The organism is Streptomyces sp. NPDC058576 (genome assembly GCF_042718715.1).
Classification (GTDB): domain Bacteria; phylum Actinomycetota; class Actinomycetes; order Streptomycetales; family Streptomycetaceae; genus Streptomyces.
The window spans coordinates 1-56,783 of record NZ_JBHXPF010000045.1 but is presented as its reverse complement, the minus strand read 5'-3'; the positions used below and the strand labels follow the sequence as shown (position 1 = coordinate 56,783).

The 56,783-nt window shown below is 71.6% G+C and carries 49 protein-coding genes and 1 tRNA gene (1 of these 50 running past the window's edge); 28 read left to right on the top strand and 22 right to left on the bottom strand.

What is annotated here, in order from left to right; all coding sequences use genetic code 11:
- The 4 genes from ACFWRV_RS26770 to ACFWRV_RS26755 form a co-directional block, all read left to right on the top strand.
- Positions 1-159: the 3' end of an SDR family oxidoreductase gene (locus ACFWRV_RS26770; RefSeq protein ID WP_384338286.1), read on the top strand. Its footprint begins 615 nt before the window's first position; only the last 159 of its 774 coding nucleotides appear in the window; the start codon falls outside the window, past its left edge; it ends in the stop codon at positions 157-159.
- Entirely contained in the window at positions 156-1,838 is a 1,683-nt protein-coding gene (locus ACFWRV_RS26765) for an AMP-binding protein (RefSeq protein ID WP_384338285.1), read from the top strand. The genes ACFWRV_RS26770 and ACFWRV_RS26765 overlap by 4 nt, the downstream gene beginning before the upstream one ends.
- 49 nt (positions 1,839-1,887) lie before the next feature.
- A complete protein-coding gene (locus tag ACFWRV_RS26760; RefSeq protein WP_205084723.1) occupies positions 1,888-2,481 on the top strand; it encodes a TetR/AcrR family transcriptional regulator in 594 nt (197 codons plus the stop codon).
- Between the two features lie 287 nt (positions 2,482-2,768).
- Positions 2,769-4,106 carry a M28 family metallopeptidase gene (locus ACFWRV_RS26755; RefSeq protein ID WP_384338284.1) on the top strand — a complete coding sequence of 446 codons (1,338 nt, stop codon included), beginning with the start codon at positions 2,769-2,771 and terminating at the stop codon, positions 4,104-4,106.
- A gap of 83 nt (positions 4,107-4,189) precedes the next feature.
- Here ACFWRV_RS26755 and ACFWRV_RS26750 read toward each other — a convergent pair whose 3' ends face one another.
- Positions 4,190-5,440 (bottom strand): acyl-CoA dehydrogenase family protein, encoded by a 1,251-nt coding sequence (locus ACFWRV_RS26750; protein ID WP_384338283.1) that lies wholly within the window; start codon positions 5,438-5,440, stop codon positions 4,190-4,192.
- A 6-nt stretch (positions 5,441-5,446) separates the two neighbouring features.
- A complete protein-coding gene (locus ACFWRV_RS26745) occupies positions 5,447-6,469 on the bottom strand; it encodes a phosphotransferase family protein (protein WP_384338282.1) in 1,023 nt (340 codons plus the stop codon).
- Between the two features lie 155 nt (positions 6,470-6,624).
- Between ACFWRV_RS26745 and ACFWRV_RS26740 the strand changes: the two genes are divergently transcribed.
- Positions 6,625-7,950, top strand: coding sequence for an enolase C-terminal domain-like protein (locus tag ACFWRV_RS26740; RefSeq protein WP_384338281.1), 1,326 nt, complete (start codon positions 6,625-6,627; stop codon positions 7,948-7,950).
- 64 nt (positions 7,951-8,014) lie between these two features.
- Positions 8,015-8,950: an NADP-dependent oxidoreductase gene (locus tag ACFWRV_RS26735; RefSeq protein ID WP_384338280.1), complete on the top strand. Its 936-nt coding sequence runs from the start codon at positions 8,015-8,017 to the stop codon at positions 8,948-8,950.
- 101 nt (positions 8,951-9,051) lie between these two features.
- On the opposite strand, the gene ACFWRV_RS26730 is transcribed toward ACFWRV_RS26735, so the two are convergent.
- Genes ACFWRV_RS26730 through ACFWRV_RS26720 form a run of 3 tightly spaced genes read right to left on the bottom strand, consistent with a single transcriptional unit; the run spans position 9,052 to position 10,306 of the window.
- Positions 9,052-9,366 carry a DUF202 domain-containing protein gene (locus ACFWRV_RS26730; RefSeq protein ID WP_384338279.1) on the bottom strand — a complete coding sequence of 105 codons (315 nt, stop codon included), beginning with the start codon at positions 9,364-9,366 and terminating at the stop codon, positions 9,052-9,054.
- Entirely contained in the window at positions 9,363-9,758 is a 396-nt protein-coding gene (locus ACFWRV_RS26725; protein ID WP_384338278.1) for a YidH family protein, read from the bottom strand. The genes ACFWRV_RS26730 and ACFWRV_RS26725 overlap by 4 nt, the downstream gene beginning before the upstream one ends.
- Positions 9,759-9,796: 38 nt before the next feature.
- A complete protein-coding gene (locus ACFWRV_RS26720) occupies positions 9,797-10,306 on the bottom strand; it encodes an NUDIX domain-containing protein (protein ID WP_384338277.1) in 510 nt (169 codons plus the stop codon).
- A gap of 110 nt (positions 10,307-10,416) precedes the next feature.
- Here ACFWRV_RS26720 and ACFWRV_RS26715 point away from each other — a divergent pair, with 110 nt between their 5' ends.
- The gene (locus ACFWRV_RS26715; protein ID WP_384338276.1) at positions 10,417-12,072 is read left to right on the top strand and encodes an FAD-binding dehydrogenase; all 1,656 of its coding nucleotides are present in this window, start codon (positions 10,417-10,419) and stop codon (positions 12,070-12,072) included.
- 228 nt (positions 12,073-12,300) lie between these two features.
- On the opposite strand, the gene ACFWRV_RS26710 is transcribed toward ACFWRV_RS26715, so the two are convergent.
- Positions 12,301-12,726 (bottom strand): ASCH domain-containing protein, encoded by a 426-nt coding sequence (locus ACFWRV_RS26710; protein WP_384338275.1) that lies wholly within the window; start codon positions 12,724-12,726, stop codon positions 12,301-12,303.
- 204 nt (positions 12,727-12,930) lie between these two features.
- On the opposite strand from ACFWRV_RS26710, the gene ACFWRV_RS26705 reads away from it, so the two are divergent.
- On the top strand, positions 12,931-13,902 hold the full coding sequence (locus tag ACFWRV_RS26705; RefSeq protein WP_384338274.1) for a hypothetical protein: 972 nt from the start codon (positions 12,931-12,933) through the stop codon (positions 13,900-13,902).
- Between the two features lie 73 nt (positions 13,903-13,975).
- Positions 13,976-15,547 carry an APC family permease gene (locus tag ACFWRV_RS26700; RefSeq protein WP_384338273.1) on the top strand — a complete coding sequence of 524 codons (1,572 nt, stop codon included), beginning with the start codon at positions 13,976-13,978 and terminating at the stop codon, positions 15,545-15,547.
- 77 nt (positions 15,548-15,624) lie between these two features.
- On the opposite strand, the gene ACFWRV_RS26695 is transcribed toward ACFWRV_RS26700, so the two are convergent.
- Both ACFWRV_RS26695 and ACFWRV_RS26690 read right to left on the bottom strand, forming a co-directional pair.
- Positions 15,625-17,022, bottom strand: a complete 1,398-nt coding sequence (locus ACFWRV_RS26695) for a GntP family permease (protein ID WP_384338272.1) — start codon at positions 17,020-17,022, stop codon at positions 15,625-15,627.
- Between the two features lie 11 nt (positions 17,023-17,033).
- Positions 17,034-17,543, bottom strand: coding sequence for a gluconokinase (locus ACFWRV_RS26690; RefSeq protein ID WP_384338271.1), 510 nt, complete (start codon positions 17,541-17,543; stop codon positions 17,034-17,036).
- A gap of 150 nt (positions 17,544-17,693) precedes the next feature.
- Here ACFWRV_RS26690 and ACFWRV_RS26685 point away from each other — a divergent pair, with 150 nt between their 5' ends.
- The 3 genes from ACFWRV_RS26685 to ACFWRV_RS26675 all read left to right on the top strand — a co-directional run bounded on the left by ACFWRV_RS26685 (position 17,694) and on the right by ACFWRV_RS26675 (position 20,180).
- The gene (locus tag ACFWRV_RS26685) at positions 17,694-18,395 is read left to right on the top strand and encodes a FadR/GntR family transcriptional regulator (protein ID WP_384338270.1); all 702 of its coding nucleotides are present in this window, start codon (positions 17,694-17,696) and stop codon (positions 18,393-18,395) included.
- A 70-nt stretch (positions 18,396-18,465) separates the two neighbouring features.
- Positions 18,466-19,551: an S-(hydroxymethyl)mycothiol dehydrogenase gene (locus ACFWRV_RS26680; RefSeq protein ID WP_384338269.1), complete on the top strand. Its 1,086-nt coding sequence runs from the start codon at positions 18,466-18,468 to the stop codon at positions 19,549-19,551.
- On the top strand, positions 19,551-20,180 hold the full coding sequence (locus ACFWRV_RS26675) for an MBL fold metallo-hydrolase (protein WP_384338268.1): 630 nt from the start codon (positions 19,551-19,553) through the stop codon (positions 20,178-20,180). The genes ACFWRV_RS26680 and ACFWRV_RS26675 overlap by 1 nt, the downstream gene beginning before the upstream one ends.
- A gap of 12 nt (positions 20,181-20,192) precedes the next feature.
- Here ACFWRV_RS26675 and ACFWRV_RS26670 read toward each other — a convergent pair whose 3' ends face one another.
- Positions 20,193-21,131 (bottom strand): RluA family pseudouridine synthase, encoded by a 939-nt coding sequence (locus ACFWRV_RS26670; RefSeq protein WP_384338267.1) that lies wholly within the window; start codon positions 21,129-21,131, stop codon positions 20,193-20,195.
- Positions 21,132-21,193: 62 nt separating this feature from the next.
- A tRNA-Leu gene (locus tag ACFWRV_RS26665) sits at positions 21,194-21,281 on the bottom strand.
- Between the two features lie 184 nt (positions 21,282-21,465).
- Between ACFWRV_RS26665 and ACFWRV_RS26660 the strand changes: the two genes are divergently transcribed.
- From ACFWRV_RS26660 to ACFWRV_RS26650, 3 genes are all read left to right on the top strand, one after another.
- Positions 21,466-22,800, top strand: coding sequence for a M20/M25/M40 family metallo-hydrolase (locus ACFWRV_RS26660; protein WP_384338266.1), 1,335 nt, complete (start codon positions 21,466-21,468; stop codon positions 22,798-22,800).
- Between the two features lie 164 nt (positions 22,801-22,964).
- On the top strand, positions 22,965-23,198 hold the full coding sequence (gene chpH, locus ACFWRV_RS26655) for a chaplin ChpH (protein WP_006123411.1): 234 nt from the start codon (positions 22,965-22,967) through the stop codon (positions 23,196-23,198).
- Positions 23,199-23,338: 140 nt separating this feature from the next.
- On the top strand, positions 23,339-24,175 hold the full coding sequence (locus ACFWRV_RS26650; RefSeq protein ID WP_384338265.1) for a chaplin: 837 nt from the start codon (positions 23,339-23,341) through the stop codon (positions 24,173-24,175).
- Positions 24,176-24,245: 70 nt separating this feature from the next.
- Here ACFWRV_RS26650 and ACFWRV_RS26645 read toward each other — a convergent pair whose 3' ends face one another.
- Positions 24,246-24,434, bottom strand: coding sequence for a DUF5703 family protein (locus tag ACFWRV_RS26645; RefSeq protein ID WP_003970138.1), 189 nt, complete (start codon positions 24,432-24,434; stop codon positions 24,246-24,248).
- Positions 24,435-24,481: 47 nt separating this feature from the next.
- Here ACFWRV_RS26645 and ACFWRV_RS26640 point away from each other — a divergent pair, with 47 nt between their 5' ends.
- On the top strand, positions 24,482-25,147 hold the full coding sequence (locus tag ACFWRV_RS26640) for a hypothetical protein (protein WP_384338264.1): 666 nt from the start codon (positions 24,482-24,484) through the stop codon (positions 25,145-25,147).
- A 113-nt stretch (positions 25,148-25,260) separates the two neighbouring features.
- Here ACFWRV_RS26640 and ACFWRV_RS26635 read toward each other — a convergent pair whose 3' ends face one another.
- Together ACFWRV_RS26635 and ACFWRV_RS26630 are read right to left on the bottom strand one after the other, a co-directional pair.
- Entirely contained in the window at positions 25,261-27,525 is a 2,265-nt protein-coding gene (locus tag ACFWRV_RS26635) for a helix-hairpin-helix domain-containing protein (protein ID WP_384338263.1), read from the bottom strand.
- Positions 27,522-28,505, bottom strand: coding sequence for an aldo/keto reductase (locus ACFWRV_RS26630; protein ID WP_384338262.1), 984 nt, complete (start codon positions 28,503-28,505; stop codon positions 27,522-27,524). Before ACFWRV_RS26630 ends, ACFWRV_RS26635 begins: the two co-directional genes overlap by 4 nt.
- Positions 28,506-28,643: 138 nt before the next feature.
- On the opposite strand from ACFWRV_RS26630, the gene ACFWRV_RS26625 reads away from it, so the two are divergent.
- Both ACFWRV_RS26625 and ACFWRV_RS26620 read left to right on the top strand, forming a co-directional pair.
- Entirely contained in the window at positions 28,644-29,693 is a 1,050-nt protein-coding gene (locus ACFWRV_RS26625; protein ID WP_384338261.1) for an LLM class F420-dependent oxidoreductase, read from the top strand.
- A 224-nt stretch (positions 29,694-29,917) separates the two neighbouring features.
- Positions 29,918-30,706, top strand: a complete 789-nt coding sequence (locus tag ACFWRV_RS26620) for a ferritin-like domain-containing protein (protein ID WP_384338260.1) — start codon at positions 29,918-29,920, stop codon at positions 30,704-30,706.
- Positions 30,707-30,755: 49 nt separating this feature from the next.
- Here the strand turns inward: ACFWRV_RS26620 and corA are convergent, their stop codons facing one another.
- Positions 30,756-31,751 (bottom strand): magnesium/cobalt transporter CorA, encoded by a 996-nt coding sequence (gene corA / locus ACFWRV_RS26615; protein ID WP_384338259.1) that lies wholly within the window; start codon positions 31,749-31,751, stop codon positions 30,756-30,758.
- Between the two features lie 133 nt (positions 31,752-31,884).
- Between corA and ACFWRV_RS26610 the strand changes: the two genes are divergently transcribed.
- The 5 genes from ACFWRV_RS26610 (at position 31,885) to ACFWRV_RS26590 (ending at position 38,613) form a co-directional block, all read left to right on the top strand.
- Entirely contained in the window at positions 31,885-32,607 is a 723-nt protein-coding gene (locus ACFWRV_RS26610) for a histidine phosphatase family protein (protein ID WP_384338258.1), read from the top strand.
- A gap of 70 nt (positions 32,608-32,677) precedes the next feature.
- Entirely contained in the window at positions 32,678-33,268 is a 591-nt protein-coding gene (locus tag ACFWRV_RS26605; protein ID WP_030085580.1) for a DUF3090 domain-containing protein, read from the top strand.
- Positions 33,232-34,071, top strand: coding sequence for an SCO1664 family protein (locus ACFWRV_RS26600; protein WP_384338257.1), 840 nt, complete (start codon positions 33,232-33,234; stop codon positions 34,069-34,071). The genes ACFWRV_RS26605 and ACFWRV_RS26600 overlap by 37 nt, the downstream gene beginning before the upstream one ends.
- A 132-nt stretch (positions 34,072-34,203) precedes the next feature.
- Complete coding sequence (gene mshC, locus ACFWRV_RS26595; RefSeq protein WP_384338256.1) at positions 34,204-35,433, top strand: cysteine--1-D-myo-inosityl 2-amino-2-deoxy-alpha-D-glucopyranoside ligase; 1,230 nt, start codon at positions 34,204-34,206, stop codon at positions 35,431-35,433.
- Between the two features lie 114 nt (positions 35,434-35,547).
- Positions 35,548-38,613, top strand: coding sequence for an NPCBM/NEW2 domain-containing protein (locus ACFWRV_RS26590; RefSeq protein ID WP_384338255.1), 3,066 nt, complete (start codon positions 35,548-35,550; stop codon positions 38,611-38,613).
- 97 nt (positions 38,614-38,710) lie between these two features.
- On the opposite strand, the gene ACFWRV_RS26585 is transcribed toward ACFWRV_RS26590, so the two are convergent.
- From ACFWRV_RS26585 to ACFWRV_RS26560, 6 genes are all read right to left on the bottom strand, one after another.
- On the bottom strand, positions 38,711-39,760 hold the full coding sequence (locus ACFWRV_RS26585) for a PAC2 family protein (RefSeq protein ID WP_384338254.1): 1,050 nt from the start codon (positions 39,758-39,760) through the stop codon (positions 38,711-38,713).
- Between the two features lie 100 nt (positions 39,761-39,860).
- Positions 39,861-40,919, bottom strand: a complete 1,059-nt coding sequence (locus ACFWRV_RS26580) for an LLM class flavin-dependent oxidoreductase (protein WP_384338253.1) — start codon at positions 40,917-40,919, stop codon at positions 39,861-39,863.
- 140 nt (positions 40,920-41,059) lie between these two features.
- Positions 41,060-42,670 (bottom strand): FAD-dependent oxidoreductase, encoded by a 1,611-nt coding sequence (locus ACFWRV_RS26575; protein ID WP_384338252.1) that lies wholly within the window; start codon positions 42,668-42,670, stop codon positions 41,060-41,062.
- Positions 42,671-42,684: 14 nt separating this feature from the next.
- Positions 42,685-44,229 carry a glycerol kinase GlpK gene (gene glpK, locus ACFWRV_RS26570; RefSeq protein ID WP_161267879.1) on the bottom strand — a complete coding sequence of 515 codons (1,545 nt, stop codon included), beginning with the start codon at positions 44,227-44,229 and terminating at the stop codon, positions 42,685-42,687.
- A 45-nt stretch (positions 44,230-44,274) separates the two neighbouring features.
- Positions 44,275-45,066, bottom strand: a complete 792-nt coding sequence (locus ACFWRV_RS26565) for an MIP/aquaporin family protein (protein WP_384338251.1) — start codon at positions 45,064-45,066, stop codon at positions 44,275-44,277.
- Between the two features lie 345 nt (positions 45,067-45,411).
- Positions 45,412-46,176: an IclR family transcriptional regulator gene (locus ACFWRV_RS26560; protein ID WP_384338250.1), complete on the bottom strand. Its 765-nt coding sequence runs from the start codon at positions 46,174-46,176 to the stop codon at positions 45,412-45,414.
- A 240-nt stretch (positions 46,177-46,416) separates the two neighbouring features.
- Between ACFWRV_RS26560 and metH the strand changes: the two genes are divergently transcribed.
- The 3 genes from metH to ACFWRV_RS26545 all read left to right on the top strand — a co-directional run bounded on the left by metH (position 46,417) and on the right by ACFWRV_RS26545 (position 52,710).
- Positions 46,417-49,935, top strand: a complete 3,519-nt coding sequence (gene metH, locus ACFWRV_RS26555; RefSeq protein WP_384338249.1) for a methionine synthase — start codon at positions 46,417-46,419, stop codon at positions 49,933-49,935.
- A 143-nt stretch (positions 49,936-50,078) separates the two neighbouring features.
- A complete protein-coding gene (locus ACFWRV_RS26550; RefSeq protein WP_384338248.1) occupies positions 50,079-50,789 on the top strand; it encodes an HAD family hydrolase in 711 nt (236 codons plus the stop codon).
- A gap of 322 nt (positions 50,790-51,111) precedes the next feature.
- Positions 51,112-52,710, top strand: a complete 1,599-nt coding sequence (locus ACFWRV_RS26545; protein ID WP_384338247.1) for an ABC transporter substrate-binding protein — start codon at positions 51,112-51,114, stop codon at positions 52,708-52,710.
- 84 nt (positions 52,711-52,794) lie between these two features.
- On the opposite strand, the gene ACFWRV_RS26540 is transcribed toward ACFWRV_RS26545, so the two are convergent.
- Complete coding sequence (locus tag ACFWRV_RS26540; protein ID WP_003970158.1) at positions 52,795-53,466, bottom strand: response regulator transcription factor; 672 nt, start codon at positions 53,464-53,466, stop codon at positions 52,795-52,797.
- 9 nt (positions 53,467-53,475) lie between these two features.
- A complete protein-coding gene (locus ACFWRV_RS26535; RefSeq protein ID WP_384338246.1) occupies positions 53,476-54,321 on the bottom strand; it encodes a RecB family exonuclease in 846 nt (281 codons plus the stop codon).
- Between the two features lie 177 nt (positions 54,322-54,498).
- Here ACFWRV_RS26535 and ACFWRV_RS26530 point away from each other — a divergent pair, with 177 nt between their 5' ends.
- Together ACFWRV_RS26530 and ACFWRV_RS26525 are read left to right on the top strand one after the other, a co-directional pair.
- Positions 54,499-55,749 carry a site-2 protease family protein gene (locus ACFWRV_RS26530; protein ID WP_384338245.1) on the top strand — a complete coding sequence of 417 codons (1,251 nt, stop codon included), beginning with the start codon at positions 54,499-54,501 and terminating at the stop codon, positions 55,747-55,749.
- A gap of 60 nt (positions 55,750-55,809) precedes the next feature.
- Positions 55,810-56,727: a tRNA (adenine-N1)-methyltransferase gene (locus ACFWRV_RS26525; protein ID WP_003970161.1), complete on the top strand. Its 918-nt coding sequence runs from the start codon at positions 55,810-55,812 to the stop codon at positions 56,725-56,727.
- The last annotated feature ends 56 nt before the right edge of the window (positions 56,728-56,783 follow it).

The window sequence follows — 56,783 nt, the reverse complement described above, 5'->3', positions numbered from 1 at the left end:
GCCGACGCCCTGTTCGAGGCGATGGAGGCCGACCGGTTCCTGGTCCTGCCGCACCCCGAGGTGGCGGGCTACTACCAGGCCCGCGCCGCCGATCCCGACCGGTGGATGCGCGGGATGAACCGGCTCCAGCGGCAGTGGGAGGAGGCGAGCGAAGCATGAGCGACACGACCGCCGCCGGCTCGATCTACGCCGCCCGGCCCTGGCTCGCCCTCCTCAGCGAGGCCCAGCGCGCCCCCGTCACCCCGGCCCCGACCGTGCCCCACGCCTGGCGGGCGGCCGTGGACCGGGCCCCGGACCGTACGGCCCTGGCCTACTTCGACGGGCGGCTGAGCTACCGCGAGACCGACGAGCTGTCCGACTCGGTGGCCGGGCACCTCGCCGCCCGGGGGCTGCGCCGCGGCGACCGGGTCGCGATCATGCTCCAGAACAGCCCGCACTTCGCCCTCGCGCTGCTCGGCGCGTGGAAGGCGGGCGCGACCGTCGTTCCGCTCAACCCGATGTACAAGTCCGGCGAGGTCGGCCACGTCCTCGCCGACGCCGGGGTCACCGCGCTGATCTGCTCGGACCGGGCGTGGGAGGCGTATCTGCGGGACACCGCGGCGGCCGCCCCGGACCTCCGTATCGCGCTCACCGCCTGCGAGCTGGACCTCCAGAGCGTGAACGACCCGCGCGTCCTCGGCTTCGAGCGGCTTCCCGCCCCCGGCCCCGACGACCTCGCGGACGACCTGCTGACGGCCGCCCGCGCCGGGAACCCGGCCCCGGCGGACCGGGAGCTGACCGCCGCCGACACCGCGCTGATCAGCTACACCTCCGGCACCAGCGGCACCCCCAAGGGCGCGATGAACGCCCACGGCAACATCATGGTCAACGCCGAACGCCAGCGCACCGGCCACCCGATCCCCGAGGGCTCCGCCTACTTCGCGCTCGCCCCGCTCTTCCACATCACCGGCATGGTCTGCCAGCTCTCCGCCTGCGTCGCCAACGCGGGCACCCTCGTCCTCGCCCACCGCTTCGAGGCGGGCGTCGTCCTGGAGGCCTTCGCCACCCACCGGCCCGCCTACACCGTCGGCCCGTCGACCGCCTTCATGGCCCTGGCCGCGCACCCGGACGTCACCCCGGACCACTTCGCCTCGTTCCGGGTGATCTCCTCCGGCGGCGCGCCCCTGCCGCCCGCGCTCGTGGAGAAGTTCCGCGCGGGCTTCGGCCCGTACATCCGCAACGGCTACGGGCTCACCGAGTGCACCGCCCCCTGCGCCTCCGTCCCGCCCGAGCGCGAGGCCCCCGTGGATCCGGTCTCGGGCACGCTCTCGGTCGGCGTCCCCGGGCCCGACACCGTCGTACGGATCCTCGACGAGGAGGGGCGGGAGGTGCCCTTCGGGGAGCAGGGCGAGATCGCGGTGCGCGGCCCCCAGGTCGTCTCCGGCTACTGGAACCTCCCCGAGGCCACCGCCGCCGCCTTCCCGGACGGCGAGCTGCGCACCGGTGACATCGGGTTCATGGACGCGGCGGGCTGGCTGTACGTCGTCGACCGCAAGAAGGACATGATCAACGCCTCCGGGTTCAAGGTGTGGCCCCGCGAGGTGGAGGATGTCCTCTACACCCACCCCGCGGTGCGCGAGGCGGCCGTCGTGGGCGTGCCCGACGCCTACCGGGGCGAGACGGTCCGGGCGTACGTGAGTCTGCGTCCGGGGGCCTCGGTGGAGCCCGGCGAGCTGGGCGCGTACTGCAAGGAACGGCTCGCCGCGTACAAGTATCCGCGCGAGGTGGAGATCCTGACCGAGCTGCCGAAGACGGCGAGTGGGAAGATCCTCAGGCGGGAACTGCGTTCACCCCGTTAGAACCGCGTCGACACAGCGTACGCACGGCACGAAAGGAAGGTGGCGGCTCATGGCCAAGGCGACGGACCAGAACGGCACTCCCGTCCCCCAACGGCTGCTGGCCGCCGCCACCCGGCTCTTCGCCGAGCGCGGGTACGACCGCACCTCGGTCCAGGAGATCGTCGAGGCGGCGGGCGTCACCAAGGGCGCGCTCTACCACTACTTCGGCTCCAAGGAGGACCTGCTCCAGGAGGTCTACGCCCGGGTGCTGCGGCTCCAGCAGGAGCGCCTGGACGCCTTCGCGGACGCCGAGGCCCCCATCGAGCAGCGGCTGCGCGACGCGGCGGCCGACGTGGTGGTCACGACCATCGACAACCTCGACGACGCGGCGATCTTCTTCCGCTCCATGCACCACCTGAGCCCCGAGAAGAACAAGCAGGTACGCGTCGAGCGCCGCCGCTACCACGAGCGCTTCCGGGCGCTGATCGAGGAGGGGCAGAACAGCGGCGTGTTCTCCTCGGCCACCCCCGCCGACCTGGTCGTCGACTACCACTTCGGCTCGGTCCACCACCTCTCCACCTGGTACCGCCCGGACGGTCCGCTCAGCCGCCAGGAGGTCGCCGACCACCTCGCGGACCTGCTGCTGCGGGCCCTGCGCCCGTAGGCGGGGTCTGCCCGGCGGAGCGATCAAGTGGCCCGCTCCGCACGACGGGGCGAGTCTGGATGTATGAGGTATGTCCGGCCTCCTCCGGAGGTTTCAGCGTTCACGGTCGAAAGTCCGTTCGTTAATAGAACGGACCTGTCCGGTTTCCGCTCTTGACGGAGCACTGTCATTTCCTTGAGCATCGGTCACGCATCGCGCACAGCCAGCTCCAGGACCCGGCCGGGCACCGCGCGGCCGGGTACCCCCCGCACGTTCCGTCAGTCCCCAACGGAATCCGGAGCCCGTGAATGAGACCGAACCGCTTCACCCTGCGCAGATCCCCGGCGGCCGTCGCCGCCGTCGCCCTCGCGGCCCTTCTCGCGACCGCCGCGCCCAGCGCGCAGGCCGCCGGAGCGCCGACGCCGGAGGCAGCCGCCGCAGCCGCCCCCGACATCCCCGTGGCCAACGTCAAGGCCCACCTCTCCCAGCTCTCGACGATCGCCGCCGGCAACGGCGGCAACCGCGCCCACGGCCGCCCCGGCTACAAGGCGTCCGTCGACTACGTGAAGGCCAAGCTCGACGCGGCCGGATACACCACCACGCTCCAGCAGTTCACCTCCAACGGAGCCACCGGCTACAACCTGATAGCCGACTGGCCCGGCGGCGACCCGAACAAGGTCCTGATGGCCGGGGCCCACCTCGACTCGGTCTCCTCCGGCGCCGGCATCAACGACAACGGCTCCGGCTCGGCCGCCGTGCTGGAGACCGCGCTCGCCGTCTCCCGCGCCGGGTACCAGCCCGACAAGCACCTGCGGTTCGCCTGGTGGGGCGCGGAGGAGCTGGGCCTGATCGGCTCGAAGTACTACGTCAACAACCTGCCGTCCGCCGAGCGCTCCAAGCTCTCCGGCTATCTCAACTTCGACATGATCGGCTCGCCCAACGCCGGCTACTTCGTCTACGACGACGACCCGGTCATCGAGAAGACCTTCAAGGACTACTTCGCGGGCCTGAACATCCCCACCGAGATCGAGACCGAGGGCGACGGCCGCTCCGACCACGCCCCGTTCAAGAACGTCGGCGTCCCCGTCGGCGGACTCTTCACCGGCGCGGGCTACACCAAGTCCGCCGCCCAGGCGCAGAAGTGGGGCGGCACCGCGGGCCAGGCCTTCGACCGCTGCTACCACTCGTCCTGCGACAACCTGAGCAACATCAACGACACCGCCCTGGACCGCAACAGCGACGCCGCCGCCCACGCCATCTGGACCCTGTCCTCCGGCACCGGCGAACCGCCCACCGGCGAGGGCGTGTTCAGTAACACCGCCGACGTGGCCATCCCGGACGCCGGAGCGGCGGTCACCTCGCCGATCGCGGTCACCGGACGAGCGGGCAACGCCCCGACCGCACTTCAGGTCGGCGTCGACATCAAGCACACCTACCGCGGCGACCTGGTCGTCGATCTGCTCGCACCGGACGGCAGCGCCTACCGGCTGAAGAACTCCAGCAGCGGCGACTCGGCCGACAACGTCATCACGACGTACACGGTCAACGCCTCCGGTGAGGTGGCCAACGGCTCCTGGAAGCTCCGCGTCCAGGACGTCGCCCGGCAGGACACCGGCTACATCGACAGCTGGAAGCTCACCTTCTGAGCCCTGTCGCACGAGTACGTGTACGTGTACGGCCGCGGCCCCCTCCCGAAGAGCACCTCGGGAGGGGGCCGCACCGCCGTCCGTCACACGTACCGCTTGATCTCCCGCCGGGCCAGCGACCGCTGGTGCACCTCGTCCGGACCGTCCGCCAGCCGCAGCGTCCGCGCCGAGGCCCACAGCTCCGCCAGCGGGAAGTCCTGGCTCACCCCGCCCGCGCCGTACAGCTGCACCGCGGAGTCCAGGATGTCCACCACCGCGCGCGGGGTGGCGATCTTGATGGCCTGGATCTCGGTGTGCGCGCCCTTGTTGCCCACGGTGTCCATCAGCCAGGCCGTCTTCAGCACCAGCAGCCGCAACTGCTCCACCGTGACCCGGGCGTCCGCGATCCAGTTCTGCACGACGCCCTGCGCGGCCAGCGGCTTGCCGAACGCCGTACGCGCCACCGCCCGCCGGCACATCAGCTCGATGGCCCGCTCCGCCATCCCGATCAGCCGCATGCAGTGGTGGATCCGGCCCGGCCCCAGCCGCGCCTGCGCGATGGCGAAACCGCCGCCCTCCTCGCCGATCAGGTTCGCCGCGGGCACCCGTACGTCATGGAAGACCACCTCGGCGTGGCCGCCGTGCGAGTGGTCCTCGTACCCGTACACCTGCATCGCGCGCCGCACCTCGACGCCCGGGGTGTCGCGGGGAACCAGGATCATCGACTGCTGGCGGCGGATGTCCTCGCCGTCCGGGTCGGTCTTGCCCATCACGATGAAGACCGCGCAGTCCGGGTTCATCGCCCCGGAGATGTACCACTTCCGCCCGTTGATGACGTAGTTTCCCCCACTCTCGGCTCCGCTCGAGCGGGAGGTGCCCCCTCCGTCCCGGATCATCCGCGTCTCGATGTTCGTCGCGTCCGAGGACGCCACGTCCGGCTCCGTCATCGCGAACGCGGAGCGGATCTCCCCGGCGAGCAGCGGCTCCAGCCACTGCTTCTTCTGCTCGTCGGTGGCGAACTGGAACAGCACCTCCATGTTCCCGGTGTCCGGGGCCGCGCAGTTCGTCGCGGTCGGCGCGAGGTGCGGGGAGCGGCCGGTGATCTCCGCGAGCGGGGCGTACTGGAGATTCGTCAGCCCGGCCCCGTACTCCGCGTCGGGCAGGAAGAGGTTCCACAGCCCCTGCCGCTTGGCCTCGGCCTTCAGCTCCCCGACCACCGCCGGGGTGTCCCACGGCGAGGCGAGCCGCGCCCGCTGCTCGTCGGCGACCTGCTCCGCCGGATACACGTGCTCGTCCATGAACGCGAGCAGCCTGCTCCGCAGCTCCTCGGTACGGGCGTCGAATGCGAAGTCCATGGGGGTTCAGCCTTCCTGGAGGGTGGTGAGGCCGTGCGCGATGAAGACGGGGACCAGATCGCCGATCCGGTCGAAACCCGCGCCGACGGTCTGGCCGAGGGTGTAGCGGTAGTGGATGCCCTCCAGGATCACGGCGAGCTTGAACCACGCGAACGCGGTGTACCAGGAGATGGCGGAGGTGTCCCGGCCCGAGCGGGCCGCGTAGCGCTCGATCAGCTCGGCGGGGGACGGGTGCCCGGGGGCCCCGCTGGTGGTGGAGACGGGCGACTTCGGCAGCCCGAGGTCGGAGCTGTACATCACGAGCAGCCCGAGGTCGGTCAGCGGATCGCCGAGCGTGGACATCTCCCAGTCCAGGACGGCCTTGATCCGGTCGTCGGAGCCCAGCAGCACGTTGTCCAGGCGGTAGTCGCCGTGGACGACGGTGGGCGCGGGGGAGGAGGGCAGCGCGCGGCCGAGGGCGGCGTGCAGCTCGTCGATGCCCGCCAGGTCACGGTTGCGGGAGGCGTCCAGCTGCTTGCCCCAGCGCCGCAACTGCCGGTCCAGGAAGCCGTCGGGGCGTCCGAAGTCCCCGAGCCCCACCGCCTCCGGGTCCACGGCGTGCAGGTCGACCAGGGTGTCGACGAGCCCGAGAACCGCCGCCCGGGTGCGCTCGGGGCCCAGCGGGGCAAGCTGCTCAGCGGTGCGGTACGGGGTGCCCTCGACGTACTCCATCACGTAGAACGGCGCGCCGATCACCGTGTCGTCCTCGCAGAGCAGCAGCGGCTCCGGCACCGGGACGGCGGTGGGATGCAGTCCGCTGATCACGCGGTGCTCGCGCGTCATGTCGTGCGCGGTGGCCAGCACATGGCCGAGCGGAGGTCTGCGCACCACCCACTGCCCGGTCCCGTCGCCGACGACGTACGTGAGGTTCGAGCGGCCGCCCTCGATGAGCCGCGCTTCGAGGGGTCCGCTCACCAGCCCCGGACGCTCGCGGTCGAGATGGCCACGCAGCGACTCCGGGTCGAGACCTGGTGGGGGGACTGGGCTCATGGTGCGTACCTCCGGGCGGCGGAACGAGGCGACGGGACGATCGGGAACCATGATGCCGACCAGTCGGTATGTCGTCCAGTGCCTCTCCGGAACCGGCGGGCGGGAAGCGGGTCCCGACCCTGGTGGGGAAACGCATCCCTGAATAGAGTTCATGTATGGATACAGCTCTGCTGATCGAAGACGTCCGGCTCACTCCGATCCTCGTGGCCGATCCGCCCCTGCTGAACACGCAGGGCGTCCACCAGCCGTACACCCCGCGCCTCATCGTGGAGGTCGTCACCCGCGGCGGAGCGACCGGCGTGGGAGAGACGTACGGCGACGGCGCCTACCTGGAGCCCGCGCGGTCCCTGGCCGAGGTGCTCCCCGGCCGGGCGGTCACCGATCTGAACGGGCTGTTCGCGTCGGCCGAAGAGGCGTGCGGCGCATCGCGCGCGGCCGACGACCGGGCCGACCGCCGGGTCGACGACCGGGTCGACGACCGGGTCGACGCCGGGGGGCTGCGAGGGGTCAGGAACGCCGAGAAGATCCGGCTCTCGGTCGCCTCCGCCTTCGAGGTGGCCTGCCTGGACGCCCTCGGCAGGACACTGGGCCTGCCGGTGCACGCGTTGCTGGGCGGCAAGGTCCGCGACGCCGTCGAGTACAGCGCGTACCTCTTCTACCGCTGGGCCGCCCACCCGGTTCCCGGCGAGCACGACGACTGGGGCGCGGCGCTCGACCCGGCCGGCGTCGTCGCCCAGGCGCGCCGCTTCGCCGGCGCCTACGGCTTCGGCTCCTTCAAGCTCAAGGGCGGCGTCTTCGAGCCCGACCGGGAGATCGCCGCGATCCGCGCCCTGGCCGAGGCCTTCCCGGGCCGCCCGCTGCGCCTGGACCCGAACGGCGCCTGGTCCGTCCCCACCTCGCTGTACGTCGCCGGCCGGCTGAAGGACGTCCTCGAATACCTGGAGGACCCCACCAGCGGCACCGAGGGCATGGCCGCCGTCTCGGCGGGCACGGACGTCCCGCTCGCCACCAACATGTGCGTCACCACCCTCGCCGAGGTCCCCGAGGCCTTCGCCCGCGACGCCGTCCAGATCGTCCTGAGCGACCACCACTACTGGGGCGGACTGCACCGGACCCGGGAACTGGCGGGCATCTGCCGTACGTTCGGCGTCGGACTCTCCATGCACTCCAACACCCACCTCGGCATCAGCCTCGCCGCGATGACCCAGGTCGCCGCCACCGTGCCGGATCTCGGTCACGCCTGCGACAGCCACTACCCCTGGCAGACCGAGGACGTCATCACCGAGCGCCACACCTTCACCGGTGGCCGGCTGACGGTGTCCGACGCTCCCGGCCTCGGCGTCGAGCTGGACCGCGACCGCCTCGCCGCCCTGCACCGGCGCTGGCTGGAGGACGACGGGACCTACCGCGAGCGCGACGACGCGGCGGCGATGCGCGCCGCCGACCCGGGCTGGACGACGCCGGCGGTCCCGCGCTGGTGAGGGGCGGCCCCACGGCCGTACCGCCTGAGTTGCGGCAACCCTGACCTGCACGGAAGGTCGAGGAATGAAGGCGATCAGCTACAGCGCGTACGGCTCCGCCGACGTCATGGAGTACGGCGAGCGGCCCGACCCCAGGGTCGGCCCCGACAGCGTCCTGGTGAAGGTACGGGCCGCCGCCGTCAACCCGGTCGACTGGAAGGCCCGTGAGGGCTACCTCCAAGGGGCCCTCGAAGCCGTCTTCCCGGTGATCCCCGGCTGGGACGTCTCCGGGGTCGTCGTGCAACCGGGCGTCGCCGTGGACGAGTTCGGAGTGGGCGACGAGGTCATCGGCTACGTACGCGAGGACTTCCTCTCCCGGGGCACGTTCGCCGAGTACGTCGCCGCCCCTGTGCGCACCCTCGCCCGCAAGCCCCTGAGCCTGAGCTTCGAGGAGGCGGCGGGCCTGCCGCTGGCCGGGCTGACCGCGTACCAGGTGCTGCACCGCACCCTGAAGATCCGCGAGGGCGACACCGTCCTGGTCCACGCGGCGGCCGGCGGCGTCGGGTCGCTCGCCGTCCAGATCGCCCGGCACACCGGCTGCCGGGTCGTCGGCACCGCGAGCCCCCGCAACCACGAGCACCTGCGCAGTCTGGGCGCGGAGCCGGTGGAGTACGGCGAGGGCCTCGTCGAACGGTTGCGGGAACTGGTCCCGGGCGGCTTCGACGCCTCCTTCGACACGGTGGGCGGCGACGCCCTGAGGGCCTCGGCCGACACCCTCGCCCCGGGCGGCCGGCTCGCCTCCATCGCGGACGACGAGGTCTTCTCCTACGGCGGCCGCTACGCCTTCGTGCGCCCCGACGCGGACGACCTGGCCCAGGTCGCCGAGCTGGCCGAGCGGGGCATCGTCACCGTCCACGTGGACCGGGTGTTCCCGCTGGAACAGGCCGCCGAGGCGTACCGGCTCAACCAGGAGGGGCGGACCCGCGGCAAGATCGTGGTGACGGTGGACTGGGACGGGTGAGGCGTCCGGGACGGTGAGGCGGCCGGGGCGGGCGAGGTGACCGGGCGGGGAGGCGGGGGAGGTGACCGGGGCGGGGAGGCGTCCGCCCCGGCCGCTCGGGCTCAGAACAGCATCGCCGCCGCGAACACCGCCAGCGCCACCGTGCACAGCGCCGCTGCCAGCGCCCCGCGCGGCGGGAGTGGCTCGGGCCGTGCCGCCTCCAGCCGCAGCATCCGGCGGTGGGCCACCAGCAGGAACCCCACCCAGGCCAGCGCGCTCAGCGCCACCGCGACCAGCCCGGCCGGCGTCACCCCGCCGTGCAGCGCCTGCCGCACCGCGAGCAGCGCGACGACCGTGGCGGACAGGGTCGTGCGCCGCCAGGCCAGCCGCGTCCGCTCCGGCTGCAGCCCGGGGTCCCGGTCCGTCGCCGCCGTCACACGCCCTCCCAGCCGAAGAGGACCACCACCACCATCGCCACGGCGACGACGGCGACCACCAGACTCAGCAGGGTCGGGAACCGGGACACCGGCAGGTCATCCCCCCGCCGCATCGCCCGCTCGCACCGCACCCAGTGGTTGACCGCCCGCAGCGCGCAGAGCACCCCGGCGGCCAGCAGCCCGAGGGCGAGCCCGGCCCGGACGCCCCACACCAGCTCCGGCAGGAACTGGTCGACGGCGAAACCCCCGCCGATCAGGGCCAGAGCCGTCCGGATCCAGGCGAGGAACGTCCGCTCGTTGGCCAGCGAGAACCGGTAGTCGGGGGTGTCCCCCTCCTCCCGGATCCGCTGCGGCGCGAACCACAGCCGTACGCTCTGCGCGATCTTGTTCACACGGGCACCCTAGGGGGTGTCCTGTCGCGGAGGCCGGATCACGCGGACCGGAACTCCCGCAGCCGCCGGTACCCCTCAAGCCCGTCGGGCACCCAGGGCCACTCACCGAGCCGCCGCTCCAGCTCCGCGTCGTCCAGGAACGTGTGCCAGGCGACCTCCTCCACCTGCGGGGAGACCGGCAGCTCGCACCGCACCTGATAGACGGCCGACCACCAGGTGTGCTTCCCGTCGGCGTAGAGGAACCGGAACAGCGGCTCGGGCCGCGGCAGCCCCGAGACCCCCAGCTCCTCCTCCGCCTCGCGCAGCGCCGCCTCGTCGTACGACTCGCCCGCCCCCACGACCCCGCCGACGAACATGTCGTAATGCGAGGGGAAGACCAGCTTCGTGGGCGTACGCCGGTGGACGAAGATCCTCCCCTCCGCGTCGCGCGCCTCGATGAACACGCAGCGGTGCCGCAGCCCGCGCGCGGTCGCCTCGCCGCGCGGGGCCTGCCCGATGACCTCGTAGTTCTCATCGACGATGTCCAGGATCTCGTCAGAGGGCGTCATGCGATTCATCCAACAGCACCCGGACGGTTGACGTGACAGCGGCGGGTACCCAAGATCTGACGCACGGGTAACTTGTCTCCCGGCTGCCCCTCCCCGACAGGATGGAACCCATGGCGTACGACGCTGATGTGATCGTGATCGGGGCAGGACTCGCGGGGCTCGTGGCCACCGCCGAACTGGTCGACGCCGGCCGTTCCGTGATCGTTCTCGACCAGGAGCCCGAGCAGTCCATCGGCGGCCAGGCGCACTGGTCCTTCGGCGGCCTCTTCTTCGTCGACTCGCCCGAACAGCGCCGGCTGCGGATCAAGGACAGCCGGGAACTGGCTCTCCAGGACTGGTTCGGTACGGCGGGCTTCGACCGCGAGGAGGAGGACCGCTGGCCGCGCAGGTGGGCCGAGGCGTACGTCGACTTCGCCGCCGGGGAGAAGCGGTCCTGGCTGCACCAGCAGGGGCTGCGGATCTTCCCCGTCGTCGGCTGGGCGGAACGCGGCGGATACGACGCGACCGGCCACGGCAACTCCGTGCCCCGCTTCCACATCACCTGGGGCACCGGCCCCGGCGTCGTCGCCCCCTTCGAGCGGCGGGTCCGCGAGGGCGTCGCCAAGGGGCTCGTCCAGCTGCGGTTCCGCCACCGGGTCACCGGCCTCGCCCGTACCGCAGGGGCGCTCGACACGGTCACCGGCGAGATCCTGGAGCCCAGCGCGGCCGAGCGCGGCACCGCGAGCAGCCGGGAGGCCACCGACACCTTCGAGCTGAAGGCCCAGGCGGTGATCGTCACCTCCGGGGGCATCGGCGGCAACCACGACCTGGTCCGCGCCCAGTGGCCCGAACGGCTCGGCACCCCGCCCGAGAGGATGCTCTCCGGCGTCCCCGCCCACGTCGACGGCCTGATGCTCGGCATCGCCGAGAAGGCGGGCGCGCACCACATCAACCGCGACCGGATGTGGCACTACACCGAGGGCATCGAGAACTGGAACCCGATCTGGTCCCAGCACGCCATCCGCATCCTGCCCGGCCCCTCGTCCCTCTGGCTGGACGCGCGCGGCAAGCGGCTGCCGGTCCCGCTCTTCCCCGGTTTCGACACGCTGGGCACCCTCGAACACATCATGGGCTCCGGCCACGGCTACACCTGGTTCGTGCTCAACCAGCGCATCATCGGCAAGGAGTTCGCGCTCTCCGGATCCGAGCAGAACCCGGACCTGACCGGCAAGTCCATCCGCGGCGTGATCGGCCGGGCCCGCGCGGACGTGCCCGCACCGGTGAAGGCGTTCATGGACCACGGCGCCGACTTCGTCGTGGAGAAGGATCTCGACGCACTCGTCCGGGGCATGAACGCGGTGACGGGCGACGGCCTGATCGACGCGGCCGAGCTGCGCCGCGAGATCACCGCCCGTGACCGCGAGATCGCCAACCCGTTCACCAAGGACCTCCAGGTCACCGCGATCCACGGGGCCCGCGCCTACCTCGGCGACCGCCTGATCCGCACCGCGAAGCCGCACCGCATCCTGGACCCGGCGGCGGGGCCGCTGATCGCCGTCCGCCTCAACATCCTCACCCGCAAGTCCCTGGGCGGCCTGGAGACGGACCTGTCCTCCCGCGTCCTGACCGCGGAGGGCACCCCGCTCCCGGGCCTGTACGCGGCGGGCGAGGCGGCGGGATTCGGCGGCGGCGGAGTCCACGGCTACCGCTCCCTGGAGGGCACGTTCCTGGGCGGCTGCATCTTCTCGGGCCGGGCGGCGGGCCGAGCGGCGGCACAGGCACTGTAGACGCCCCCGCACATCGGGCATTCCAAGCCCCTCCGGCGATCGAGGAGAGGGTTTCGGCGCGGAGCACCGGTGCATCAAGCCCTCCCCGATCACCGCGGACCGGGCCCGCGAATCAAGCCCCTCCGGCGATCGAGGAGCGGGGTCCGGGGCGGAGCCCCCGACGGTCACCCGGCCGAAGGCCCGCCCGCACCCCGCGGACGCCCGAGCCCGGGACGCCCCACCGCCCGGTCACCTCATGCGCTCGACCACCCGAAACCGCTCCGCCACAATCATCGTCCCGTCGTCCACCGTGAACGACGGATCCCCCAACGCCTCCCGCATCTCCTCGCTGTGCCAGAACCGTTCGTGCCCCGCCCGCCACTCGGCCACCGAGGTGTACCCCTCACCCTCGTCCAAGGCGTGCCGCAGATCGACAGCCCCCAGCGGCAGCACCCGTACGTCCGTCACCTCGACCACCGCGACCTCCCGGCCGTCCGAGTCGATCAGCGCGGAGCGTTCGCCCACCGGAGGCAACTCCTCCTGCTCCAGCTCGTACTCGCACAGCAGCCCGGTGGTGGACACCTTCTCGCCGGAGAGGACCGCCGCCACCAACCGGTCCCGCAGCGGCCCGGGAAAGGCGAGGAGGAAGGGGGCGAGGGGTTCACGAGGCTCCATACACGCAGTGTGTCAGGCGTCACCCCCGCCCCACCCACCCCACCCGCACGCTGCGCCGATACCTCCGACGGTTCGACCGGATCAAGCCAACTGGCCGGCACGTCGAAGTAGTTGGCGGGCAACGCCCCTTGACGTGGACCATGGCCTACCGCTTTGCTGTGCGCGATCATCTGCTCGCACACCGCATCGAAAGAAGCCCGCGGCATGCCCCCGCCTCCGCCGCCCCTGGGCCGCTCCCGTCGTCGGGGCAGCCGCTCGGACCACGTCTTCGACCCGGCCCTCGACGACGACGAACTCATCGCCGCACGCGGCCGGTTCACCCAGGGAAGATGGTCGGAGGCGCGCACCCTGCTGGTGGACACCGGACGGGACTGGGACCGCCGCGCCCATCGCCTGCTGGCCCTCGCCGAGACCTCGTCCGCCGTGGACTGGGCCGGTGACTGGCTGCTCGTCGAACCCGAGAGCGCCGACGCCGCCACCCTTCTCGCCTGCGCCCGGGTCTCCCGCGCGCTGCGGCCCAAGGCCAGGGCGAACGACGCCGCCCGCGCCCGGGAAGCCTGCCTGGCCGCCGCCCGCCTCACCCCCGACGACCCCACTCCCTGGCTCGCGCTGCTCCTCCTGGACCGGGGGCGCGACGACGGCACGGACGAGACCGGCAGGCTCTTCGAGGAGGTGCGCTCCCGCCACCCCGACCACCACCACGCCCACCACGTGATGACCGCGTTGCTGGCCGAGAGCAACCCCGAGAGCGGCCACGACCCGCTCCACGAGGTGTACGACTTCGCCGCCTGGGCCGCCGAACTGGCCCCCGCCGACTCCCCGCTGGCCGTGCTCCCGGTCATCGCCCACGCCGAGCGCTACCGCGTCCTGGCCGCCGCCGGCATCGAGCCCGACGACCCGGCGCTCTCCGAGCACTGGTCCGGACGCCGGGCGCGCCAGGTGATGAAGGCCGCCTTCGACTGGTGGCTGGAATGGGAGCGCGACGACCACCCGCGTCACCGCCTCGACCTGAACTTCCTGGCGCATGCCAAGGTCTGCGAGGGCCGGCCCGCCGAGGCCGCCGCGCTCTTCCACCGGATCGGCCCGTACGCCACCGCCGCGCCTTGGTCCTACTCCGGCCGGGAACCCCACGCCGCGTTCACCGCCGCGCGCACCTACGCGCTCGGCACCCCGTAAAGCACGAAGAGCAGCACGAAGGACACCACCCCACCCCGCTCACCACGCTCACCAAGAAGGGACCAACCCCGCCATGTCGACCGGCAGTTCATTTTCCAGTGAGACCGGCACCACGAGGGGAACGGCCGATACCGGCGGGATCAACACCTACAAGGGTGAGGAACGCGCCCTGCGCGCGAACCGGCTCGGCACCCCCGGCCTCCTGCTGTCGGTGGTCGCGGCCAGCGCCCCCCTGATGGTGGTCGCCGGCGTGATGCCCACGGTCTTCGGCGTGATGGGCATCGTCGGCCAGCCACTGCTCTACATCATCCTGGGCATCGTCCTGATGCTGTTCAGCGTCGGTTACGCGGAGATGAGCCGGCACGTCCACAACGCCGGGGCGTTCTACGCCTACATCGCCCGCGGGCTCGGCCCGACCGCCGGCGCCGGCGCCTCGCTCGTGGCGCTGGTGGCGTACAGCGCGATGCAGGTCGGCATCTACGGGATCCTCGGCTTCGAGGTCTCCGGCATCTTCGCCACCTACCTCGACATCGAGCTGGCCTGGTGGATACCGGCCCTGTTCGCGGCGGCCCTCGTCGGCGTCCTCGGCTGGCTGAAGATCGACCTCAACGCCAAGGTGCTCGGCGTCCTGCTGGTCATCGAGTGCGCCCTCGTCGTGATCTTCGACATCGCCGCCGTGAGCAAGCCCGGCCCCGAGGGCCTGTCGCTGCACGCCTTCAACCCCGAGACCCTCACCGGCGCCGGGCTCGGCACCGCGCTCTGCTTCTGCATCGCCGCGTTCGTCGGCTTCGAGCAGGCCCCGGTGTACGCGGAGGAGACCAGCCGCCCGCAGATCGTGGTGTCCCGGGTGATGTTCCTCGCGGTCGGCTACGCCGCGCTGTTCCTGGCCATCAGCTCCTGGGCCCTGACCGTCGCCGCCGGACCCGGTTCCATCGCCGACACCTCCCTCAAGGAGGGCCCCGGCATGCTGTTCGGCCTCACCGAGGAGCGGCTCGGCTCCACCTTCACCGACGTCCTGCACATCCTCTTCGTCACCGGGATGTTCGCGGCGCTCCTCAGCTTCCACAACGTGGTGGCCCGGTACGCGTTCGCCATGGGGCGGGAGGGCCTGCTGCCCGCCCGCTTCGGCCGCACCAACCGGGCGAGCGGCGCTCCCGGCACCGGCTCGCTGCTCCAGAGCGCCGTCTCCGTGGTGATCATCGCGGCGTTCGCGTTCACCGACGACAACCCCGTCGGCGACCCCACCGCCCCGGTCCTGCGGCTGTTCACCTGGATGGGCAACGTCGGCGCGCTCGGCGTCATCCTCCTGATGGCCGCCGCCTCCTTCGCCGTCATCGCCTTCTTCGTCAGGCGCGGCGCGGGCCGCGCGCAGGCCCCGCGTCTGGTCGCCTCGGCCCTCGCCGGACTCGCGCTCCTGGCGATCGCCGTCTTCACCGTCCGCGACTTCGACGTCCTCGTCGGCTCCGGTCCCGGCTCGGCCCTCAACTGGCTCCTGCCCGGCGTGATCATCCTCGCGCTCGCCGGCGGCCTGGTGTACGGGGCGGTGCTGCGCTCGGTCAAGCCCGAGGTGCACGCCCGGATCGGCCTCGGCAACGAGGCGTTCCAGCTGGAGAAGGCGGCCGAGAGCGAGTCGGCCCGCCGCTGACCCCGCGTACGTACGCGAAACGCCCGCCCCGGTGACGTACCGGGGCGGGCGCCTGTCATCGCCGTACGGGAGAGGGGCTACAGCAACAGCGACAGCAGCAGGATGAAGGCCATGGCCACCACGGAGATGATCGTCTCCATCACGGACCAGGTCTTCACCGTCTGGCCGACGTCCATGCCGAAGTACTCCTTCACCAGCCAGAACCCGGCGTCGTTCACATGGCTGAAGAAGAGCGAACCGGCGCCGACGGCCAGCACCAGCAGGGCCGCGTGCGAGGTCGACATGTCGGCGGCCAGCGGGGCCACCAGACCGGCGGCCGAGATGGTGGCGACGGTGGCCGAGCCGGTGGCGAGGCGGATCGCGACGGCGATCAGCCAGCCCAGCAGCAGGGCGGGGATCGACCAGTTCTCGGAGAACTCCAGGATCATCTGGCCCACCCCGGCGTCGATCAGCGTCTGCTTGAAGCCGCCGCCCGCGCCGACGATGAGCAGGATCCCGGCGATCGGGGCGAGGGACTTCTCCACGGTGCCGGCGAGCCGGTCCTTGGTGAACCCGGCGGCCCGGCCGAGCGTGAACATCCCGACCAGGACGGCCGCGAGCAGGGCTATCAGCGGCGAGCCGATGACCGCGGTGACCTTCTGGAGACCGTTCTCGGGGTTGTCGACCACGATCTCGACGAGCGCGTTCAGCAGCATCAGGACGACCGGCAGCAGGATGGTCGCCAGGGTCGCGCGGAAGCTCGGGCGACGGTCCAGATCCTCGGACGGGCGCTGCGGGATCATGTTCTCCGGCGGCTTGATGTCCACCCAGCGAGCGGCGTAGCGGGAGAACACCGGACCGGCGATGATCACCGTCGGGATGGCGACCAGCACGCCGAGCGCCAGCGTCACACCGAGGTTGGCGTCCAGGGCGTCGATCGCGACCAGCGGGCCGGGGTGCGGCGGGATCAGTCCGTGCATCACGGAGAGCCCGGCGAGCGCGGGGATGCCGATGCGCATCAGGGAGTAGTTGCCGCGCTTGGCGACGAGCAGCACGACCGGGATCATCAGCACGATCCCGACCTCGAAGAACAGCGGCAGCCCGATGATCGAGGCGATCAGGACCATCGCCCAGGGCATGGCCCGGCCGCTCGCCTTCGCCAGGATGGTGTCGACGACCTGGTCGGCCCCGCCGGAGTCGGCGAGCAGCTTGCCGAGGATCGCGCCGAGCGCGATCAGGACGCCCACGCCCGCCACGGTGGAGCCGAGGCCCGCGGTGAAGCTGAGAATCGTGTCGGCCGGAGCGGCCCCCGCGAAGGAGCCGAGCGCCAGCGAACCGATGGTCAGCGCCAGGAACGCGTGCATCTTGAGCTTGGTGATGAGGAGAACGATGACGGCGATGCCCGCCAGGACGGCGATGCCCAGCTGAGCGTTGCCTGCCGAGGTGATCGGTTCGGCGGCGTCCGCTGCCAGCATCTCGACGCTGAGACTGGTCACGGTGATGGTCCTTAGGTATCGAGCCGACGCAGCGCGGCGACGGCTCGCTGGGTGATTTCCTCAGGGGTGCCGGACACGTCGACGCTCACACCGGCCTCGTCGGCCTGGAGCGGCTGCAGCGTCGCGAACTGCGAGTCGAGCAGCGCGGTGGGCATGAAGTGGCCCTTGCGGTCCGCCATCCGCTCCTCGATCAGCGCCCGGTCACCGGTCAGATGCAGAAAGAGGGCGTTCGGCGCCCCGTCCCGCAGCCGGTCCCGGTAGGCCCGCTTGAGTGCGGAACTGGAGACGACCCCGCCGAGCCCCGCCCGCCCGTGGGCCCACTCACCGATGGCGTCCAGCCAGGGCCACCGGTCGTCGTCGTCCAGCGGGGTGCCGGCCGACATCTTGGCGATGTTCGCCGGGGGATGGAAGTCGTCGCCCTCGGCGTACGGAACGCCGAGGGCGGCGGCGAGCAGGGGACCGATCGTGGTCTTGCCGGTTCCTGCTACGCCCATCACCACGACGACGTGGGGGGTGCTCATGGGGGGTGCGGTGTTCATGGGGGTGTCTCGCTGTCTTCTTCGACATCGGTCCGTCGCGCTACTGAAACCTATTAGGTACGACGTATTCAAGAGTCTGTGACATAAACGTCGTACTTTTTGTTCCCGAGGGCCGCCCCGTAGGCTTGCCCCATGACCACACAGAGCCAGGGACTGCATACACATGTGCTGGACACCCTGGGTCTGGAGATCTCCTCCGGCCACTTCCCGCCCGGCAGCGTCCTGCGCACCGACGAGCTCGCCCAGCGCTTCGACGTCTCCCGCACGGTGATCCGCGAGGTGATCCGGGTCCTGGAGTCGATGCACCTGGTCGAGTCCCGCCGCCGCGTCGGCGTGACCGTCCGGCCCAACGAGACCTGGAACGTCTACGACCCCCAGGTCATCCGCTGGCGGCTGGCCGGCGCCGACCGCCCCCGCCAGCTGCGCTCCCTCACCGTGCTGCGCTCCGCGATCGAACCGGTCGCGGCCGGCCTCGCCGCCCGCCACGCCACCGCCGAGCAGTGCGCCGAGCTCACCGAGCGCGCCCTCGGCATGGTCGCCACCTCGCGCGGCCAGCAGCTGGAGGGCTACCTCGAACACGACATCGCCTTCCACCGCATCGTCCTCAACGCCTCCGGCAACGAGATGTTCGCCCGCCTCGGGGACGTCGTCGCCGAGGTGCTGGCGGGCCGGACCCACCACCAGGTGATGTTCGAGGACCCCGACCCGGCCGCCGTCACCCTCCACGTACGCCTCGCCGAAGCGGTCCGCGAGGGCGACCCCGAAGCGGCCGAGCGCATCACCAAGGAGATCGCGGTGGGCGCCCTGCACGAACTGGACGTGCTCGCTCCGTAGCGGGCCTCCCGAGGCGTACGGTAGTTCGCGATCGATCTTCGCGAAGCGCGGGAGCAGGGAGACCAGGGTTATGCCACAGCAGGTGCAAGGGGTCATCGCACCAGGGAAGAACGAGCCGGTGCGGGTCGAGACGATCGTGATCCCGGACCCCGGTCCCGGAGAGGCCGTCGTGAAGATCCAGGCGTGCGGCGTCTGCCACACCGACCTGCACTACAAGCAGGGCGGCATCAACGACGAGTTCCCCTTCCTCCTCGGCCACGAGGCCGCCGGTGTCGTGGAGTCGGTCGGCGAGGGCGTCACCGATGTGGCCCCCGGCGACTTCGTCATCCTCAACTGGCGTGCGGTGTGCGGCCAGTGTCGCGCCTGTCTGCGCGGCCGCCCCTGGTACTGCTTCGACACCCACAACGCGAAGCAGAAGATGACCCTGCTGGATGGCACCGAGCTGTCGCCCGCCCTCGGCATCGGCGCGTTCGCCGAGAAGACGCTGGTCGCCTCCGGCCAGTGCACCAAGGTCGACCCGGAGGTCGCCCCCGAGGTCGCAGGCCTCCTCGGCTGCGGCGTCATGGCGGGCATCGGCGCGGCCATCAACACCGGCCAGGTCGGCCGCGGCGACTCGGTCGCCGTCATCGGCTGCGGCGGCGTCGGCGACGCCGCCGTCGCGGGGGCCCGGCTGGCCGGAGCGGCGAAGATCATCGCGGTCGACATCGACGACCGCAAGCTGGAGACGGCGAAGAAGATGGGCGCCACCCACACCGTCAACTCCCGCTCCGCCGACCCGGTCGAGGCGATCCGCGCCCTCACCGACGGCAACGGGGCCGACGTCGTCATCGAGGCCGTCGGCCGCCCGGAGACGTACGAACAGGCCTTCTACGCCCGCGACCTCGCCGGAACCGTCGTCCTCGTCGGCGTCCCCACCCCGGACATGAAGCTCGAACTGCCGCTCCTGGACGTCTTCGGCCGCGGCGGCTCGCTCAAGTCCTCCTGGTACGGCGACTGCCTGCCCTCCCGCGACTTCCCGATGCTCGTCGACCTCCACCAGCAGGGCCGCCTCGACCTCGCCGCCTTCGTCACCGAGACGATCGGCCTGGGCGACATCGAGCAGGCCTTCGCCCGCATGCACGACGGCGACGTCCTCCGCTCGGTGGTGGTCTTCTGATGAGCGCCCGCATCGACCACCTGGTCACCTCCGGCACCTTCGCCCTCGACGGCGGCGAGTGGGACGTCGACAACAACGTCTGGATCGTCGGCGACGACACCGAGGCGATCGTCATCGACGCCGCCCACGACGCCGCCGCCATCGAGGCCGCCCTCGGCGGCCGTACGCTGCGCGCCATCGTCTGCACCCACGCGCACAACGACCACATCGACGCCGCCCCGGCCCTCGCGGAGGCCACCGGCGCCCCGATCCTGCTCCACCCGGACGACCTGCCGCTCTGGCTGAAGACCCACCCGGAGCACACCCCCGACGGCGCCCTCACCGACGGCCAGGAACTGACCGTCGCGGGCACCACGCTCACGGTCCTGCACACCCCCGGCCACGCCCCCGGCGCGGTCTGCCTGTACGCCCCCGAGCTGGGAGTCGTCTTCACCGGGGACACGCTCTTCCAGGGCGGCCCCGGCGCCACCGGCCGGTCCTTCTCGTCCTTCCCCACGATCATCGACTCGATCCGGGACCGGCTGCTCACCCTCCCCGGCGACACGGCCGTCCGCACCGGCCACGGCGACCCCACCACCATCGGCGCGGAGGCCCCGCAGCTCGACGAGTGGATCAAGCGCGGCCACTGAGCACCGCGTACGTCACCGGTCCGGCCAGGCGGAGAGCCGCAGCCCGCTCTCGAAGCGGCGCGGCTCCCCGCCGAGCGGATCGGTGAACTCCAGCACCCGGGCCAGCAACTGCAACGGCCGCGAGAAGTCGTCCGGATCGCCCTCCGCCTCCACCACCGGATACAGCGGATCGTGGACGATCGGCAGCCCCAGGGCGTTCATATGGACCCGCAGCTGATGCGTCCGCCCGGTCGCGGGCAGCAGCCGGTACCGCCCGACGCCGCCCCGGTGCCCCATGAGCTCCACCCGGCTCTCACTGTTCGCCTCGCCCGGCTCCTCCCGGGCGGCGAGCACCCCGCGCTCCTTCACGATCCGGCTGCGCACGGTCCGGGGGAGGGCCACCGAGGGGTCGTACGGGGCCAGCGCCTCGTACTCCTTGCTCACCCGCCGGTCCCGGAACAGCGTCTGGTAGGCGCCCCGGTCCTCCGGCCGCACCACGAACAGCACGAGCCCCGCCGTCAGCCGGTCCAGCCGGTGCGCGGGCTGCAGCTCGGGCAGCTCCAGCTCCCGCCGCAGCCGGGCCACCGCGGTCTCGGTGATGTGCCGCCCGCGGGGCACCGTCGCCAGGAAGTGCGGCTTGTCCGCGACCACCAGCCGCTCGTCCCGGTAGACCACCCCGACCGGGAAGGGCACCGGCTCCTCGGCCGCGAAGTCCCGGTGGAACCAGAGGTACCGCCCGGCGGCGTACGGCTCCGAGCCCCGCACGGCGACCCCGTCCGCCCCCACGAACCGCCCGTCGTCCAGCATCCCGGCCACCCGGTCCGCCCCGATCGCCCCACCGAACCGGTCGACCAGATGTTCCCCGACGGTGGCCCAGATCCGCCCCGCATCCTCGGGCAACCGCACCCGTACGGCATCGATCCCGTCCCGCTGGGGAAGCGGGGCGGCGGGCGGCTTCCTGCGACCCCGCATCATCGCCCCTCTCCGTAACCGTCCGACGACGCAAAAGAGCCCCACCGAAGTGGGGCTCCTGCTGGTGTCCGAGGGGGGACTTGAACCCCCACGCCCGATAAAGGGCACTAGCACCTCAAGCTAGCGCGTCTGCCATTCCGCCACCCGGACAAGGTGTCTGTCTCGCGGGCCCGTGCCCGTTCCGACGTGGAAAACCATAGCAAACATTCGAGGGTGCTCGATCACGCCCCGATGGCTGTGAACGGTGCGTGACGGGGGGTGCGCGGCCTTGGGCGTACGCCGTGGGCGCGGGAGGATGAGAAGGAGCAGCACAGCGACAGTGGAAGGAACCAGCGTGAGCGAGAGCAGCACGGGCCGGACCGTCACCGGTGGCAACGCCGAGCAGGAGGTCGTCGACCTCTGTCGTGACCTGATCCGGATCGACACCAGCAACTACGGCGACCACTCCGGCCCCGGTGAGCGGCTCGCGGCCGAGTACGTCGCGGAGAAGCTCGCGGAGGTCGGTCTGGAGCCGCAGATCTTCGAGTCGCACAAGGGGCGGGCCTCCACCGTGGCCCGGATCGAGGGCGAGGACCCCTCCCGCCCGGCCCTCCTCATCCACGGGCACACCGACGTCGTCCCGGCCAACGCGGCGGACTGGACGCACGACCCGTTCTCCGGGGAGATCGCGGACGGCTGCGTCTGGGGCCGCGGCGCGGTCGACATGAAGGACATGGACGCGATGACCCTCGCGGTCGTCCGCGAGCGCATGCGCACCGGCCGCAAGCCGCCGCGCGACATCGTGCTCGCCTTCCTCGCCGACGAGGAGGCCGGCGGTACGTACGGGGCGCGCTACCTCGTCGACAACCACCCCGGGCTCTTCGAGGGCGTCACCGAGGCGATCAGCGAGGTCGGCGGTTTCTCCTTCACCGTCAACGAGAACCTGCGGCTGTATCTGGTGGAGACGGCCCAGAAGGGCATGCACTGGATGAAGCTGACCGTGGACGGCACCGCCGGACACGGCTCGATGATCCACCGGGACAACGCCATCACCGAGCTGTCCGAGGCGGTGGGGCGGCTGGGCCGGCACAAGTTCCCGGTCCGGGTCACCAAGACGCTGCGGCACTTCCTGGACGAGCTCTCCGACGCGCTCGGCACTGAGCTGGACCCGGAGAACATGGACGAGACGCTCGCCAAGCTGGGCGGCATCGCCAAGCTGATCGGCGCCTCCCTCCAGAACACCGCCAACCCGACGCAGCTCGGCGCCGGCTACAAGGTCAACGTCATCCCGGGCCAGGCGACCGCCCACGTCGACGGCCGCTACCTGCCCGGGTACGAGGAGGAGTTCCTCGCCGACCTGGACCGGATCCTCGGGCCCAACGTCCGGCGTGAGGACGTGCACGCGGACAAGGCGCTGGAGACCACCTTCGACGGCGCGCTGGTCGACGCCATGCAGACCGCGCTGGTCGCCGAGGACCCGATCGCCCGGGCCGTGCCGTACATGCTCTCGGCCGGCACCGACGCCAAGTCCTTCGACGACCTGGGCATCCGGGGCTTCGGCTTCGCCCCGCTGAAGCTGCCGCCGGAGCTGGACTTCGCCGGGATGTTCCACGGCGTCGATGAGCGGGTGCCGGTCGACGGTCTGCAGTTCGGCGTGCGGGTGCTCGACCGGTTCATCGACCACTCCTGACCGCCGCACGACCGATTCGCCGTCGATTCGTCGTCGATTCGGCCACCTGTGCGGACATGTCCGAACGAGTGAAACGAGCCGTTCACACGTAGCCCCGCCAATTCCTCCTCGTTACAAGGTTTGCGGTCCGCGGCTGGGACCGCATTTTCCAACTAGGAGGAATCATGATCAAGAAGGTCGTCGCAGTTGCGGCTGCCACCGGTGGCCTCGTTCTCGCTGGTGCGGGCATGGCTTCCGCCGACGCGGGCGCCCAGGGTGCTGCCATCGGCAGCCCCGGCGTGCTCTCCGGCAACGTCGTCCAGGTTCCGGTCCACGTGCCGGTCAACGTGTGCGGCAACACGGTCTCCGTGATCGGTCTGCTGAACCCCGCCTTCGGCAACACCTGCGTCAACGCCTGATCGTTGAACGTCAACCCGTAAGGGTTTGAGCTCGACCGGTCCCGGAGTGCACTCCATGCACTCCGGGACCGTTCGGCATTCGGCTCCCGCACGGTCATGTCCGGGGGTTTTTCGGAAGCCAGAAGGCAGGAAACGAACCTATGCGACAGGTCACTCGTAAAGGCCTGATCACCATGGCGGCTGCGGGCGGAGTGCTCGCGCTGAGTGGAGGATACGCCCACGCGGACTCCGGAGCGGCGAGCACCGCCTCCGGCTCGCCGGGTGTGCTGTCCGGCAACTCGGTCCAGGTCCCGATCGACATCCCGGTCAACGTCTGCGGAAACTCCGTCAGCGTCGGCGGACTGCTCAACCCCGCCAGCGGAAACGACTGCGGAAACGGATCAGCAGAATCCGACCGATCCGCGCAGACCGACCGATCCGCGCAGTCCGACCGGTCCGACCGGTCCGCCGGTCCCCAGGACCGCTCGGTCCCCGGCGGTTCCGGGAACGGCGCCCAGGCCGGCGACACCACCGCCTCGGACCGGCACTCCGGGCCCGGCACCGGCCGTCACCGGGCCCCGGACGGCGGCGGCGCCACGGCCGAAGGCGTCGCCCAGGGCTCACCCGGCATCCTCTCCGGCAACGCGATCCAGGCGCCGATCGACATCCCCGTGAACCTCTGCGGGAACAGCGTCACCATCGGCGGACTGCTGAACCCCGTCTTCGGCAACGGCTGCTCCAACGAGGCCGAGGTTCCGCCCCCGCCGCCCGAGGAGCCGGAGAAGCCGGAGAAGCCCCCGGTCACGCCGGAGAAGCCGGTCGACCCGCCGGCCAACCAGCCGCCCGAGCCGAACGCCCCCGAGCCCCAGCACTTCCCCGAGGAGCAGCTCGCGCAGACCGGTGGGGGCGGGCTCGACCTGCTCATCCCGGCCAGTGCCGGACTGCTGCTCGCCGGTGCGGGATCGGTTCTCTACCGCCGCTCGCGCAGCGCCGCCTGATCCGGGCGCGCACCGCACGGCACAGCCCGGACAAGAGAGCGGGCCCCGCGACCGCGGGGCCCGCTCCCTGTCACCAGGTGGCCCGTAGCTGACGGATGATCCGTCTGCGCAGCCGCACCCTGCGGCTGCCGTCCCTGCGGAGCGTCAGGCGGTCCAGCTCCCAGTGTCCGTACTCGGCGTGGTCGGTCAGGAGTCGGGCCGCTTCCTTGCGGGAGACCCCGCGCGGCACGTACACGTCGACGAATTCGTATTCCGGCATCGCATCTATTGTGCGGGCAGAGCCCCGGTACGGATAGCGTCTGCACTATGTCTGATGCTGCGCAGCCCACCGCTGCCGAGGTACGTGCCGCCGCCGAAGCGGTCAAAGCCGCGATCGACCGTCACCTCGACGCGGTCGAACGCCGTACCGGGGACGACGACCCCGCCGTCTACGACGCGTTCAACGCCCTTGCCGCTGCCGCCGAGGTCTACGACGAACTCCTCTACGACCGCTACGACGAAGTCACCCCCTTCGAGATCCCCGGCGCGGACGACTCCCTGCCGCCCTACGCCGGTCCCGCGGAGCCCAGCGCGCTCAGTGTCCTGATCCGGCGCGACTACCTGGTCGCGGAGCCCCCGCGCCTTCTCGCCCAGGCTCAGCGCCTCGCCGACCTCGACGCGGGTCCGGACGACGGCAAGGACACGACCCCGGTGGTCGGCACCAGCGTCCACGCCGCGCTCGGCGTGCTCTTCGGCGAGTACGAACCGGACGAGATCGCCTCCCGGCACAAGGAGTTCGGCCTGGAGGAGGGCGACTCCACCCTCTGGGTCTCGGCCGGCGAGACGGCACCGGAGCCGGGGGAGTGGCTCGGCGCCCCGTTCGAGGACGCCGACCCCGAACTGGTGGTCTGCCGCTTCGACGTCAGCGCGGTCTTCGACGAGGAGGACGAGTCGGACGAGGACTTCGCCGGGCCTGCGGTGGGCGGCCTCTGACCCTCTCCCCTTTTTCCTGTTCTTCCTGTCTCCCGCACCGGACGTGACGGTGGGGCCCCGGCGCACGCACGACGCACCGGGGCCCCACCGCTGTCCGGATCCGGACCGTCCGCTCAGGAGGCCGCGTCGGGCGTCGGGAGCGCCTCCAGCAGCGGGCGCAGCCGGGTCGTCCGCTCCTGGGCCGGAACCTGCGCCACCGCGTGCGGGAGCGCCTGGTCCACCCCGTGCACCACGGACAGATGCCGCTCGCCCCGGCCGAACGCGGTGTACACCCACGGCCGGCTCAGCCCCTGCGCGGCGTCGCCCGGCAGCACGACGACCGCGGCGGGCCAGCGCATCCCGGCCGCCTGGTGGGCGCTGAGGGCCCAGCCGTGCCGTACCGACGACTCCACCCGCTCCTGCGGTACGACGACGGGGACGCCCCCGCAGTCCAGCCGCAGCCCCTCGGCGTCGGCCGAGCGGACCACCCCGGGCACCGCACGCCCGGGCGCGGGCACATGGACGACGCGGTCGCCCGGGTCGAAACCGCCGAACCGGCCGGGGCCCGGGTTGAGCCGCTGCTTCAGCGCCTCGTTCAGCGCCCTGGTCCCGGCGGCTCCGCCGTGGCCCACGGTGATCACCTGGGTCTCCTCGGCGGGGATGGAGAACGCCCGGGGCACCGAGTCGGCGACCAGCTGCACGGTGCGGTGGACGGCCTCGCCCGCGTCGCGGACCGGGACGATCACCACCTCCTTGCCGGGAGCGTCGACCTGGTTCAGCTCGCCGATGCCGATGCCGGAGACCAACTCGCCGATCGGCCCGGGGTCCGGGGTGCGGGAGACGACCTGCGGGCAGGCGCGGGCCGCCAGCACATCGGCGAACACCCGCCCGGCGCCCGCCGAGCCCAGCACGCCCGGGTCGCCGCTCAGCACCAGCCGGACGCCGTCGGCCAGCGCCTCGACCAGGATCGCCGCACTCTCCACGTCCAGCTGCGGGGCGTCCAGCACGACCAGCAGGTCCAGGGCGAGCGCCCCGTCCTCGTCCCGGCCGGGACCCTGCGCGCCGGACAGGAGGCCGGCCAGCGTGAGGGCCGCATCCGGATCGCCGACGGCCGCCGCGAGCCGCCGTCGGCCGTCCTCGCTGTGGGTGGCGCCGACGGCCCGCAGCCCCAGGCCCCGTGCCGCCGCGATCAGCGCGGCGGGCTCGGCCCGCGCCGCCTCGCCGCCGCTGTGCGCGACCAGCCCGGCGGCGGCCGCCGTACGGATCAGCTCGGCGGCCGACGGACTCGGGGCGGCGGCAGCGGCCTCCGCCCAGTCGGCGGCCTTCTCGCAGGTGTTGACCAGCCGGGCCAGGCCCTCGGCGAGGCTCTCCTCGGCCAGGGCGTAACGGTCCAGGCCCAGCAGCACCTGGACCGGCTCCCGCTCCGCTTCGGCGTCCTCCGGACCCGTCTCGTCCGCCTCGTCCGCTTCGCCGTCCTCGGCCCCGGTGTCGTCCGGCTCCAGCTCCCCGCCCTCCTGGAAGAGCAGGGCGACGCCTTCCTCGACGGCCTCGCGCACCGCCGCGTCCGGGTCGCTCACCGCACGCTCGGCGAGCGCCGCCCGTACGGCCCCGGCGTCCATCGCCGTGTGGCCCTGAAGAGCGGCGCGCTCCAGCAGCCAGCCGACCAGGGCCGCCGTCCGGCGGCCGTCGTCCGGGCCGCAGTCGGAGCCCAGCAGGGCCCGGGCGAAGCCGTCGGCCTGCTCCGGCCGCACCCCGGGGGCGGCCAGCAACTGCCAGGGGTCGGTGCGCAGCAACGCGGCCGCCTGCTCGCCCAGCGCGCCGACGACCGGGCGGGCCAGCGCCTCGGGGGCCCCGCCCTCCACGAGCACCGCGCGCACCGTGTCCAGGGCCTCCGGTGTGGCGGCCTGCGGTACGGGGGCGGCCTCGGGGGCGGGGGTCCGGGGCGGCTGTGCGGCGGCCGGGGCGGGACGCCGGGGGGCGGCGGCGGGCGATGCGAAGAACGCGGAGCCCGCCTTCTCACCGCTCTCCACCGCCCGGACGGCCGCGAGCAGATCGGCGGCCGTGCCGCTCAGACCCGCACCGGCGGCGACGGGCTCGGCCTTCTCGGCCTTGCGCTTCTCGATCCGCTCCCGCAGTTCGCGCTGGGCGGCCAGCTCGGCCTGCGCCTCCGAGAGCTCCGGGGCGGGTGAAGCGCCGGCGGCGCCGCCCGCAGCGCCGTCCGGGGGCGTGGCGTCGGCGGACGGGTCTTCGGCGGCTGCTCCGGTTTCCCCGGCCCGGGCCTCCCCGTCCTCGGCGGCTCCGGGCGCTTCGGCGGGCGCGGGGTCGGCGGCCGCCTCGGCCGTCACGTCCTCGGCCGCCACGTCGTCCGTGCCGGGGGTCTCCCCGGGAAGCGCAGTCACAGGGTGCTCCAGTCCTGGTCGGGATAGCGGTGCACGGGCGCCGACACATCGTCGAGCGCCTGGCAGATCTCGTAGGGAAGACTAAGCGCCTCCACCGACAAAGCCTCCGCGAGCTGCCCGGCGTTGCGCGCACCGACGATCGGCGCGGCCACCCCCGGCCGGTCCCGGACCCAGGCCAGCGCCACCTGGAGCGGGCTCGTCGCCAGGCCGTCCGCCGCCGTCGCCACCGCGTCGGTGATCCGGGCCGCCGCGTCGTCGAGATACGGCTCGACGAACGGGGCGAGCCGCTCGGACGCGCCCCGGGAGTCGGACGGGGTGCCGTGGCGGTACTTGCCGGTGAGCACGCCCCGGCCCAGCGGCGAGGACGGCAGCAGCCCGATCCCGAGGTCCAGCGCGGCGGGCAGCACCTCGCGCTCGATGCCCCGCTGGAGCAGCGAGTACTCCATCTGCGTGCTGGCCAGCCGGGTGCGCACCCCGGGCGCGGCGAGCTGCCAGGTGGCCGCCTTCGCCAGCTGCCAGCCGCAGAAGTTGGACACGCCCGCGTACCGCACGCGGCCTGAGGAGACGGCGAGGTCCACCGCCTGGAGGGTCTCCTCCAGCGGGGTCGCCGGGTCGAAGGCGTGGACCTGCCAGAGATCCACGTAATCCGTGCCGAGCCGCTCCAGGGACGCGTCCAGGGCGGCCAGGAGGTGCCCGCGCGATCCGTTGAAGCGGCGGTAGGGGTCCGGGACGTTTCCGGCCTTGGTGGCGATGACCAGATCCTGACGGGGGACCAGGCTGCCGACGAGCCGCCCGAGCAGATATTCGGCCTCGCCGCCCCCGTACACATCGGCCGTGTCCACCAAAGTGCCGCCCGCGTCCCAGAAGGCCTTGAGCTGGTCGGCGGCGTCGTGCTCGTCCGTGTCCCGGCCCCAGGTGAGGGTGCCGAGCCCGATCCGTGACACGCGAAGGCCGGTACGGCCGAGATGCCTCTGCTCCATGGGCGCTGAGATTACTGGCCATGGCCCCACCGAGTGGAAGCCTGTGGACAACCGGAGGTCCGCCGGGCCTGCCGGATCGCCGTCGCCCGCGCTAGAGTCCGGAGAAAGGGACGTTACTGATCAGTAAGGGGAGCGGCTATGCGGCTCGGCATCAATCTCGGTTACTGGGGCGCCGGCATGGACGGCGACAACCTCGCCGTCGCGCAGGAGGCCGACCGGCTCGGCTACGACGTCTGCTGGGCGGCCGAGGCGTACGGCTCCGACGCCCCGACCGTGCTGACCTGGGTCGCGGCCCAGACGGAATCGATCGACGTCGGCTCCGCGATCATGCAGATCCCGGCCCGGCAGCCCACCATGACGGCGATGACCGCCGCCACCCTCGACTCGCTGTCCGGCGGCCGCTTCCGCCTCGGCCTCGGTGTCTCGGGGCCGCAGGTCTCCGAGGGCTGGTACGGCGTGAAGTTCGACAAGCCGCTGGCCCGCACCCGTGAGTACGTGGAGATCGTCCGCAAGGCGATGACCCGCGAGCGCGTGAGCTACGAGGGGGCGCACTGGACGCTCCCGCTCCCCGGCGGCCCCGGCAAGCCGATCAAGCTCACCGTGCACCCCCAGCGCGAGCACATCCCGCTCTACATCGCCGCGATCGGCCCCAAGAACCTGGAGCAGACCGGTGAGATCGCCGACGGCGCCCTGCTGATCTTCCCCTCCGCCGAGCACCTGGAGGAGACCGCGATCCAGCCGCTGCGCGCGGGCCGGGAGAAGGCCGGGAAGACCATGGAGGGCTTCGACGTCAGCCCGACGCTGCCGCTCGCCATCGGCGACGACGTGATGGGCCTCGCCGACATGTTCCGCCCGTACACCGCCCTCTACGTCGGCGGGATGGGCAGCCGGAAGCAGAACTTCTACAACCAGCTCGCCCAGCGCATGGGGTACGAGAAGGAGGCGGCCGAGATCCAGGACAAGTACCTGGACGGGGACAAGGCCGGGGCCGCCGCCGCCGTACCGCACCAGCTCATCGACCAGACCGCGCTGCTCGGCCCCGTCGAGCGGATCGCCGAGCGGATGCAGGCCTACGCCGCCGCCGGGGTCACCACGCTCAACCTCGCCCCGGCCGGCTTCACCCTGGAGGAGCGGCTCACCGCGCTGCGCGCCGGCACGGACGCCCTGGAGCGCTCCGGACTCGCCTGACGGGTCCCGGGACAGCACTACGGCCGTGGTGGGGGCTCGGGGGTCTTCCCCGCCACGGCCGTCACCCGGAACAACGCGCCGCACGCCCAGGGGTTACGCCGTCCCGGTGGCCGCGGTCCGTGACCGTTCCGGTTGCCGACTGCCTCCCGCGGCATTTGACTCTTTCTGCGCACTACTGCTCCGCGGACTTCGGCTCCGCGGGCAACGGGTACGGAGGTGGCGTCATGCTCTCAGCGCAGACCCTGTTCCAGGAGATCCTCGACAACGACGAGTCCTACCGGCTTTTCTGTTCCATCGCCGCGAGCGGCGAGGCCCAGGGCGGCTGGGAGAACGCCCGGATCGCCGCCCTCGTCCCCGAGGGCCGCCGCGACCTGGCTCCCAAGATCGTCCGGCACGGCGCCGACGAGGACAAGCACGGCCGGATCTTCAACGCCCTCCTGAAGAAGCGCGGACTGCCGCCCGTCGAGGTCCCGCCGGAGACCGACTACACGATGCTCCTGGAACAGCAGGGGATCGGCCTCGCACACTCCCGGCTGCGGGGCGAGGAGCGGCTCACCGAGCGCGACATCATCACCTATCTGGCCCACAGCCGCGTCACCGAGCAGCGCGCCTCCGAGCAGATGCAGCTGCTGCGCCGGTACTTCGCCGACCACCCCGACATCGGCCGCGCGGTCAGGATGATCTCCAGCGACGAGGACAACCACCTCGCCTACTGCCACGAGGAACTTCTCGGCCTCGCCCGCGCGGGACACGGCCGCACCATCCAGCGGATCATGCGCGAGTGCGCCCTGGCCGAGATCCGCGTCTACCGCGACGTCAGCCTCGCCGTGATGGCCAACATGGGCCGCGTGCTCGGCTGGTCGCGACCCAAGGCCGCCGTCCTCGCCGCGGGCATCCACGCGGTGTACGCGTACGAGCGCCTCGTCGGCTGGCGGCGCATGGTGAGCCTGGAGATGCCGCAGCGGCGTGACGCGCTGGGCAGCCCCGCCGTACCGGAACACGAATACGCCTGAGGTCCCAGCGGCCCCACCTGGCCCGGCATCCGCTGTCCCGGTGGGGCCCTCAGAGCCAGCCGCGCCGCTTGAACAGCCGGTGGAGGCCGAACACGGCGCCGACCATCAGCAGGACCACCGCCGGGTAGGTCCACGTCCAGTGCAGCTCCGGCATGTGGTCGAAGTTCATGCCGTAGACGCCCGCCACCATCGTCGGGACGGCGGCCATGGCCGCCCAGGCGGAGATCTTGCGCATGTCGTCGTTCTGCCGCACGCCCATCTGCGCCAGATGCGCCGACAGGATGTCCGAGAGCAGCCGGTCCAGCCCCTCCACCTGCTCGTTGGCGCGCGTCAGATGGTCGGCCACGTCCCGGAAGAACGGCTGCGCGTGCTCGTGGACGAACGGCACGCCCGCCCCCGCGAGCCGGGCCATCGGCGCCGTCAGCGGACCGGCCGCCCGGCGGAACTCCAGCACCTGCCGCTTGAAGGTGTAGATCCGGGCGGCGGTGTTCTTGGAGTCGCCGGAGCCGGTCGGCGCGAAGACCTGCGTCTCCAGTTCCTCCAGGTCGACCTGGAGTTCGCCCGCCACATCCATGTAGTGGTCCACCACCGCGTCGCTCACCGCGTACAGCACCGCCGTCGGGCCGTGCTTGAGGACCTCGGGCTCGGACTCCAGCCGCCGGCGCACGGCCGCCAGCGGGGCGCCCTCGCCGTGCCGGACCGTCACCACGAACGAGTCCCCTATGAAGACCATCAGCTCGTCCGCGCTGACCGTGTCGCTCTCGGGCTCGTAGACGACCGGCTTGAGCACCGCGAACAGGGAGTCGTCGTACACCTCCAGCTTGGGCCGCTGGTGCGCCCGCAGCGCGTCCTCCACGGCCAGCGGGTGCAGAGCGAACTCGTCCCGTACGAGGTCGAACTCCTCCTCCGTCGGCTCGTGCAGCCCGATCCACAGAAACGCGTCCCTGGAGGCCCGCGCCTCGTCCAGAGCGTCGGAGAAGTCGTCGGGCCGTTCGCTGCGGCGCCCGTCCCGGTAGATGGCACAGTCCACGATCACGGCGGGCATTCTTCCCCGCGAACCCGCCCCCACGCACCTTCACCGGCCCCTCAAGGGGCGCCTTGTCGACCAGGCCGGGCTCGCGTGCCCTGGTGCCGCACCTCGCGGCCTGATCGACAGGGCACCCCCTACGCTGGCGGGTATGCCCACGCTGATCCTCGTACGCCATGGACGCTCCACCGCCAACACCGCCGGAGTGCTCGCGGGCCGCACCCCCGGCGTCCTCCTCGACGAACGCGGCGCCGAACAGGCCGCGGGCCTCCCCGCCCGGCTGGCCGCCCTGGCCCCGGTGCTCGCCGTCAGCAGCCCCCTGGAGCGCTGCCGTCAGACGCTCCAGCCGCTCCTCGACGCCCGCCCCGGCCTGCCCCTGCACACCGAGGACCGGATCAGCGAGTGCGACTACGGCCACTGGTCGGGACGGAAGCTGGCCGAACTCGCCGACGAGCCGCTGATGTCCGTGGTCCAGCAGCACCCCTCGGCCGCCGCCTTTCCCGGCGGCGAGTCCATGCGCGCGATGCAGGCCCGCGCCGTCGACGCCGTGCGCGACTGGAACGGCCGGGTCGAGGCGGAGCACGGCGAGGACGCGGCCTACGTCATGTGCTCGCACGGCGACATCATCAAGTCCCTCGTCGCCGACGCGCTGGGCATGCACCTGGACCTCTTCCAGCGCATCCACGTCGACCCCTGCTCCGTCACCGCGATCCGCTACACGCGGCTGCGCCCCTTCCTCATGAGGCTCGGCGACACCGGCGACCTCGCCTCCCTGGCCCCCCGCGAACACTCCGTCGGGGCGGACGCCGCGGCCTCCCCCGCGGGCGACGGTTCGGCGGACGCGACGGTCGGGGGCGGCGCGGGCGCGCCGTGATCGCTCCGGGCAGTAGGGTGGACGCGCCGTAGCGCCGCCCAACCACCATCGAAGCTCAAGGGAGCAGGACGTGTCCCGTCAGGTGTTCCTCTACGACCCACCGGACCGATTCGTGGCCGGTACGGTCGGGTTGCCTGGCCGCCGTACGTTCTTCCTGCAGGCGTCCTCCCAGGGCCGGGTCACCAGCGTGGCCCTGGAGAAGACCCAGGTCGCCGCTCTCGCCGAGCGGATCGACGAACTGCTCGACGAGGTCGTACGCCGCACCGGAGGCAATTCGCCGGTGCCCGCGGTGGCCCCCACCGACGTCTCCGACACCGCTCCGCTCGACGTTCCCGTCGAGGAGGAGTTCCGGGTCGGCACCATGGCTCTGGCCTGGGACGGCGAGGAGCAGCGCATGATCGTCGAGGCGCAGGCCCTCGTCGAACTCGACGCCGACTCCGAGGACGACCTCGCGGAGGCCGAGGAGAAGCTCCTCCAGGACGAGGAGAACGGCCCGCCGATGCTCCGCGTCCGGCTCAGCGGCGCCCAGGCCCGGGCCTTCGCCAAGCGGGCCCTGGACGTCGTCAACGCCGGCCGCCCGCCGTGCCCGCTGTGCAGCCTGCCGCTCGATCCGGAAGGACACGTATGCCCGCGCCAGAACGGATACCGTCGCGGAGCCTGACGGACACCGAGCTGCTCATCCTGCTCACGGAGGGCGCGCTCACCGTCCTCGGGCAGGTCGGCGGGGCGTCCAACGCGGTGCTGCACTGCACGGTGGCGTACGAGGGCGAGGAGCGCACCTGCGCGTACAAGCCGGTCGCCGGAGAGCAGCCGCTCTGGGACTTCCCCGACGGGACGCTCGCCCAGCGGGAGGTCGCCGCGTACGAGATCTCGCGGGCGACCGGCTGGGACCTCGTGCCGCCGACCGTGCTGCGGGAGGGGCCGTACGGGCAGGGCATGGTCCAGCTCTGGATCGACGGTCCCGAGTCCGACGCCGACATCCCCGAACTGCTGGCGCTCGTCGAGGGCGAGGAACCGGGCGACGGCTGGAAGGCCGTGGGCTTCGCGGATGTGGGCGAGGGGAAGACCGCGCTGCTCGTGCACGCGGACGACCGCCGGCTGCGGCGGCTCGCGGTGCTGGACGCGGTGATCAACAACGGCGACCGCAAGGGCGGTCATCTGCTGCCCGCGCCCGGCGGCCGGCTCTTCGGCATCGACCACGGCGTCACCTTCAACGCCGAGGACAAGCTGCGGACCCTGCTCTGGGGCTGGGCGGGCGAGCCGCTCACCGAAGAGGCCCTCGCGGTGCTGGGCCGGCTCGCCGCCGAGCTGTCTCCGGGGACCGCCCTCACCACCCGGATGGCCGAACTCATCACACCGGCCGAGCTGGAGGCCCTGCGGGAGCGGGTCGCCGGGCTGCTGAAGAGCGCCGCACACCCGCAGCCGAGCGGCCAGTGGCCGCCCATCCCCTGGCCGCCGGTCTAGGGGGTGTCCGGCGGTCCGCGCGGTGAGGGCGCTTTTCTCAGGCTTGCCAGAGGTTTCACGCAAGAGGGCCACTTCGGACAGGTTTCCGGAGCCGGTTCGTATCCGGAAGCATCGTCCGGTTACGCTCATGACATGCATGCCTGGCCCGCTTCTGAGGTCCCCGCCCTGCCTGGCAAGGGCCGCGACCTTCGGATCCACGACACCGCGACCGGCGGACGGATCACCCTTGACCCCGGTCCCGTCGCCCGCATCTACGTCTGCGGCATCACGCCGTACGACGCGACCCACATGGGTCATGCGGCGACCTACAACGCGTTCGACCTCGTTCAGCGCGTGTGGCTCGACACCAAGCGGCAGGTTCACTACGTCCAGAACGTGACCGACGTGGACGATCCGCTGCTGGAGCGGGCCGTGCGCGACGGTCAGGACTGGACCGAGCTCGCGGAGCGCGAGACGGCGCTCTTCCGCGAGGACATGACCGCCCTGCGGATGCTGCCCCCGCAGCACTACATCGGAGCCGTCGAGGCCATACCGGGCATCGTGCCCCTGGTCGAGCGCCTCCGGGACGCGGGCGCCGCCTACGACCTGGACGGGGACATCTACTTCTCCGTCGACGCCGACCCGCACTTCGGCGAGGTCTCCGGCCTCGACGCCGAGGCGATGCGCCTGCTCTCCGCCGAGCGCGGCGGCGACCCCGAGCGCCCCGGCAAGAAGAACCCCCTCGACCCGATGCTCTGGATGGCCGCCCGCCCGGGCGAGCCGAGCTGGGACGGGGCCTCCCTGGGCGAGGGCCGCCCGGGCTGGCACATCGAGTGCGTCGCCATCGCGCTCGACCACCTCGGCATGGGCTTCGACATCCAGGGCGGCGGCTCCGACCTCGCCTTCCCGCACCACGAGATGGGCGCATCCCACGCCCAGGCGCTGACCGGTGAGCACCCGTTCGCCAAGGCCTACGTCCACGCGGGCATGGTCGGCCTGGACGGCGAGAAGATGTCCAAGTCCCGGGGCAACCTGGTCTTCGTCTCGGCCGTGCGCCGCGACGGCGTGGACCCGGCGGCCATCCGGCTCGCGCTGCTCTCCCGGCACTACCGCTCCGACTGGGAGTGGAGCGACCAGGTGCTGGCCGACGCCGTCGAGCGCCTGGCGCGCTGGCGGGCCGCGGTCTCGCGCCCCGACGGGCCGTCCGCCGACGCTCTGGTCGAGGAGGTCCGCGAAGCCCTCGCCGACGACCTGGACAGCCCTGCCGCGCTCGCCGCTGTGGACCGCTGGGCCGTGCTCCAGGGCGCGGAGGGCGGCACGGACGAGGGTGCGCCCGGCGTCGTCTCGCGTACGGTCGACGCCCTGCTGGGGGTCGCGCTGTAGGCGGTTCCACCGCCCGCCCGTCGGCTCGAACCGGCCTCGGACTTCTCTACGAAGTTCGGGGCCGGTTCCTTTTTGTCCATGGCGACGTGCTCGAAGTTGCGCTAAAAGCTCTCTATGCAAACATCAACGCGCATGAGAGTGGCAGCAGTTGCTGCGCTGCTCGGACTGTTCGCGGCCCTCACGGGGCCCGGCGGGGCCCACGCCGGCGAGGCCCCGCCGGAGAGCACGGAGACCACCACCGTCGGGGACCTCACCGGCTTCCGCGCGGACGGGGCGGTCTACCGGCTGACCGCCGGGCAGGCCCGGGCCCGGGTCAGCTTCGTCTCGGAGGAGACCTTCCGGATCGAGCTCGCCCCCGACGGCGCGTTCACCGACCCCACCGGCGACGACATCGTCCTGCCGCAGGGCAAGCCGCCCCGGACCCGCTGGAAGGACCGCGGCGACCGCTACGAGCTGTCCACGGACGAAGTCACCCTGCGGGCCTACAAGAAGCCGCTGCGCTTCGCCCTGCACCGGGCCGACGGCAGCCGGATCTGGTCCGAGTCCAAGGGCCTGAGCTGGACCGGCGAGCAGACCGTCCAGACCCTGGCCCGGGGAGCGGGGGAGCAGTTCTACGGGGCCGGGATGCAGAACGGCCGCGGCAACACCTCCCACCGCGACAAGACCGTCGAGGTCGCCGTCGACTACAACTGGGACGACGGCGGCCACCCCAACTCCGTCCCGTTCTACCTCTCCTCGGCCGGCTACGGCGTCTTCCGCAACACCTACGCCCCGGGCACCTACGCGTTCACCGACCCGGTGACGACCAGTGCCAAGGAACGGCGCTTCGACGCCTACTACTTCGCGGGCAAGGGGGCCGACGGGGCCAAGGACGTCATCGGGCAGTACACCGACCTCACCGGCAAACCGTTCCTGCCGCCCGTCTACGGCATGGAGATCGGCGACGCCGACTGCTACCTCCACAACGCCAACCGGGGCGAGCGCCGCACCCTGGACTCGCTGAAGGTCGCCGACGGTTACGTCGAGAACGACATGCCCAACGGCTGGATGCTGGTCAACGACGGCTACGGCTGCGGTTACGAGGACCTGGAGGAGACCGCCCAGGGGCTGAAGAACCGCAACATGGAGCTGGGCCTGTGGACCGAGGACGGCATCGAGAACCTCGAAGCCCAGGTCAAGGCCGGGCAGCGGGTCGCCAAGCTCGACGTCGCCTGGGTCGGACCGGGCTACAAGTTCGCCCTCGACGCCTGCAAGGACGCCTACCAGGGCATCGAGGACCACAGCGACGCCCGCGGCTTCACCTGGGCCCCCGAGAGCTGGGCGGGCGCCCAGCGCTGCGGCGTCCAGTGGTCCGGCGACCAGTCCGGCACCTGGGAGTACATCCGCTGGCAGATCCCCACCTACGCGGGCGCGACCATGTCCGGACTCGCCTACACCACCGGTGACGTCGACGGGATCTTCGGCGGCAGCGCCAAGACGTACACCCGCGACCTCCAGTGGAAGATGTTCCTCGGCACCACGATGACCATGGACGGCTGGGCCCCCATGGACAAGCAGCCCTTCCGCTACGGGGAGCCGTACACCTCCGTCAACCGCGACTACCTCAAGCTCAAGGAGTCGCTGCTGCCCTACCAGTACAGCTACGCCCACGAGGCCACCAGGACCGGTGTCGGCATGGTCCGCCCGCTGGTCCTCGAATACCCCGACGACCCGAAGGCGTCGACGGAGACCGCGAAGTACGAGTTCCTCTCCGGCGAGCACTTCCTCGTCGCGCCCGTCTACCAGGACACCACCGAGCGCAAGGACATCTACCTCCCCGAGGGCATCTGGATCGACTACTGGAGCGGCCGCACCCACCAGGGTCCCACCACCATCGACACCTACAACGCCCCGCTCGACACCCTGCCGCTCTTCGTGAAGGCGGGCGCGGCCGTCCCGATGTGGCCCGGCATCCGCTCGTACCGTGACCGCACCGCCGACTCCCCGCTGGCCTGGGACGTCTACCCGCAGGGGAACAGCTCCTTCACCCTGTACGAGGACGACGGCGTCACCCGCGGGCACCGGGACGGCGAGTACGCCACCCAGCGCGCCGACGTCCGGGCCCCGAAGCACGGCGCGGGCGACGTCTCCGTCACGATCAACGAGAGCCGGGGCAGCTTCACCGGCAAACAGACCACCCGCCCCTACGAGTTCACCGTCCACACCGGCTCCGAGCCGCGCGCGGTGAAGCTGGACCGGACGCTGCCCGAACTCACCTCCAAGGGCGCGTACGACAAGGCCCGGCAGGGCTGGTGGTACGACCGTGACGACCGGGGCGGCGTGGTGCACGTGAAGACCGCGCCCCTGAGCACCGCGAAGAAGTTCACGGTGAAGCTGCTGGGCACCAGCGCGGTCGGCGGCAAGCAGGCCTCGGCCGCCGCCGCCCTCACCGCCCCCGCCGGGCAGGAGGCCGGAGCGGGCACGCCCGGCACGGTCCAGGTCGACGTGACGGCGGGCCGGTCCGACCTCACCGACACCACGGTCTCCCTCCAGGTCCCCGAGGGCTGGCAGGCCGCCACCGCGAAGGTCCCGGGCCGGATCCCGGCGGGCGCCACCCGCCGGGTCGAGGTGCGGGTCACCCCGGCGAAGGACGCCGACGTACGCGAGACCACGCTGACGGCGCTGGCCCGCTACCGGGCCGCAGGCGAGGCCCGCACGAGTCAGCAGCGGCTCGCCGTCTCCGTCCTGCCGCCGCCGCCCGAGGGCGAGGCCTGGGCGAGCGACCTCGTCTGGCTCTCCGAGACCAACGGCTACGGCCCCGCCGAACGCGACCGCTCCAACGGGGAGTCGGGCGCGAACGACGGGAAGACGCTGACGCTGGCGGGAGAGACGTACGAGAAGGGGATCGGCACGCACGCCGACTCCGGCATAGCCCTCCATCTCGGCGGCCGGTGCACCGCGTTCACGGCTGACGTCGGGATCGACGACGAGATCAACGGCTACGGCGAGGCGGCGTTCTCGGTCGAGGGCGACGGCAAGGTGCTGTGGACCTCGCCGAAGCTGACCGGCGCCTCGGCGACCTTGCCGGTGGACGTGCAGCTCGACGGCGTACGCCAGGTGCGGCTGGAGGTCACCGACACCAACGGGTCCAGGACCGGCGACCACGGCGACTGGGCGGCGGCGAAGTTCCACTGCGCCTGAGCCGCACCCCGGACCACGCACAGGAGCGCCGCACGGGGATCGTCCCCGTGCGGCGCTCCGCGGTCGGTCACCGCTCCGGTCGGGCCCCCGGGTCCGCTCAGTCCTCCTCGGGACGGTCGCCGGAGCCGTCCTCGCCCTCGGACTCCGACGCGTCGTCAGAACCCTTGGCGCCCTTGTCGTCGGACGCCTTCCCCCGTCCCGGCTCCGGACGCGGCGGCTTCGGCGGGCGGGTACGGCCGCCGGGATCGCGCAGATAGGAACCGTCCCCGCTCTCCGTCGCGTGGCCGCCCGGCCCTTGCCCGGGACCGCCGTCCCGCCGCCGCAGATAGCGCTCGAACTCCCGGGCGATGGCCTCGCCGGACGCCTCGGGCAGCTCCGCGGTGTCCCGCGCCTCCTCCAGCGTCTGCACGTACTCCGCGACCTCGCTGTCCTCCGAGGCCAGCTGGTCCACCCCGAGCTGCCAGGCCCGCGCGTCCTCGGGCAGTTCGCCCAGCGGGATGCGCAGCCCGATCAGGTCCTCCAGACGGTTCAGCAGGGCCAGCGTCGCCTTCGGGTTCGGCGGCTGCGACACATAGTGCGGGACCGCCGCCCACAGGCTGACCGCGGGCACCCCGGCATGCGTGCACGCCTCCTGGAGGACGCCGACGATGCCCGTGGGGCCCTCGTAGCGCGTCTCCTCCAGATCCATCGTCCGCGCCAGATCCGCGTCGGAGGTGACCCCGCTCACCGGCACCGGCCGGGTGTGCGGGGTGTCGCCGAGCAACGCGCCCAGGATGACGACCATCTCGACGCCCAGCTCATGGGCGAAGCCGAGGATCTCGTTGCAGAACGACCGCCAGCGCATGGACGGTTCGATACCGCGCACCAGGACCAGGTCCCGGGGCTTGTCGCCGCCCACCCGCACCACGGACAGCCGCGTCGTCGGCCAGGTGATCTTCCGCGTGTTGCCGTCCAGCCACACCGTGGGCCGGTTGACCTGGAAGTCGTAGTAGTCCTCGGCGTCCAGCGCCGCGAACACCTCGCCCTTCCACTCCCGGTCCAGATGACCGACCGCTGTGGAGGCGGCGTCCCCGGCGTCGTTCCAGCCTTCGAACGCGGCCACCATGACCGGGTCGACCAGCTCGGGCACCGACTCGAGCTCGATCACCCGGGCCTCCTTCCGATGTCTCCATACGTACGGAGCAACCTTACGGCTTCCGGGGCCCCCGGCCGCAGCCCTCTTGCACGGCCGGGTGAACTCTGTTCGATCACTCCCGGAGCGAGGACGGCGCCTCCCGCCGCACCACCGGTGCGATCTCCTCCACGAACCGCCGGAGCGTCTCCAACTGCTCCGGCCGGCTCAGCCCGAAGCCGTCCACGGTGATCGACTGGAGGTCGTGGCGGTAGACCTCGTGCCAGCCGAGGATCTTGTCGATGATCTGCTGCGGACTGCCGATCAGCTGCGGGCCGCCCTCGATCGCCTCCTCGATCGTGCGGAACGGGGTGTTGTAGCCGGCCTTGCCCGCCAGATGCGGCTTGAAGGTCTGCCGCACCCGCGCCTCGTACAGCTCCTTGTACCGCGTGACGGCCGCCTGCGAGCTGTCCGCGATGAGCAGTCCGCCCGATCCCGCCGCCACCTTGGCGTCCGCCGGATCGTGCCCGTACGCCTCGAACCGTTCCCGGTAGTGGGCGATGAGCTTCGCGTACGCCTCACGGGGCTGGATGGCGTTGGCGGTGAACAGCGGATCTCCGTGCTTCGCCGCCAGTTCGGGGGAGTTGAGGCTGGTCGCCGAGCCGTGCCAGATGCGCGGGAGCCCGTCGTACGGCCTGGGCACCGTCGTCACGTTCTTCAGCGGCGGCCGGAACTCGCCCTCCCAGTCCACGCCTTCCTCGCTCCACAGCCGCCGCAGCAGCTCGTACTTCTCCTTCTGGAGGTCCCACTGCCGCTCCTCGTCGAGCCCGAACAGGTCGAAGTGGCCCGCCTCCGCGCCCTTTCCGACGACCAGCTCGATCCGGCCCCGGGAGATCTGGTCGAGCGTCGCGAAGTCCTCCGCCACCCGGACCGGGTCGAGGATCGCGACGACGGTCACCCCGGTGAGCAGCCGGATGGTGCTCGTACGGGCCGCGATCGCGCCCAGCACCACGCTCGGGCTGGAGGAGAGGAAGGCCCCGGCGTGCCGTTCGCCGACGGAGTAGGCGTCGAAGCCGAGCTCCTCCGCCACCGAGGCCGTGTCGATCACCTCCTCGAACCGGTCGGCGGCGGAGGGAACGTCACCGGTCAGCGGGTGCGGGTCGTGACCGATCAGGGAGAGCACGGAGAATCTCATGAACTCCACTCTCCCCGCGGCACGTTGCACGCGTATGGCGGGAGTGTGGCACCGGCCCGGTGTGCGCGGGTACGCGGACGGGGGCGGCTCCCGCGAGGAAGCCGCCCCCGTCCGCGTACCCGTGGGGGGTGGTCGGTGGATCAGTCCCGGTCGGCCAGCAGCTTCTCGACGCCGTCGCGGACGTCGTCCGTCGCCAGGCCCCGGATCGTCAGCGTGGTCCGGCGGCGCAGCACGTCGTCCGCCGTCTCGGCCCACTCGTGGTCGCGGGCGTAGGCGACCTGGGCCCAGATCTCCGGGGCGTCCGGGTGGACGCGCTCGGCGAGGGCCGGGTTCTCGTTCGCCAGGCGGGCGATGTCGAAGGCGAGCGAGCCGTAGTGGGTGGCCAGGTGCCGGGCGGTGTCCGGCGCCATCCGGGGGCCGGGGGCGGGGCCGTCGATCAGCAGCCGGTGCGCGACCGCGTTCGGGTTGGCGATACCGGGCAGCGGGAGCTTCCTCGGCAGCCGGTTCATCGGCTCCATGTCCTCGGCCAGCGGGTGGCCCGGGAGGGCGGCCAGCTTGTTCATCACCGTGCGGCCGATGTGGCGGAAGGTCGTCCACTTGCCGCCCGCGACGGACAGCATCCCGCCGCGGCCCTCCGTGACGACCGTCTCGCGCTTGGCCTTGGAGGTGTCGCCGGGCCCGCCGGGCAGCACCCGCAAGCCCGCGAAGGAGTACGTGATCAGATCGCGCGACAGCTGCTGGTCCTTGATCGAGAACGCCGCCTCGTCCAGGATCTGCGCGGTGTCGGCCTCGGTCACCGAGACGTCCGCCGGATCGCCCTCGTACTCCTCGTCCGTCGTACCGAGGAGCAGCATGTCCTCCCACGGCAGCGCGAACGTGATGCGGTACTTGTCGATCGGGGTGGCCAGCGCCGCCCGCCACGGCCGGGTCCGCTTGAGGACCAGGTGCGCGCCCTTGGAGAGACGGATGGAGGGGGCCGCGTTCGGGTCCTCCATCTTCCGCAGGTGGTCGACCCAGGGGCCGGTCGCGTTCAGCACGAGCCGGGCGTCGACGCCGAACTCGGTGCCGTCGGTGCTGTCCTTCAGCTCGGCGCCCGTCACCCGGCCCCGGGTGAAGCGCAGTCCGGTGACGGCCGCGTGGTTGAGGACGACCGCGCCGGCGTCGGTGGCGGCGCGGACCGTCATCAGCGCCATGCGGGCGTCGTTCATCTGGTCGTCGCGGTAGACCGCGACCGCCTTCAGGTCGTCCGTACGCAGCTCGGGCACGTCGCGCTGCGCCTTGGCCGGGGAGATGACATGGCCGACGCCGTCGCCGAAGGCGGAGAGCGCGGAGTAGGCGAAGACGCCCGCGCCGAGCTTGGCCGCGCCGTGCGGGCCGCCCTTGTAGACGGGCAGGTAGAAGGTGAGCGGGTTGGCCAGGTGGGGGGCCACCTCGCGGGAGACCGCGCGGCGCTCGAAGTGGTTCTCCGCGACCAGCTTCACCGCGCCGGTCTGGAGGTAGCGCAGGCCGCCGTGGAGCAGCTTGGAGGAGGCGGAGGAGGTGGCGCCGGCGAAGTCGCCGGCGTCCACCAGTGCCACCCGCAGCCCGGACTGCGCGGCATGCCAGGCGGTGGAGATGCCCAGGATGCCGCCGCCGATGACCAGGAGGTCGTACGTGGCCCGGGACAGCTGGTCCCGGGTCTCGGCGCGGCTCGGCAGCGAGCCGGAGGCCGGGTGCGTTCCGAGGGCGGGAACGCTCTGCAGGGTGGTCATGGTGTTGCTCCTCGTCAGCTTTCTTCGTCCTCGACCCAGCCCATGGTCCGTTCGACGGCCTTGAGCCAGCTCTTGTACTCGCGGGCACGGGTGTCCGCGTCCATGCGGGGTGTCCACTCGGCGGCCCGGCGCCAGTTGGCGCGCAGCGCGTCGGTGTCCGGCCAGAAGCCGACGGCCAGACCGGCGGCGTAGGCGGCGCCGAGGCAGGTGGTCTCGGCGACCATGGGGCGCACCACGGGCGCGTCCAGGAAGTCGGCGAGCGTCTGCATCAGCAGGTTGTTGGACGTCATGCCGCCGTCGACCTTGAGCGCGGTCAGCTCGACGCCGGAGTCCTTCGTCATGGCGTCGCTGATCTCGCGGGTCTGCCAGGCGGTGGCCTCCAGGACGGCACGGGCGATGTGCGCCTTGGTGACGTAGCGGGTGAGACCGGTGATCACCCCACGGGCGTCGGGACGCCAGTAGGGGGCGAAGAGACCGGAGAAGGCGGGCACGAAGTAGGCGCCGCCGTTGTCCTCGACCGAGGAGGCCAGCGTCTCGATCTCGGCGGCCGACTTGATCAGACCCATCTGGTCGCGCATCCACTGCACCAGCGAACCGGTGACCGCGATGGAGCCCTCCAGCGCGTACACCGGGGGCTTGTCGCCGATCTGGTAGCCGACGGTGGTGAGCAGCCCGTTGTACGAGTTCACCGGGGTGGAGCCGGTGTTCATCAGCATGAAGGTGCCGGTGCCGTACGTGGACTTGGCCTCGCCCTCGGCGAAACAGGTCTGGCCGAACAGCGCCGCCTGCTGGTCGCCGAGCGCGGAGGCGACGGGCACGCCGTCGAGGATCCCGCCCTTGGCGTGGCCGTACACCTCGGCGGAGGAGCGGATCTCGGGGAGCACCGCGGCCGGGATGCCGATGGAGGAGAGGATCTTCTCGTCCCACTCCATCCGGTGGAGGTTCATCAGGAGGGTGCGCGAGGCGTTGGTGACGTCGGTGACGTGCACCCCGCCGTCGGTGCCGCCGGTGAGGTTCCAGATGACCCAGGAGTCCATGGTGCCGAAGAGGATGTCGCCGGCCTCGGCGCGCTCGCGCAGCCCCTCGACGTTGTCGAGCAGCCAGCGGACCTTGGGCCCGGCGAAGTACGAGGCGAGCGGCAGCCCGGTCTCGCGGCGGAAGCGGTCCTGGCCCACGTTGCGGCCGAGCTCCTTGCAGAGCGCGTCGGTGCGGGTGTCCTGCCAGACCAGCGCGTTGTGCACCGGCTCACCGGTGTTCTTGTCCCACAGCAGCGTGGTCTCGCGCTGGTTGGTGATGCCGATCGCCTTGACGTCGGCGGAGGTGATGCCGGCCTTGACGATGGCCCCGGCGACGACCTCCTGGACGTTCTCCCAGATCTCGGTCGCGTCGTGCTCGACCCAGCCCGGCTTCGGGAAGATCTGCTCGTGCTCCTTCTGGTCGACGGAGACGATCCGGCCGTCCTTGTCGAAGACGATGCAGCGGCTGGAGGTGGTGCCCTGGTCGATGGCCGCGATGAACGGCCCGGTGCCGTGGGTGCCGGTGGTGTGTGCGTCGGTCACGGTGTGCTCCCGGAAGTCTGTGAAGGGGTGGAGGTGCGGCTCGGGCTACGCGAAGGCGAGGTTGTAGAGCCCGCCGGCGAGTGCGCCGCCGACGAGCGGACCCACGATGGGTACCCATGCGTAGCCCCAGTCCGAACCACCCTTGTTCGGCAGCGGCAGCAGGGAGTGCACGATGCGCGGACCGAGGTCGCGGACCGGGTTGATGGCGTAGCCGGTCGGGCCGCCGAGCGAGAGGCCGATGCCGACGACGACCAGGGCGGTGATCAGCGCGCCGAGCGTGCCGATGCCGTTGCCCCCGTCGTTGAGGCCCTGGGTCAGGATCGCCAGGACCAGCACGGTCGTCGCGATGATCTCGGTGATGACGTTCTGCACGCCGTTGCGGATCTCCGGACCGGTGGAGAAGACCCCGAGCACCGGACCGGCCTTCGGGGCGGCGGTCTGGTCGACCATGCCCTCGTCGGTTGACTTGGTCCCGACGATCTCCGGGTCGGTCAGGTGCGCGTGGAACTGTCCGTAGTACACCGCCCAGACCAGCAGGGCGCCGATCATCGCGCCGAGGAGCTGCGAGCCGAGGTAGAGGGGGACGTCGCCCCACTCCGTGCCGCCCTGGATGGCCAGGCCGACCGTGACCGCGGGGTTGAGGTGGGCGCCCGATACGCCGCCGGCGAGGTAGGCGCCGGTCAGCACGGCGAAGCCCCACCCGAAGGTGATGGCGAGCCAGCCCGCGTTCTGGGCCTTCGAGCGCTTCAGCGTGACGGCGGCACAGACACCGCCGCCGAGCAGGATGAGTACGGCGGTACCTATGGTCTCGCCGATGAAAATGTCGGAGCTGGACACCCGCGACTCCTTTGTCCTTCGTCCAGGGGAGAGCGGAGCACCGGTCCCGCCGGTGTTCCGCGCCCCAGATGGGTATCCACGAAGCGTGGGCAGCCCACCTGTAAGGGCTTGACCGGCCCTTGGCACTGTCACACCCTAACGCGTATTGCCGTTAGGCGTTCGACAATGCCGACCGTTGAACGGCAGTGTTTCCCCGAAGTGAAGGAAGCGTCAAGGGTTCTGTGGTGCACGACTCGGTGCGCGACGCGATCGTTACCGGCGGTGGTCGCAAGCCGTGCGTTCGAGGCGGAGGCGTGGCGGCGGTCGCCCGCAGCGGGGAAGCCGGTGGAGCGGGCCGTGCGGCCGTCAGAAGCGGCCGGCGCCCAGATCCCGGGAGACCGCGCGGGCGCAGTCCCGTACGGCCGCGATCAGCTCGGGGCGCAGCGTGCCGCCCGGGGCCACCCGCTCCACCGCACCGGTCACGGCGACCGCGCCCACGGGCATCCTGCGCCGGTCGTGGACCGGGGCGGCCACCGCGGCGACGCCCTCCCAGGTCTCCTCGGCGTCGGCGGCCCAGCCCTGGGCCCGGATCAGGTCGAGCATCGACTCGAACGCGTCGGCGGCGGTGACGGTGCGCCCGGTGAAGGAGCGGCGCTCCGCCTCCATGACCTCGCTGTGGGCCACCGGGTCGTACGCGGACAGCACCTTGCCCAGCGCCGTGGAGTGCAGCGGCTGCATCGCCCCGACCTCCAGCACCTGGCGGCTGTCGTCGGGCCGGAAGACGTGGTGGACGATCAGGACGCCGTGCTGGTGCAGCACCCCGAGGTGGACGCTCTCGCCGCTGGAGCGGGCCAGGTCGTCCGTCCAGACCAGGGCGCGCGCCCGCAGCTCGTGGACGTCCAGATAGCTGTTGCCGAGACGCAGCAGCTCCGCGCCCAGCTGGTAGCGCCCCGAAGCCCCGTCCTGCTCGACGAAGCCCTCCAGCTGGAGTGTGCGCAGAATGCCGTGCGCGGTGCCCTTGGCCAGCCCCAGCGAGGAGGCGATGTCGGAGAGCCCGAGCCGGCGCTCGCCGCCCGCCAGCAGACGCAGCATCGCGGCCGCCCGCTCCAGCGACTGGATGTTCTTGGCCATCGCGCCGTACTCCTCCACCTCGGTTCGACAATGCTGAACACTATCGGTCGATGCCGACCTGCGCCGGACTCCGGGGGAAAGTCTCCGCCACCCGGCCCCACGCGCCGCATTCGCCACAGCATGCAGTCCGTCTCATGGACGCCCCTACGGTCCCGGGCACCGTCGGGCTAGGCTGGCGAGGTGCGCCTTCCCCAAGAAGGACGCAAAGCCGACAGCCGTCGCATCCCTGGGAGATCATCCATGGCCTCGTTGCCGACATCCGCCGCCGACAGCCGGACCCGCGCAGAAGCACTCCGAGAGGCACTCGCCACCCGCGTGGTGGTGGCCGACGGGGCGATGGGCACCATGCTCCAGGCACAGGACCCCACGCTGGAGGACTTCGAGAACCTCGAAGGCTGCAACGAGATCCTCAACATCACCCGGCCCGACATCGTGCGCTCGGTCCACGAGGAGTACTTCGCGGTCGGCGTCGACTGCGTCGAGACCAACACCTTCGGCGCGAACCACTCCGCCGCCAACGAGTACGAGATCGCCGACCGGATCTTCGAGCTCTCCGAGTCCGGCGCCCGGATCGCCCGCGAGGTCGCGGACGAGTTCGGCGCCAAGGACGGCCGCCAGCGCTGGGTCCTCGGCTCGATCGGCCCCGGCACCAAGCTGCCCTCGCTCGGCCACACCACGTACGACGTCCTGCGCGACGGCTACCAGAAGAACGCCGAGGGACTCCTCGCCGGCGGCTCGGACGCCCTGATCGTCGAGACCACCCAGGACCTGCTGCAGACCAAGTCCAGCATCATCGGCGCGCGCCGGGCTATGGACGCCCTCGGCCTCCAGGTGCCGCTGATCTGCTCCCTCGCCTTCGAGACGACCGGCGTGATGCTCCTCGGCTCCGAGATCGGCGCCGCCCTGACCGCCCTGGAGCCACTGGGCATCGACCTGATCGGGCTGAACTGCTCGACCGGCCCGGACGAGATGAGCGAGCACCTGCGCTACCTCGCCCGCCACTCCCGTACGCCCCTGATGTGCATGCCCAACGCCGGCCTGCCCGTCCTCACCAAGGACGGCGCGCACTTCCCGCTCGGCCCCGAGGGTCTCGCCGACTCCCAGGAGCACTTCGTCCGGGACTACGGCCTCTCCCTCATCGGCGGCTGCTGCGGTACGACCCCCGAGCACCTGCGGGTCGTCGTCGAGCGGGCCCGCGAGCTGACGCCCACCGAGCGCGACCCGCGCCCCGAGCCCGGTGCGGCCTCCCTCTACCAGCACATTCCCTTCCGTCAGGACACCGCCTACCTGGCGATCGGGGAGCGCACCAACGCCAACGGCTCCAAGAAGTTCCGCGAGGCCATGCTGGAGGCCCGCTGGGACGACTGCGTCGAGATGGCCCGCGACCAGATCCGCGAGGGCGCGCACATGCTCGACCTCTGTGTCGACTACGTGGGCCGCGACGGCGTCGCCGACATGGCGGAGCTGGCCGGCCGCTTCGCGACCGCCTCCACCCTGCCGATCGTGCTGGACTCCACCGAGCTGCCCGTCCTGCGCGCCGGGCTGGAGAAGCTCGGCGGCCGGGCCGTGCTGAACTCGGTGAACTTCGAGGACGGCGACGGCCCCGAGTCCCGCTTCGCGCAGGTCAGCGCACTGGCCGCCGAGCACGGCGCCGCCCTGATCGCCCTGACGATCGACGAGGAGGGCCAGGCGCGCACCGTCGAGCACAAGGTCGCCATCGCCGAGCGGCTGATCGAGGACCTCACCGTCAACTGGGGCATCCGCGAGTCCGACATCCTCATCGACACCCTGACCTTCACCATCTGCACCGGCCAGGAGGAGTCCCGCGGCGACGGCATCGCCACCATCGGCGCGATCCGCGAGCTGAAGAAGCGCCACCCCGACGTCCAGACCACCCTGGGCCTCTCGAACATCTCCTTCGGCCTCAACCCGGCCGCCCGCGTCGTGCTGAACTCCGTCTTCCTCGACGAGTGCGTCAAGGCGGGCCTGGACTCCGCGATCGTGCACGCCTCCAAGATCCTGCCGATCGCCCGGCTGGAGGAGGAGCAGGTCAAGGTCGCCCTCGACCTGATCTACGACCGCCGCGCCGAGGGCTACGACCCCCTCCAGAAGCTCATGGAGCTCTTCGAGGGCGTCAACATGAAGTCGATGAAGGCGGGCAAGGCCGAGGAGCTGATGGCCCTCCCGCTGGACGAGCGGCTCCAGCGCCGCATCATCGACGGCGAGAAGAACGGCCTGGAGGCCGACCTCGACGAGGCGCTCCAGGACACCCCGGCCCTCGACATCGTCAACAACACGCTGCTGGAAGGCATGAAGGTGGTCGGCGAGCTGTTCGGCTCCGGCCAGATGCAGCTGCCGTTCGTGCTCCAGTCGGCCGAGGTCATGAAGAGCGCTGTGGCCCATCTGGAGCCGCACATGGAGAAGACCGACGCCGACGGCAAGGGGACGATCGTGCTGGCCACCGTCCGCGGCGACGTCCACGACATCGGCAAGAACCTCGTCGACATCATCCTGTCCAACAACGGCTACAACGTCGTCAACCTCGGCATCAAGCAGCCCGTCTCCGCGATCCTGGAAGCCGCCGAGGAGCACCGCGCGGACGTGATCGGCATGTCCGGTCTCCTGGTGAAGTCGACGGTGATCATGAAGGAGAACCTCCAGGAGCTCAACCAGCGCAAGATGGCCGCCGACTTCCCCGTCATCCTCGGCGGCGCGGCGCTGACCAGGGCCTACGTCGAGCAGGACCTGCACGAGATCTACGAGGGCGAGGTCCGCTACGCCCGCGACGCCTTCGAGGGCCTGCGCCTCATGGACGCGCTCATCGGCGTCAAGCGCGGCGTGCCGGGCGCGGCCCTGCCCGAGCTCAAGCAGCGCCGGGTCCCCAAGAAGACCACCGACACCGCCGTGCTGGAGGTCGAGGAGCCCGAGGGCTCGGTGCGCTCGGACGTCTCCATCACCAACCCCGTCCCCGAGCCGCCGTTCCGGGGCACCCGCGTCATCAAGGGCATCCCGCTCAAGGACTACGCCTCCTGGCTCGACGAGGGCGCCCTGTTCAAGGGCCAGTGGGGCCTCAAGCAGGCCAGGACCGGCGACGGACCGACGTACGAGGAGCTGGTGGAGACCGAGGGGCGCCCGCATCTGCGCGGCTGGCTCGACCACCTCCAGTCCAACAACCTCCTGGAAGCCGCCGTCGTCTACGGGTACTTCCCCTGCGTCTCCAAGGGCGAGGACCTGATCCTCCTCCACGAGGACGGATCCGAGCGCACCCGCTTCACCTTCCCGCGCCAGCGCCGCGGCCGCCGCCTCTGCCTCGCCGACTTCTTCCGCCCCGAGGAGTCCGGCGAGACGGACGTCATCGGCCTCCAGATCGTCACCGTCGGCTCCCGGATCGGCGAGGCCACCGCCGAGCTGTTCGCCGCCAACTCCTACCGCGACTACCTGGAGCTGCACGGCCTCTCCGTCCAGCTCGCCGAGGCGCTCGCCGAGTACTGGCACGCCCGGGTCCGCAGTGAGCTCGGTTTCGCGGGGGAGGACCCGGCGGACGTCGAGGACATGTTCGCGCTGAAGTACCGCGGCGCGCGGTTCTCGCTCGGTTACGGGGCGTGCCCGGACCTGGAGGACCGGGCCAAGATCGCCGATCTCCTGCAGCCGGAGCGGATCGGCGTGCACCTCTCCGAGGAGTTCCAGCTCCACCCCGAGCAGTCCACCGACGCCATCGTCATCCACCACCCCGAGGCGAAGTACTTCAACGCCCGGTAGGACGGAGTTCGCCCCGCGCTCACGCGCCTCTCGCGCACCGCGGGGCGACACGTCGTACACTGGTCGGTCCAGCGCAGGCCGGTCGCCCTCCCCTTTCTGGGAATGGCGGCCGGCCTTCTCGTCCCTTACGGAAGGTGTGCCGGATGACCAGTACGGTCCCCGCGTCCTTGACCCGCACGGCCGAAGGCGCCGCCCTGCAGGCGGTCCTTCTCGACATGGACGGAACCCTGGTCGATACCGAGGGCTTCTGGTGGGACGTGGAGAAGGAGGTCTTCGCCGGACTCGGGCACCGGCTGGAGGAGTCCTGGCGGGACGTGGTCGTCGGCGGCCCGATGACCCGCAGCGCCGGCTACCTCATCGACGTCACCGGCGCCGACGTCCGGCTGGACGAGCTGACCGTACTGCTCAACGACGGCTTCGAGCGCCGCATCAGCCGGGGTGTGCCGCTGATGCCCGGAGCCGAGCGGCTGCTCGCCGAACTGGCCGCCTTCGAGGTGCCCACCGCGCTGGTCTCGGCCTCCCACCGCCGGATCATCGACCGGGTGCTGGACTCGGTGGGCCACCACCACTTCGCGCTCACGGTCGCCGGGGACGAGGTCGCCCGGACCAAGCCCCACCCCGAGCCCTACCTCACCGCCGCCGCGGGCTTCGGCGCCGACCCCTGGCGCTGCGCCGTCATCGAGGACACCGCGACCGGCGTGGCCGCCGCCGAGGCCGCCGGCTGCCGGGTCGTCGCCGTGCCGTCCGTCGCCCCCATCGCGCCGGCGGCCGGACGCGTGGTCGTCGGCTCCCTCGAAGAGGTCGACCTCGCCTTTCTGCGGGGGCTCATCACCGGATCGAGCGGAACGGGCTGACCGCATCCGGCGCCCTCGCGTGCCGGGCGGCCGCTTGTGAACGAAGAGTGGATTTTCTGCTCCCCTCCGTGCGCGTTCCGGCAACGTTCCGTGGATGTGGATCAGTCGCAGGGCGGATATGTGAAGAGGTCGGACGAGTGACCTTCCTCACCCGAAGACCTCCGGTGGCCCGCCGGGATCGGGTGAGCTGTCCGTAATGATGATCGTATGTCGGCCCTGCCGGTCGCCGAGGGAGTCCGAGCCGCCCGCCGGACGGTCGGAGGGGCCACCCACGGCTACTAACTTTGATTCCTCACCTGCCGGGATGAGGGAGAACGTCCAGATGAACCGCAAGACCCTGGTGCTGCCGGCCGTGGTCGGCCTGCTCGCCCCCGTGCTCGCCGCCTGCGGCAGTACGGACAGCGGCGCCGGTGGCAAGGGGGCCATCGTCGTCGGCACCACGGATCAGCTCGTGGCCTCGAAGGAGAACCCCGCGCCGCTCGACCCGGCCATCGGTTACGAAGCGGGCGTCTGGAACGTCCTGCGGCAGACCGTGCAGACCCTGACCGCGGTGCCCAACGGCGGCGGCGAGCCGGTCCCCGAGGCCGCCCGCAGCTGCACCTTCACCGACACCGCGAACGAGAGCTACCGCTGCACCCTGCGGGCGGGCCTCACCTTCGCCGACGGCACGCCCGTCACCGCCGAGGACGTGAAGCACTCCATCCAGCGCGTCATCGACATCGACTCGGACAGCGGGCCGGTCGGCCTGCTCGCCAACATCGACATGATCGAGACCAAGGGCGAGGACCAGGTGATCTTCCACCTGAACACGCCCGACGCGACCTTCCCGTACAAGCTCGCCACCCCCGCCGCCGGCATCGTCCCGAAGGCGGACTACCCGGCGAACGCGGCGCGCCCCGGCTTCCAGGTCAACGGTTCCGGCCCGTACACCATGAAGCCGCAGGTCGAGGACGGCCGGGTCGTCAGGATCTCCTTCGCCAAGAACCCCTCGTACAAGGGCGAGCTGAAGGTCCTCAACGACAAGGTCGAGATGGACCTCTTCCCCGACGCCGAGGCGATGGGCAAGGCGCTCGACGAGGAGAAGATCCACATGATGACCCGGGCGATGTCGCCCGAGCAGGCCCACGACATGCTCGTGGAGCCGAAGGAGGGCATCGAGCTCACCGAGCTGCCCGGCCTGGCCATCAGCTACCTCGGGTTCAACACCAAGGACCCGGTGGTCAACAAGTCCGTCCGGCAGGCCATGGCGCAGATCATCGACCGGGGCGAGATCGCGGGCAAGGTGTACGGCACCACCGCCGAACCGCTCTACTCGCTGATCCCCTCCAGCATCGCCGGGCACACCAACGCCTTCTTCAACAAGTACGGCGAGCCCAGCACCGCCAAGGCCGCGGAGATCCTCCGCGCCGCCGGGATCGATACGCCGGTGAAGTTCACCCTGCACTACACCAACGACCACTACGGCCCGGCCACCGCCGCGGAGTTCAAGGCGATCCAGCAGCAGCTGAACCGCTCCGGCCTCTTCGACGTCTCCGTCCAGGGCAAGGAATGGTCGACGTACCGCCCCGAGCAGAAGCGCGGCGACTACGCGGCCTACGGCATGGGCTGGTTCCCCGACTTCCCGGACCCGGACAACTACACCGCGCCGTTCCTGGACGCGAACAACTTCCTCAACTCGCCCTACCGGTCGCGCGAGGCGGAGAAGGTCCTCATCCCGCAGTCCCGCCGCGAGGCCGACCGCACCGCCGCCGCCACCACCTACGAGAAGCTCCAGGACATCGTCGCCAACGACGTGCCGGTGCTCCCGATCTGGCAGGGCAAGCAGTACGTGGCCTCCCGCGACGGGATCGCCGGGGTGGAGCGCTCCGTCAGCGCCACCTCCGAGCTCCAGCTCTGGGAGCTCAACCGGCCCAGCGCCTGAGCCCCACCGCAAACGCCGTCCGGCCCGTACTCCACCTCGTGACAGGTGGGGTACGGGCCGGACGGCTTGGCGGGTTGCGGGTTCCTACTGCGCGCCGGGGCGCACCAGCCCGCTCTCGTACGCGTACACCGCGGCCTGCACCCGGTCGCGCAGGCCCAACTTCGTCAGCACATGGCCCACATGCGTCTTGACCGTCGTCTCGCTGACGAAGAGATCCGCCGCGATCTCCGCGTTGGACAGCCCCCGCGCCACCAGCTTCAGCACCTCGACCTCGCGGTCCGTCAGCGTGTGCAGGGCGTCCGGCACCGGGTCCTCACCGGACGGCAGATGATCCGCGTACTTGTCGAGCAGCCGGCGCGTGATGCTCGGCGCGAGCATCGCCTCGCCCGCCGCCACCACCCGGATCGCCTGCACCAGCTCGGCCGCCGGAGCGTCCTTCAGCAGGAAACCGCTCGCCCCCGCACGCAGCGCCTCCACCACGTACTCGTCGAGATCGAAGGTGGTCAGCACCAGCACCTTCGCCGGGCCGTCCTTGCCGGGGCCGGTGATCTGACGGGTCGCCTCCACGCCGTCCATCCGCGGCATCCGGATGTCCATGAGCACCACATCGGGCTGCAGCGCCCGCACCTGGTCGATGGCCTGCAGACCGTCACCGGCCTCGCCGACCACCGCCAGATCGCCTTCGGCCTCCAGAATCATCCGGAAACCGGTGCGCAGCAGAGGCTGGTCGTCGACCAGAAGGACGCGGATCGCCACAGGAACTCCTTAAGGGCCTTCAAGGGCCACGGCTCGGCCGGCCTCGGCCTGGACCGGTCCCATTCTGCCCTGGCCATCCTCGCCCGAATCCGCCGGGCGGACCGACAGCGGGTATACCGGGGGAGTCCCGCCGAATTCCGGACACACCGCCTGGTGATCGCACCAGCCGCACAGCTTCGTCGGCCGGGGCCGCCAGTCACCGGTCTCCGTCGCCAGCCTGATCGCGTCCCACAGCGCCAGCAGCTTGCGCTCCACCCGCTCCAGATCCGCCACCACCGGGTCGTACGTCAGCACGTCCCCGCTGCCCAGATAGACCAGCTGGAGGCGGCGCGGCACGACACCCTTCAGCCGCCAGACCACCAGCGCGTAGAACGTCATCTGGAACAGCGGCCCCTCGGAATACTCCGGCCGCGGCGCCTTGCCCGTCTTGTAGTCGACGATCCGGACCTCGCCGCTCGGCGCGACGTCCACCCGGTCGATCACCCCGCGCAGCCGCAGCCCCGACTCCAGCTCCGTCTCCACGAACAGCTCACGCTCCGCCGGCTCCAGCCGCGTCGGGTCCTCCAGCGAGAACCACCGGTCCACCAACCGCTCCGCCTCACCGAGCCAACGCGTCAGACGCTCGCCCTCGGCGTCCCCGGCGAACAGGCCGGTCAGCTCCGGCTTCGACTCCAGCAGCCGGTCCCACTGGCCGGGAATCAGCGCCCGCGCCCGGGGCGCCGTACGGTCGGCCGCCGGGACGTCGAAGAGCCGCTCCAGCACCGCATGGACCAGCGTGCCGCGGGTAGCCGCCTCGCTGGGCTTCTCCGGCAGCTTGTCGATGACCCGGAAGCGGTAGAGCAAGGGGCACTGCATGAAATCGCTCGCCCGCGACGGCGACAGGGACGATGGCGGCTGAGGCGGCCGCGGCACGGAGGTCATGTCTCAAGACCCTACGGCCCGCCACTGACAGCGAGCGGCATACCATCGACGGCAGACCCTCGCACACTGCATGATCGTGGCACAGGCCACTCACCGAACCGAAGGGACCCCGTGGACGAGAGCGGCGACAGCGGGCGGCCGCAGCCCGGCGCAGGGGGAACGGCCCCCGGTACCGGCCCCGACGACGGCAAGCCGAAGCGCCCCGCGGAGCCGGGCGGCGGCCTGCTCATGGGCCGCCCCTTCGGCGTGCCCGTCTACGTCGCGCCCAGCTGGTTCGTCGTCGCCGCGCTGATCACCTGGGTCTTCGGCGGCCAGCTCGACCGGGTGCTGCCCGAGCTGGGCGGCGCCCGCTACCTCGTCGCCCTGTTCTTCGCCATCGCCTTCTACGCCTCCGTGCTCGTCCACGAACTGGCCCACACGGTCGCGGCCCTGCGCTACGAACTCCCGGTCCGCCGCATCCAGCTCCAGTTCTTCGGCGGCGTCTCGGAGATCGAGAAGGAGAGCGAGACGCCCGGTCGCGAGTTCGTCCTCGCCTTCGTCGGGCCGCTCCTGTCCCTGGTCCTCGGCGGCGTCTTCTACGGGGCGATGCAGCTCGTCGAGCCCGGCACGGTCCCCGGCGTCCTGCTCGCGGGCCTGATGATCTCCAACCTCATCGTGGCCGCCTTCAACCTGCTGCCCGGCCTGCCCCTCGACGGCGGCCGGATGCTCCGCGCCGTCGTCTGGAAGATCACCGGCAAGCCCATGAGCGGCACCATCGCCGCGGCCTGGGTCGGCCGCGGCCTCGCCGTCGTCGTCCTCATCGGACTGCCGCTGCTCACGCACACCGGAGCGCTCGGCGGCAGCGCCCAGGACATCGGCGGGGTCGAGACCGTCATGGACGCGCTGCTCGCCGCGATCCTCGCCGGCATCATCTGGACCGGCGCCGGGAACAGCCTGCGCGTGGCCCGCCTCCGCGAGCACCTGCCCGACCTCCGGGCCCGCACCCTGACCCGCCGCGCCGTCCCCGTCGAGTCCGCCACCCCGCTCTCCGAAGCGCTGCGCCGGGCCAACGAGGCGGGCGCCCGCGCCCTGGTCGTCGTCGACGGACAGGGCAACCCCAAAGGCGTCGTCCGGGAGGCCGCCATCGTCGGCGTCCCCGAACACCGCCGCCCCTGGGTCGCCGTCAGCGGCCTCGCCCAGGACCTCACCGACGGCATGAAGGTCCCCGCGGAACTGGCCGGCGAAGCCCTCCTGGACCGGCTCAAGGCCACCCCCGCCACCGAATACCTGGTCGTCGAGGAGACCGGCGAGATCTACGGGGTCCTCTCCACCGCCGACGTGGAGCGCGCCTTCGTGAAGGCCATGGCCCGCCCCAGCGCCTGAGCCCCCTCCGCGCCGGGGACAGGCGGCAGAAGGCCCCGGAATCACCGGTAGGCTGGTCACATGTCTGAACCGACCGGTGCCGCCCGCCGACGTGGGCCCTTCAAGGTCGGGGACCAGGTCCAGCTCACCGACCCCAAGGGACGCCACTACACCTTCACGCTCGAAGCCGGAAAGAACTTCCACACCCACAAGGGTTCTTTCCCGCACGACGAGCTGATCGGTGCTCCCGAGGGCAGTGTTGTCCGAACCACGGGAAACGTCGCCTACCTCGCGCTGCGCCCCCTGCTCCCCGACTACGTCCTGTCCATGCCCCGCGGCGCCGCCGTGGTCTACCCCAAGGACGCGGGCCAGATCCTGGCCTTCGCCGACATCTTCCCCGGCGCGCGCGTCGTGGAGGCCGGGGTCGGATCCGGCTCGCTCAGCACCTTCCTGCTGCGCGCCATCGGCGAGCAGGGCATGCTGCACTCCTACGAGCGCCGCGAGGACTTCGCCGAGATCGCCCAGCAGAACGTCGAGCGCTACTTCGGCTCCCCGCACCCGGCCTGGCAGCTGACCGTCGGAGACCTCCAGGACAACCTCTCCGACACCGACGTCGACCGCGTCGTGCTGGACATGCTCGCCCCCTGGGAGTGCCTGGAGGCCGTCTCCAAGGCCTTGGTGCCCGGCGGCATCCTCTGCGCCTACGTCGCCACCACCACCCAGCTCTCGCGCACCGTCGAGTCCATCCGCGAGATCGGCTGCTTCGCCGAACCCCAGCCCTGGGAGTCGATGATCCGCAACTGGCACGTGGAGGGCCTCGCCGTCCGCCCCGACCACCGGATGATCGGCCACACCGGCTTTCTGGTCACCGCCCGCCGCCTCGCGGACGGCGTCGAGCCGCCGCTGCGCCGCCGCCGCCCCTCCAAGGGCGCCTACGGCGAGGACTACGAGGGACCGGGCAGCCAGAGCCGCGGAGGCTCCGCCGCCGACCGCGGCTGACCCGTCCAACGCGCCGAAGCCGCCGCGCAGTTCCCCGACCGACCGGGGAACTGCGC

Bases quoted from the DNA above. Each gene is read 5' to 3' on its own strand.
- ACFWRV_RS26765 (WP_384338285.1), top strand. From the start codon at position 156: ATGAGCGACACGACCGCCGCCGGCTCGATCTACGCCGCCCGGCCCTGG.
- ACFWRV_RS26760 (WP_205084723.1), top strand. From the start codon at position 1,888: ATGGCCAAGGCGACGGACCAGAACGGCACTCCCGTCCCCCAACGGCTG.
- ACFWRV_RS26755 (WP_384338284.1), top strand. From the start codon at position 2,769: ATGAGACCGAACCGCTTCACCCTGCGCAGATCCCCGGCGGCCGTCGCC.
- ACFWRV_RS26750 (WP_384338283.1), bottom strand. From the start codon at position 5,440: ATGGACTTCGCATTCGACGCCCGTACCGAGGAGCTGCGGAGCAGGCTG.
- ACFWRV_RS26745 (WP_384338282.1), bottom strand. From the start codon at position 6,469: ATGAGCCCAGTCCCCCCACCAGGTCTCGACCCGGAGTCGCTGCGTGGC.
- ACFWRV_RS26740 (WP_384338281.1), top strand. From the start codon at position 6,625: ATGGATACAGCTCTGCTGATCGAAGACGTCCGGCTCACTCCGATCCTC.
- ACFWRV_RS26735 (WP_384338280.1), top strand. From the start codon at position 8,015: ATGAAGGCGATCAGCTACAGCGCGTACGGCTCCGCCGACGTCATGGAG.
- ACFWRV_RS26720 (WP_384338277.1), bottom strand. From the start codon at position 10,306: ATGACGCCCTCTGACGAGATCCTGGACATCGTCGATGAGAACTACGAG.
- ACFWRV_RS26715 (WP_384338276.1), top strand. From the start codon at position 10,417: ATGGCGTACGACGCTGATGTGATCGTGATCGGGGCAGGACTCGCGGGG.
- ACFWRV_RS26710 (WP_384338275.1), bottom strand. From the start codon at position 12,726: ATGGAGCCTCGTGAACCCCTCGCCCCCTTCCTCCTCGCCTTTCCCGGG.
- ACFWRV_RS26705 (WP_384338274.1), top strand. From the start codon at position 12,931: ATGCCCCCGCCTCCGCCGCCCCTGGGCCGCTCCCGTCGTCGGGGCAGC.
- ACFWRV_RS26700 (WP_384338273.1), top strand. From the start codon at position 13,976: ATGTCGACCGGCAGTTCATTTTCCAGTGAGACCGGCACCACGAGGGGA.
- ACFWRV_RS26690 (WP_384338271.1), bottom strand. From the start codon at position 17,543: ATGAGCACCCCCCACGTCGTCGTGGTGATGGGCGTAGCAGGAACCGGC.
- ACFWRV_RS26685 (WP_384338270.1), top strand. From the start codon at position 17,694: ATGACCACACAGAGCCAGGGACTGCATACACATGTGCTGGACACCCTG.
- ACFWRV_RS26680 (WP_384338269.1), top strand. From the start codon at position 18,466: ATGCCACAGCAGGTGCAAGGGGTCATCGCACCAGGGAAGAACGAGCCG.
- ACFWRV_RS26675 (WP_384338268.1), top strand. From the start codon at position 19,551: ATGAGCGCCCGCATCGACCACCTGGTCACCTCCGGCACCTTCGCCCTC.
- ACFWRV_RS26670 (WP_384338267.1), bottom strand. From the start codon at position 21,131: ATGCGGGGTCGCAGGAAGCCGCCCGCCGCCCCGCTTCCCCAGCGGGAC.
- chpH (WP_006123411.1), top strand. From the start codon at position 22,965: ATGATCAAGAAGGTCGTCGCAGTTGCGGCTGCCACCGGTGGCCTCGTT.
- ACFWRV_RS26650 (WP_384338265.1), top strand. From the start codon at position 23,339: ATGCGACAGGTCACTCGTAAAGGCCTGATCACCATGGCGGCTGCGGGC.
- ACFWRV_RS26645 (WP_003970138.1), bottom strand. From the start codon at position 24,434: ATGCCGGAATACGAATTCGTCGACGTGTACGTGCCGCGCGGGGTCTCC.
- ACFWRV_RS26640 (WP_384338264.1), top strand. From the start codon at position 24,482: ATGTCTGATGCTGCGCAGCCCACCGCTGCCGAGGTACGTGCCGCCGCC.
- ACFWRV_RS26630 (WP_384338262.1), bottom strand. From the start codon at position 28,505: ATGGAGCAGAGGCATCTCGGCCGTACCGGCCTTCGCGTGTCACGGATC.
- ACFWRV_RS26625 (WP_384338261.1), top strand. From the start codon at position 28,644: ATGCGGCTCGGCATCAATCTCGGTTACTGGGGCGCCGGCATGGACGGC.
- ACFWRV_RS26620 (WP_384338260.1), top strand. From the start codon at position 29,918: ATGCTCTCAGCGCAGACCCTGTTCCAGGAGATCCTCGACAACGACGAG.
- corA (WP_384338259.1), bottom strand. From the start codon at position 31,751: ATGCCCGCCGTGATCGTGGACTGTGCCATCTACCGGGACGGGCGCCGC.
- ACFWRV_RS26610 (WP_384338258.1), top strand. From the start codon at position 31,885: ATGCCCACGCTGATCCTCGTACGCCATGGACGCTCCACCGCCAACACC.
- ACFWRV_RS26600 (WP_384338257.1), top strand. From the start codon at position 33,232: ATGCCCGCGCCAGAACGGATACCGTCGCGGAGCCTGACGGACACCGAG.
- mshC (WP_384338256.1), top strand. From the start codon at position 34,204: ATGCATGCCTGGCCCGCTTCTGAGGTCCCCGCCCTGCCTGGCAAGGGC.
- ACFWRV_RS26590 (WP_384338255.1), top strand. From the start codon at position 35,548: ATGCAAACATCAACGCGCATGAGAGTGGCAGCAGTTGCTGCGCTGCTC.
- ACFWRV_RS26580 (WP_384338253.1), bottom strand. From the start codon at position 40,919: ATGAGATTCTCCGTGCTCTCCCTGATCGGTCACGACCCGCACCCGCTG.
- ACFWRV_RS26575 (WP_384338252.1), bottom strand. From the start codon at position 42,670: ATGACCACCCTGCAGAGCGTTCCCGCCCTCGGAACGCACCCGGCCTCC.
- ACFWRV_RS26560 (WP_384338250.1), bottom strand. From the start codon at position 46,176: ATGGCCAAGAACATCCAGTCGCTGGAGCGGGCGGCCGCGATGCTGCGT.
- metH (WP_384338249.1), top strand. From the start codon at position 46,417: ATGGCCTCGTTGCCGACATCCGCCGCCGACAGCCGGACCCGCGCAGAA.
- ACFWRV_RS26550 (WP_384338248.1), top strand. From the start codon at position 50,079: ATGACCAGTACGGTCCCCGCGTCCTTGACCCGCACGGCCGAAGGCGCC.
- ACFWRV_RS26545 (WP_384338247.1), top strand. From the start codon at position 51,112: ATGAACCGCAAGACCCTGGTGCTGCCGGCCGTGGTCGGCCTGCTCGCC.
- ACFWRV_RS26535 (WP_384338246.1), bottom strand. From the start codon at position 54,321: ATGCAGTGCCCCTTGCTCTACCGCTTCCGGGTCATCGACAAGCTGCCG.
- ACFWRV_RS26525 (WP_003970161.1), top strand. From the start codon at position 55,810: ATGTCTGAACCGACCGGTGCCGCCCGCCGACGTGGGCCCTTCAAGGTC.